This is a genomic window from Enterobacter sp. KB-221C9 (assembly GCF_041320715.1).
Classification (GTDB): domain Bacteria; phylum Pseudomonadota; class Gammaproteobacteria; order Enterobacterales; family Enterobacteriaceae; genus Enterobacter; species Enterobacter asburiae_D.
On record NZ_JBGIWG010000011.1, the window covers coordinates 1 to 57,671 of the forward strand.

The following is a 57,671-nucleotide window of genomic DNA, read 5'->3' on the forward strand; positions in this document are numbered from 1 at the left end:
CTGGTGTTCGGGTTGTCATGCCAATGGCATTGCCCGGTAGCTAAATGCGGAAAAGATAAGTGCTGAAAGCATCTAAGCACGAAACTTGCCCCGAGATGAGTTCTCCCTGACTCCTTGAGAGTCCTGAAGGAACGTTGAAGACTACGACGTTGATAGGTCGGGTGTGTAAGCGCAGCGATGCGTTGAGCTAACCGATACTAATGAACCGTGAGGCTTAACCTTACAACGCCGAAGCTGTTTCGGCGAAGAGACAGACAATCAATTTCAGCTTTGATACAGATTTAACAGAATTTGCCTGGCGGCTTTAGCGCGGTGGTCCCACCTGACCCCATGCCGAACTCAGAAGTGAAACGCCGTAGCGCCGATGGTAGTGTGGGGTCTCCCCATGTGAGAGTAGGGAACTGCCAGGCATCAAATAAGTAGAGAGGCCATCCGGAAGGATGGCCTTTTTGCGTTTATACGGCGCACAAACTAATCCCCCAATACCCTGCTTATACGGTAAACTACCTGCGTTTTTGCATCAGGATAGCGTCTATGAACCACTCCCTTAAGCCCTGGAATACCTTTGGCATTCAACGCAATGCTAATCAAATTGTACGTGCCGATACTGCACAGCAGCTGCTGGATGCATGGCAAAACGCGACAGAAAATAACGAACCCGTACTGATTCTGGGCGAAGGAAGTAATGTCCTGTTTCTCGATGATTTTGCGGGAACGGTGATCGTTAACCGCATCATGGGAATTGATGTGGAAGAGCGTGCCGATAGCTGGCTTGTGCACGTGGGTGCCGGAGAAAACTGGCATCATCTGGTGCAATTTACCCTCGAAAAAGGGATGCCGGGTCTGGAAAACCTTGCGCTTATTCCAGGCTGCGCCGGATCGTCACCTATTCAAAACATCGGCGCCTACGGCATCGAACTGAAACATGTCTGTGAATATGTCGACTGCATCGAACTGGCAACCGGAACGGCTAAGCGTTTAACGGCAGAACAGTGCCGATTTGGCTATCGTGACAGTATCTTCAAACATGAATATCAGGACCGCTACGTGATCGTTGCCGTGGGTCTGCGACTGTCGAAGAGCTGGCAGCCGGTGTTGACCTACGGAGATTTAACGCGTCTCGATCCGGCTACCGTAACCGCCCGTGACGTTTTTGACTCGGTTTGCCATATGCGGATGACCAAACTTCCCGATCCAAAAGTAAACGGAAACGCTGGAAGCTTCTTCAAAAACCCGGTTATCAGCAGCGAAAATGCAAAAGCCTTCCTTGAAGGATGGCCAGCAGCGCCACATTACCCTCAGGCGGATGGCAGCGTGAAGCTGGCCGCGGGGTGGCTCATCGATCAATGCCAGCTAAAAGGCACTTCAGTAGGCGGTGCCGCCGTTCACCAACAGCAGGCCCTGGTACTGATTAATCAACGCGATGCGACCAGCGATGATGTTGTACAGCTGGCTCATTATGTTCGTCAGCGTGTGGGCGAAAAGTTTAACGTCTGGCTGGAGCCAGAAGTTCGCTTCATTGGCCGCACAGGTGAAGTCAATGCCGTGGAGGCCATCGCGTGAAAGACAATACCATCCCCTTAACCCTGATTAGCATCCTTGCTGACGGTGAGTTTCATTCTGGCGAGCAGCTGGGTGAGCAGCTTGGCATGAGCCGTGCCGGCATTAACAAGCATATTCAGACGCTGCGCGACTGGGGTGTTGATGTGTTCACGGTCCCCGGAAAAGGCTACAGCCTGCCGGAGCCTATTCAATTGCTGAATGAAGAAACGATCCGCAGCCAGATTGGACACGGCAATGTTGCGGTGCTGCCGGTGATTGATTCGACGAACCAGTATCTTCTGGATCGTCTGCCTGAACTGAAATCCGGCGATGCCTGCGTTGCTGAATATCAACAGGCCGGTCGTGGCCGTCGCGGCCGCAAATGGTTTTCGCCATTTGGCGCCAACCTCTATCTTTCCATGTACTGGCGACTCGATCAGGGTCCGGCCGCTGCCATTGGCCTGAGTCTGGTCATCGGCATCGTTATGGCGGAAGTGCTGCACGATCTGGGAGCGGATAAGGTACGCGTTAAATGGCCTAATGACCTCTACCTCAACGATCGTAAACTTGCGGGTATTCTTGTCGAACTGACGGGAAAAACGGGCGATGCGGCACAGATCGTCATTGGCGCAGGCCTCAATATGGTGATGCGCAATGTACAAAATGATGTGGTGAATCAGGCCTGGACTAACCTCCAGGAGGCGGGGATCGTTATCGATCGTAACACCCTTTCCGTACGTATGATTAAAGAGTTGCGTAGCTCACTCACGCTTTTTGAACAGGAAGGGCTGGCACCGTTCCTGTCGCGTTGGGAAAAGCTGGATAACTTCATCAACCGCCCGGTGAAATTGCTGATTGGTGATAAAGAGATCTACGGAACTTCCCGCGGTATTGACGCACAGGGCGCGCTGCTCCTGGAGCAGGATGGCGCGATCAAACCCTGGATGGGCGGTGAGATTTCACTGCGAAGTGCCGAATAACCGGATTGAGTTAATTATGCGAAAACCCGTCTGCGCGACGCTGGCCGTCATGATGAGTCTGCTGTTCTCGCCTCTCTCTCATGCGGATCGGGCCTGGGAGAGTTACAAGGCCCGCTTTTTCAAACCGGAAGGCCGCATTGTCGATACCGGCAATGGCGGCGTGTCGCATACGGAAGGTCAGGGTTTTGCCATGCTGATGGCGGTGGCCAACGACGATAAAGCCACGTTCGATAAGCTCTGGCAATGGACAGACAGTCAGCTGAAGAACAAAGAGAATGGTCTCTTCTACTGGCGCTATAACCCCTCAGAATCCAACCCGGTCGCCGACAAAAACAACGCTGCAGACGGTGATGTGCTGATTGCCTGGGCGTTGCTCAAAGCCGACGCCCGCTGGCACGACAAGCGCTACGGCGCCGCATCGGATGCAATTACAAAAGCACTGATTGACCACAGCGTGATCCGCTATGCGGGCTACCGCGTGATGCTGCCCGGCGTCCAGGGATTTAAGCTTGAGGGTGAAGTGGTCCTGAATCCTTCCTATTTCGTGTTTCCGGCCTGGCTGGCCTTCGCCGGGCGCAGTCATTTGCCGGTCTGGCGCGATTTGATTAAGGACGGGAAACGTCTGCTGGGGAAAATGGGCTCTGGCAAAGCGAATCTGCCCACTGACTGGGTTTCACTGGCATCTGGCGGCAAGCTGGCTCCTGCTAAAGGCTGGCCGCCGCGAATGAGCTATGACGCGATTCGTATTCCGCTGTACCTTGCCTGGTCTGATAAGCAAAGCCCGCTGCTGACGCCGTGGAAGGCCTGGTTCGGTCAGTTCCCCCGGGAACAAACTCCCGCCTGGGTTAACGTCACGACCAACGAATATGCGCCCTACATGATGGAAGGCGGCCTGTTGGCCGTGCGTGATTTAACGGTGGGACAGCCTTCCGGAGAACCCGAAATCACCTCTAAAGACGACTACTATTCGGCAAGTCTGAAAATGCTGGTGTGGATTTCAGCGCAATAATAACGCACTGACTATCCCCTCTCCCCGATGGGGAGAGGGTGAGGGGTAAATCAGTTACTGCGGATACGGTACCCAATCCCCGCCGTTCAGGCGAACGTATGGTTTGTTTTGATATTGAATGACGACCGCGTTGGCGTTCTCTGAGACTTCCGCCGTTTGCGGCAGTTTGCTGGTGAGCTGATCCCAGTTCACGCTATCTTCCACGAACAGCTTCCCGTCAACGGCGCGGGCAACCAGTTCTGAGATCGCCAGATAGCTGGTTGGCTGCGTAATCTCAATCGGTGCGCCCTGATGCGGCGCCTTCATACCAAAGAATTTAATGCCTGCAGGCACGTTGGTGATGGACGGGCTTGGGATATCACGCAGGCCTGACACCTGCATTCTGTCACCTTTCAGCGCACCACCGTGCTCAGGCACCACAACCACCATCACTTTACGGCCTGATTTTTCCAGCTCCGTGAAGAACGCATCCAGCTCGTCGAAGAATTTCTGCGCTCGCACTTTATAATCTGCCGTTTTGCTCACGCCCGGGAAATGGTTACCGTCGTGGAGCGGCAGGGTATTAAAGAACGTCGCGCTGCGTGGATTACTGTCTTTTTCGATGGTCTGCAGCCAGCGTTGCAGGACGGCAGTATCGTCATAAACGGGTGAACCGTCGAAGCCCAGCAGAGAGACAGGAAGACCGGTTTGGTCCATCAGCGGTGCCTGCATGCCACCCTCTTCGCGCACCTCTTTCAGGAAGTTACCGAACTGGCCGTTATGCCCCAGCATCAGATGCTGCGTAAAGCCCAGTTTTGAAAGGTTATCGAACAGATAACACTGGTTGCCGGCGGGTTGATACAGGTTTTTATGCGATGTCTGACCGCAGCTTGCACGCAGCAGGCGGATCGCAGCCGGGCCGCTGTACGAGGTGGCAGAGTTGAAATCTTTAAACTGAATGTCGAAATGTGACCACAGCGGATGAGACATTAAACCGGCGGCGTCCACATCGGCCCAGGAGAGAGAGCAGATGTTGATCACCAGCAGTTCAAACGGTTGAGCATCCGCCGGCAGCGCATCCGGGAATTTAGTCTGTCGCTTGTCTTCTGCGGTATAGAAACTGGAGAGCCAGGCGTTCAGGTTGGTCGAGGTCGGCGGTGCGGTCTGGGTTGGGATATCACCCACCACAGGCGTATCGCCTGCTGTGGTGACGGTTGCCGCTGCGCTTCCCCCTGTGGTGGTCACCGTGGTGGTCGGTTGACCGGCAGGCCACAGCGAAAAGTTTGGCCCAGCCAGCGTCAGCACGTTAAGCCAGATCATAATCGCGACGACAAACACCGTGACGCGGATCCACTGTGACAGGAACAGCCAGGCAACCAGCAGTACAAATACCGCGCCAATCATCTGCCAGTTAATAAAGCGCTCGGTCAGATCGAGGACATAGCTGGCGCTAAAGCCCGCCACCTGCGACCCCTGGCTCATAATGCTGTCCGGCCCCGGTAGCCAGGTATCATGCCAGAACAGCGCAAACCCGACAGGGATGGCCACCCAGTGACGTAAGCGGTGCAGCCTGATATTCGGCAGCGGCATCAGCAGGAAGGCCATAAACACGAGGTTGAGAAGGGGATGGAAATTCAGATAGCCTGCCCACAGCAGACCAAACTTCACCAGAAAGTAGAAGTTCCAGCCGGAAAGGCCGCGCCAGTATTGCCAGAGCGGCGAGGGTGACGAAGCGGTATAGGTAGAGTTAGTCATGTTTTCGGTCTGCCTTGACGTGTGATGCCCGTGTCAGTGTTCCGGCTGGTTTTACGTAGCGAGGTTTTATAAACAGCACTCTGGCCGTATCGCGGATACGGCGTATGGAATGGCGCGCATAGTAGCCAAGCGGGAAAAAGATCAGCGCACAGAATATAACCAGTTGAATGATATCGCTGATATTCATGATGATGCGTTCTCCGCGTTGTCTGTTAATAAGCGAAGGGGTTCCGGAACCCGACGCCAGACGTGTCCATCGTGTCTGGCATTGAGGATCGGTTTGGCATCGCTCTTAATAGCGAGCGGCTTAACCCATTGTTCAGGCTGGAGCGCACGCATCTGCACCAGCTCCGCGCCGATAGTATTATCTTCGAACCAAATCATACGGTTAGAGAAAATATCCCCGGTAGGCAGGGGGAAGATGTGGTTAAGCGCCGTATCGAGATCGTTTACCCGGCAGAAGGACAAAAACAGCACCAGGCGATTGTCGCCAATGGTCATAATGTCCCCCGTACGGTTCGGGCGACATAAGGTGAGAGCCTGTTCGACGCGAATACCCGGTACGGGACGCAGGGCGACCATGACCCCTTTTCCGTCAGCAGGAAGAAGCGTGTTGCTCATCATGTTGCCGACGGCGTCGCAGAAGGTATCCCATTTTTGGTATCCACGCAGCTTCATCGGCTGCGTCATGGAAAGCAGCGTGGAAATATCTTCCGGTACATGGCGGCTAAACTGCTGGCCCTGAACGCTTTCGATAAGCGTCAGACAGCGTGACAACGGCGCATTCCATGGAATAATCATATTGGCGCCGCAGCCCAGAAGCAGGCGCTCATCGGTGGCGCGCAGGCTGGTATTATTTTCGCGCACGATGATTTTTAACGCACTGCCGCGCTGGCGGCGTAAGGTGTGGATTTGCCTTGCCAGCGTCTCAATCTGGTTATTCTGCATCAGCGAGAAAATTAGGGTTGCCGCCTGGGTTGTGCGGGCTTCATGGAAAAGGGCTTCGTTTGATTCAAACAGTGACCAGTTTTCCGACAGGGCAGGTGCTCCCTCTAAAACCGCGATATGGCTCAGGATGCGTTTTTCATCACTGCGCGGCTGCACCACGGTTTCTTCCTGCTGCGCCAGGTGCCACTCGCCCTCGATATGTTTCAGCGTAAGCTGCTGCCTGGCGCTCACGCCTTTTTCATTACACCAGAAGGCAATATCGTAGAGATAGCTGCCCGCCTGGTCACGAATGCTTGCCAGACCGAACAGGGAGCGATATTCGCCCATTAAAAGTGAAAACAGCTTGTCATTATTACTGCCGGGATTGACTATCAATAGCGTGCAATTTTGAAATTTTGCCCATTTATTGATTTTTTCCAGCCATGCCAGCAGTTTTTCAGCAGGCATATTTTGCAGGACGTTATTTGCACATTTAAGAATCACTAAATAGTGATCCGGATCAATAGAGCACTGAACGTCGCGGGACAAAAAGTATAGACTATCGGCTTCCGATGTCATGGAAAATAATCGCACCGTCTGGGGGCCGCGACCACTTTCAAGCGAGATAATTTTCCGGGGTTCTTCGCCCATGCTAATGACGGCCACGCGGGAATCCTTATCCTGAGCGGCAATTGTCTGGTTTACCAGACTGATAGCATCTTCATTACGGTCCGTATTAATCCACCAGACTCCTCCGACTGGCATGTGGCTCAATTCGTCCCATAATGACTGGATGCCAATAGAAAATATGGAGTCCACGGTGTCCCTCTTTTCGTCTAATTTATCTGTATCTCAGTTTACTAGCGAAAGCGTAGAAATAAACCTAACATTGAAATTAAAGAACATCAGATTTAGCATGTAAATGAAATTTCATAGGGCAGGATGCCTCGCTACTTCTGATCTGGCGATTCTACGCAAAGGGATGGAAAAAGAATGGATAATAATGAACCCGGAACCCCAGTCGATTCGACCCTGGGTTACACATTCCAAAACGATTTTCTGGCGCTGACGCAGGCCTTTTCTTTACCTGAAATAGATTACACCGATATTTCCCAGCGGGAACAGTTGGCTGCGGCTATTAAACGCTGGCCGTTATTAGCTGAATTCGCCCATCAACAATAAGGGAGCCATTGATGGCCATACTCGGATTACAGGGTGTCCGTGGCGGTGTGGGTACCACATCAGTTACCGCGGCGCTGGCGTGGTCATTACAGCTTTTAGGTGAATCGGTGCTGGTTATTGACGCCTGCGCCGATAATTTGTTGCGTATGTCGTTTAATGTCGACTTTTCACGCGAAGAGGGCTGGGCCCGCGCGCTGCTTGATGATAAAGACTGGCAGGATGCAGGGATGCGCTATACCTCCCAGCTCGATCTGCTGCCATTTGGTCAACTGACCACCACGGAACGCGAGAATGAAGCCGCGTATCAGCGCCTGTTTTCGCAATTCACGCTGGCGCTGCAAACCCTGAAAGAAAAGGGACACTATAAATGGATCCTGCTGGATCTGCCGCACGGTGCCGGCACGCTGACCCGACAGCTCATCGCGCAGTGCGATCATGTGCTCTCGATCGTCAACGTCGATGCGAACTGCCATATCCGCCTGCATCAGCAGGGGCTACCTCAAAATGGCCATATCCTGATTAACGATTTGCGCATTGGCAGCCAGATCCAGGACGATCTGTATCAGGTGTGGCTGCAAAGCCAGCGCCGTCTGCTTCCCATTGTCATCCATCGCGATGAGGGAATGGCGGAATGCCTTGCGTCTAAGCAACCGCTCGGCGAATACCGCAGCGATTCACTGGCGGCAGAAGAGATCCTGACGCTGGCTAACTGGTGTCTGCTGAACTTCGCCAACGGTGCGGAGCAGGCAGGGAGTTCTGTATGAGTCGTCTCGCCAGCTGGTTACTCATCCCGCCGGTCAGTTCGCGTTTGAGCGAACGCTACCGGCATTTCCGCCGGCACGGTGCTTCGGCATTTAGCGCCGCGCTCGGCTGTTTCTGGATGATTCTGGCCTGGATGTTTATTCCACTCGAACACCCGCGCTGGCAGCGCATACGCGCACGGCACAGTGAGCTCTATCCGCACATTAATCCCGACCGGCCGCGTCCTTTGGATCCGGCGCGTTATCTCATTCAGGCCATCTGGCTGGCGGTCACGTCATCCCGCTCAGAGACAATAACGCCGCACTGGCGCAGTTTCTCCCGCGTGCAACAGTTACGCGAACGCTACCACCAGTGGCTGGATAAACTGCCCAACAGCGTAAGCGATAAGACCAGCCACCTGGATAACCACAAAGAGCTCGGGCATCTCCACCCGGGCCTGCGGCGTTTTATCCTCGGCGTGATCGTGGTGTTCTCGCTCATTCTGGCGCTGGTCTGTATTACGCAACCTTTCAACCCTCTGGCGCAGTTCACCTTCCTGATCCTGCTGTGGGGCGTGGCGCTGCTGGTCCGCCGTATTCCGGGCCGCTTCTCGGCGCTGATGCTGATTGTGTTGTCGTTAACCGTCTCCTGTCGATACATCTGGTGGCGTTATACCTCAACCCTGAACTGGGACGACCCGGTCAGCCTGGTGTGCGGCCTGGTACTGCTGTTTGCAGAAACCTACGCCTGGATCGTGCTGGTGCTGGGCTATTTCCAGGTCATTTGGCCGCTCAACCGTCAGCCGGTTCCGCTGCCTAAAGACACCGCGCAGTGGCCGTCTGTCGATCTCTTTGTACCGACCTACAACGAAGATCTGAGCGTGGTGAAAAACACCATTTATGCGGCGTTGGGCATCGACTGGCCGAAAGACAAGCTCAAGGTCTGGATCCTGGATGACGGCAACCGTCCGGCGTTCCGCCAGTTCGCAGAGGAGGTTGGCGTCGAGTACATCGCCCGTCCGACTCACGAACATGCGAAAGCCGGGAACATCAACAACGCGTTGAAGTATGCCACAGGGGAGTTTGTCTCAATCTTTGACTGTGACCACGTGCCGACGCGCTCGTTCCTGCAGATGACCATGGGCTGGTTCCTGAAGGAGAAAGAGCTGGCGATGATGCAGACGCCGCACCACTTCTTCTCGCCGGATCCGTTTGAACGTAACCTTGGCCGTTTCCGTAAAACCCCGAACGAAGGCACGCTATTCTATGGCCTGGTGCAGGACGGAAACGACATGTGGGATGCCACCTTCTTCTGCGGCTCTTGTGCGGTTATCCGCCGTAAACCGCTGGATGAAATTGGCGGTATCGCCGTCGAAACGGTGACTGAAGATGCGCACACCTCTCTGCGCCTGCACCGTCGCGGCTATACCTCAGCCTATATGCGTATTCCGCAGGCTGCCGGTCTGGCAACGGAGTCACTGTCGGCGCACATTGGCCAGCGTATTCGCTGGGCGCGCGGGATGGTGCAGATTTTCCGTCTCGATAACCCACTGATAGGGAAAGGACTCAAGCTGGCGCAGCGTCTTTGCTACGTCAACGCCATGTTCCACTTCTTATCCGGTATTCCGCGGCTGATCTTCCTGACCGCGCCGCTGGCGTTCCTGCTCCTTCATGCTTATATCATTTACGCCCCGGCGCTGATGATTGCGCTGTTTGTTCTGCCGCACATGATCCATGCGAGCCTCACGAACTCGAAGATACAGGGTAAATACCGCCATTCTTTCTGGAGTGAAATCTACGAAACGGTGCTGGCCTGGTACATCGCGCCGCCGACGATGGTGGCGCTGATTAACCCGCACAAAGGTAAATTCAACGTCACCGCGAAGGGCGGCCTGGTGGAAGAGGAGTACGTCGACTGGGTGATCTCCCGTCCGTATATCTTCCTGGTACTGCTGAATATCGTGGGCGTCATCGCCGGTATCTGGCGCTACTACTACGGCCCGGAAAACGAAATCCTGACCGTCTTCGTGAGTATGGCCTGGGTCTTCTACAACCTGATTATCCTCGGCGGCGCGGTAGCGGTGTCGGTGGAGAGCAAACAGGTTCGTCGTGCGCATCGCGTGGAAATCTGCATGCCTGCGGCGATCGCCCGTGAAGATGGTCACCTCTTCTCCTGTACCGTGCACGACTTCTCTGACGGTGGTCTGGGGATCAAAATCAACGGTCAGGCGAAGGTGCTGGAAGGGCAGAAAGTTAACCTGCTGCTTAAGCGCGGTCAGCAGGAGTATGTCTTCCCGACGCAGGTGGTTCGCGTGGCGGGCAATGAAGTCGGTTTGCAGCTGATGCCGTTGACCAAAAAGCAACATATCGATTTTGTGCAGTGTACGTTTGCCCGCGCGGATACGTGGGCTCTCTGGCAGGACAGCTTCCCGGAAGATAAACCACTGGAAAGCCTGCTGGATATTCTGAAGCTGGGGTTCCGTGGCTATCGTCACCTTGCAGAATTTGCCCCGTCGTCGGTGAAATTAATTTTCCGGTCACTTACTTCGCTGGTTTCCTGGGTCGTGTCGTTCATTCCTCGTCGTCCTGAGCGGGATGAGGCGAAGCAGGCGGACCCGGTTATGGCTCAACAATGATGATAACGCGATGAAAACAAAACTTTCCTGGTTATGTGCAGTGGCAATGGGGATGAATGTTATCCCCGCAACAATGGCTAACGCAGCTCCTGGTAACGCAGCGGCAACGCCTGCGCCAACGGTACCTGTCGTCGCGCAAGCAACCGATCCGGTTGTCACCGCGGCACCTGGTCAAACAGAAAATATCGTGCCGAACCAGCCAACGGAGGGGAACACCCTGCCGGCAGACGGCCAGGTCATCGGGCAGGTGATGCCGGGCGTCCGGGGGGCGAATGCGCCCGTCGTCGCGGACAATGCGCCGTCACGGGACGTGAAGCTGACCTTTGCGCAAATCGCACCGCCTCCGGGCAGTATGGTGCTGCGCGGCATCAACCCTAACGGCGGCATTGAGTTTGGCATGCGCAGCGATGAGGTCGTCTCTAATGCGGTGCTGAACCTTGAATACACCCCGTCACCGTCTCTGCTGCCGACACAGTCTCAGCTGAAGGTCTACCTGAATGACGAGCTGATGGACGTTCTGCCGGTCACGAAAGAGCAGCTGGGCAAGAAAACCCAAGCTCAGGTGCCGATCAACCCGCTGTTCATCACCGACTTTAACCGCATCCGCCTGGAGTTTGTCGGTCACTACCGCGATGTCTGCGAAAACCCGTCCAGCAACACGCTGTGGATGGACGTCGGCCGTAACTCCTCGCTGCAGATGACCTACCAGTCGCTGGCGCTGAAAAACGATCTCTCGGCATTCCCGGTTCCGTTCTTTGATCCGCGTGATAACCGTCCGCTCACGCTGCCGATGGTGTTTGCATCTTCCCCGGACGTGACCGAGCAGCTGGCGGCCACCATTGTGGCGTCCTGGTTTGGTTCACGTGCCGGCTGGCGTGGACAGAGCTTCCCGGCGATGTATGACAAGCTGCCGGACAGAAATGCCATTGTGTTTGCGACCAACGCAAAACGTCCGGCCTTCCTGCGCGATCATCCGGACGTCAAAGCGCCGACCGTTGAGATGATAAGCCACCCGGAAAACCCGTACGTGAAGCTGCTGGTGGTCTTTGGCCGCGACGATAAAGATCTGGTGCAGGCAGCAAAAGCGATTGCCCAGGGCAACGTCCTTTTCCGCGGTAACAGCGTGGTGGTGGATGAGGTCAAACCGCTGCTGGCGCGTAAACCTTATGATGCGCCAAACTGGGTGCGTACCGACCGGGCGGTGACATTTGGCGAGCTGAAAACCTATGAAGAACAGCTGCAGGCGACGGGGCTTGAGCCTGCGCCGATTAGCCTGTCAATGAATCTGCCGCCGGATTTGTACCTGCTGCGTACCAACGGCATTGATATCAATCTGAACTACCGTTATACCGCGCCAGCGACCAAAGACAGCTCGCGCATGGATATCAGCCTGAACAACCAGTTCCTGCAATCGTTCAGCCTGCAAAGCACGCAGGATACTAACCGCCTGATGCTTCGCCTGCCGGTATTGCAGGGTCTGCTGGACGGTAAAACGGATGTCTCTATCCCGGCACTGAAGCTGGGTGCGATAAACCAGCTGCGCTTTGACTTCCAGTACATGAACCCAATGCCTGGCGGCTCGGCGGAAAACTGCATCACCTTCCAGCCCGTACAGAACCACGTTGTGATTGGCGATGAGTCGACCATCGACTTCTCGAAGTACTATCACTTCCTGGCGATGCCGGATCTGCGCGCCTTTGCTAACGCGGGCTTCCCGTTCAGCCGCATGGCCGATCTCTCTGACTCCATTGTGGTGATGCCAAAAGCGCCAAGTGAAGGGCAGGTCACGACTCTTCTGGACACCATGGCGACCGTTGGGGGACAGACGGGATTACCGGCGATTAACGTCACGTTGACGGACGATGGCAGCCAGATTCAGAACAAAGACGCTGACATTCTGGTGATCGGTACTATTCCGGACAAGCTGAAGGATGACAAACGTATCGATCTGCTGGTGAAAGCGGCCCAGTCCTGGGTTAACACGCCGCTGCGCCAGACCGAGTTCCCGAGCATTATGCCGGATGAGAACGATCGTCAGGCCAGCGCGCAGACGACGGTAACGTCTCAGGGGGCAATGGCTGCGGTGGTGGGCTTCCAGTCACCTTACAACGACCAGCGTAGCGTGGTGGCTCTCCTGGCGGACAGCCCGCGCGGGTATGAGCTGCTCAATACCGCCATGAACGACAGCGGTAAACGTGCCGCGATGTTTGGTTCCGTGTCGGTGATCCGTGAGTCCGGCGTCAATAGCCTGCGCGTGGGTGATGTGTATTACGTAGGCCATCTGCCGTGGTTCGAACGCCTGTGGTATGCGCTGGCTAACCATCCGGTTCTGCTCGCCATCCTGGCTGCGGTCAGCGTGGTCTTGCTGGCATGGGTGCTGTGGCGTCTGCTGCGTATCATCAGCCGTCGTCGTCTGAACCCGGATGAGTAAGATGTGATGAAAGCCTTTCGCTGGTGTGTATTAGCAGCGTTGATGCTGGCGGTGCTTCCTCTTCGCGCCGCCTGTACATGGCCTGCCTGGGAGCAGTTTAAAAAGGATTACATCAGCGAGGGCGGGCGTGTCGTTGATCCCAGCGACACGCGCAAAATTACGACGTCGGAAGGGCAAAGCTACGCCTTGTTCTTTGCCCTGTCGGCGAACGATCGCAACGCGTTTGACCTGGTGCTGACCTGGACGCGAGATAATCTTGCCAGCGGCAATCTCAACGACCATCTGCCAGCCTGGCTATGGGGTCAGAAAGATAAAGAGACGTGGGCGGTGATTGATACCAACTCCGCCTCTGACGCCGATGTCTGGATCGCATGGTCACTGCTCGAAGCGGGTCGGTTGTGGAAACATCCGGACTATACCCGCACGGGCAAGGCACTGCTGAAACGCATTGCCAGCGAGGAAGTGGTGAAAGTGCCCGGGCTCGGCGCAATGCTGCTTCCCGGTAAAGTCGGTTTTGCCGATGAACACGTCTGGCGCTTTAACCCCAGCTATCTTCCTCCGCAGTTAGCGAGTTATTTCACGCGTTTTGGTACCCCGTGGACCCAGCTTCGTGAAACCAATCTGCACCTGCTGCTGGAGAGTGCGCCGAAAGGTTTTTCGCCGGACTGGGTGCAGTATCAGAAAAACAGAGGCTGGCGGTTACAGCAGGATAAGTCGCTGGTGGGCGGCTACGACGCCATCCGCGTTTATCTCTGGGTGGGAATGATGAGTGATAAAGATCCTCAGAAAGCCCGGCTGCTGACGCGCTTCCAGCCGATGGCGGCAAAGACAATGAAACGGGGTGTGCCGCCGGAGAAAGTGGATGTGGCGACGGGTAAACGCACCGGGAATGGCCCGGTCGGATTTTCTGCCGCCATGCTGCCGTTTTTACAACAACGTGATGCCCAGGCGGTTCAGCGCCAGCGCGTTGCGGACCATTTTCCCGATAACAATGCCTATTACAGCTACGTGCTGACTCTCTTTGGGCAAGGATGGGATCAGCATCGTTTTCGCTTCACCGCTCAAGGTGAATTAATACCGGATTGGGGCCAGGAATGCGCAAGTTCACAGTAAATTTACTCACTTTATCGCTTGGCCTGGCGCTTATGCCGTGGGCCCAGGCCGTCAACTCTCCGCAGCAGAAACAGCTTCTGGAGCAGGTGCGGCTGGGCGAATCGACACAGCGTGAGGATTTGGTTCGTCAGTCGCTCTACCGTCTTGAGCTGATTGACCCGAACAACCCTGACGTCATTGCCGCACGCTTTCGCTACCTGCTGCGCCAGGGCGATAACGCCGGCGCGCAAAAAGAGCTGGATCGTCTGAAAGGGATCGCGCCGGGCTCAAGTGCATACCAGTCATCTCGCAACACGATGCTGCTTTCCACGCCGGATGGCCGCCAGCAGCTCCAGCAGGCGCGATTGCTCGCCACCACGGGACACACGCAGGAGGCGATTGCCGCCTATGACAAGCTGTTTGACGGCAACCCGCCGGGCGGCGACGTGGCGACGGAATACTGGAATGTGGTCGCGAAAGACCCTGCTCGCCGGAATGCGGCCATTAACCAGCTCAAGAAAATAAATACCAGCAGCCCCGGAAATACCCAGCTGCAGGCGACGCTGTCCCAGCTTTTGTTTCAGAGCGGACGCCGTGATGAAGGCTTTGCGGTGTTGCAGGAGATGGCCAAATCTACCAATGGCCGTAACCAGGCGTCTGATATGTGGTATGACCAAATCAAAGGCCAGCCTGCCAGCAGCGCCAGCGTCAGCGCGCTGCAAAAATACCTGAGCGTATTCAGCGACGGAGATAGCGTCGCGGCGGCGCGTGCCCAGCTTGAAGCGCAGCAAAAACAGCTCGCCGATCCGGCGTTCCGCGCGAAAGCGGAAGGGCTGGCGGCGGTGGATGCCGGGCAGGGGAGTAAGGCGGTGGCTGAGCTACAAAAAGCCGTCAGCGCCAACCATGCCGACAGTGAAGCGGTGGGCGCCCTTGGTCAGGCTTATTCCCAGAAAGGCGACCGCGCCCGCGCGGTGGCGCAGTTTGAAAAGGCGATTGCCCTCGATCCCCAGAGCGATAACCGGGGTAAATGGGACAGTTTGCTCAAGGTTAACCGTTACTGGCTGCTGATCCAGCAGGGCGATGCGGCGCTGAAGGCGAATAATCCGGCGCAGGCGGAGCGTTACTATCAACAGGCACGCAGTATCGACAATACCGACAGTTATGCCGTGCTGGGGCTGGGCGATGCCGCCGCGGCGCGTAAAGATAACGACGCGGCGGAACGTTATTATCGCCAGGCGCTGCGTATGGACAGCGGCAACAGCAATGCGGTCCGCGGCCTCGCCAATATTTACCGCGCGCAGTCCCCGGAGAAGGCCTCGCAGTTTATCCAGTCTCTCTCCGCCAGCCAGCGCCGGAGCATTGATGATATTGAACGCAGTCTGACCAACGAGCAGCTTTCTGCTCAGGCAGAACAGCTGGAAAATCAGGGGAAATACGCTCAGGCGGCAGAAATTCAGCGTCGTCGTCTGGCGCTCTCTCCCGGCGACGTGTGGATAACCTATCGTCTCTCGCGCGATCTCTACAGCGCGGGTCAGCGTAGCCAGGCGGATACCCTGATGCGTCAGCTTGCCAGCCAGAAACCGTCCGACCCGGATCAGGTGTACGCCAACGGGCTCTATCTTTCCGGAAACGATCAGGACCGCGCCGCGCTGGCGCATCTGGACACGCTGCCGCGCGGCCAGTGGAACGGCAATATTCAGGAGCTTGCCGACCGCCTGCAAAGCAACCAGGTGCTGGAAACCGCCAACCGCCTGCGCGACAGCGGCAAAGAGCAGGAGGCGGAAAACCTTCTGCGTCAGCAGCCGACCTCCACCCGCATCGACCTGACGCTGGCGGACTGGGCGCAGCAGCGTGGCGATCTGGCGTCGGCGAAAACGACGTACAGCGCCGTTCTGCAGCGTGAACCGCAGAACGAAGACGCGATCCTCGGCCTGACCGAGATTTATAGCGCGCAGGGTAACAAAGATGCCGCGCGCGCAGAGCTGGCAAAACTGCCCGCCGCGCAAAACGGCCAGCCGCAGTCGCTCAACATGCAGCGCCGGATCGCGATGGCGCAGGCAGGCCTGGGCGATTCCGCTGCCGCAGAACAGACCTTCAACAAAATCATTCCGCAGGCTAAATCGCAGCCCGGCTCCATGGAAAACGCGCTGGTATTACGTGATGCCGCGCGTTTCCAGGCGCAAAACGGGCAGCCTCAGCAGGCGCTGGAAACCTATAAAGATGCGATGGTGTCGTCCGGCGTCACGACGACCCGTCCGGCCGACAACGACAGTTTCACCCGTCTGACGCGTAACGATGAAAAGGACGACTGGCTGAAGCGCGGCGTGCGCAGTGATGCCGGTGACTTGTACCGTCAGCAGGATGTTAACGTCACGCTGCAGCACGACTACTGGGGCTCCAGCGGCACGGGCGGCTATTCCGACCTGAAAGCGCATACCACCATGCTGCAGGTGGATGCCCCGCTCTCTGACGGACGCATGTTCTTCAGAAGCGATCTGGTCAATATGGATGCCGGCTCGTTTGCGACGAAGGACGGGAAGTACGATCCGAGCTGGGGTACCTGTTCTGCGACGCCGTGTAGCGGCAACACCCATCAGTCCGACAATGGCGCAAGCGTTGCCGTCGGCTGGCAGAATAAAACCTGGGCGATGGATATTGGCACCACGCCAATGGGCTTTGACGTCGTCGACGTGGTGGGCGGCATCAGCTACAGCAGCGACCTGGGGCCTGTTGGCTATACCGTTAACGCCCATCGACGTCCAATCTCCAGCTCTCTGCTGGCCTTTGCCGGACAAAAAGATACCAACACCGGCACCACCTGGGGCGGCGTACGTGCCACCGGTGGCGGCGTAAGCGTGAGCTATGACAAAGGGGAAGCGAACGGCGTCTGGTCCAGCCTGAACGCGGAAACGCTGACGGGTAAAAATGTGGAAGATAACTGGCGCGTCCGCTGGATGACGGGTTACTACTACAAGCTCATTAATAAAAACAATGAGCGCCTGACGGTCGGCGTCTCCAATATGCTCTGGCACTACGACAAAGACCTGAGCGGTTATACCCTGGGTCAGGGCGGCTACTACAGCCCGCAAGAGTATGTCTCCTTCGCACTGCCGGTGACCTGGCGTAAACGCACGGAGAACTGGTCCTGGGAGCTGGGTGGCTCGGTGTCCTGGTCTCACTCCAAAACCAAAGACGAGCTGCGCTACCCGATCCAGAGTCTGATCCCGACCGATGAGCCAGGCCGCTATACTGACCGGGGCGCGATGGAAACCGGCAGCAGCTCCTCAGGCACGGGTTATACCGCGCGGGCCATTATCGAGCGCCGCGTCACGTCCAACTGGTTTGTGGGCATGGGCGTGGATATTCAGGAAGCGAAAGACTATACCCCAAGCCATGCGCTGATCTATGTGCGTTACTCTGCTGCAGGCTGGCAGGGCGATATGGACTTACCGCCGCAGCCGCTCATCCCGTACGCAGACTGGTAATCGGATTTTCCTTAATCCATTTGTAAGTCTCTCTTAATAGCGCGGCAATCGGGTATACTCAGGCGCGCCAGGTTTATACCCTGGCGCGCCCTGCGCTTCGAGTTTTGTGGAGAGTCATTTTGCGTGTCAGCCGTTCCTTAACAATCAAACAGATGGCGATGGTCTCTGGCGTCACCATGCTGTTTGTACTGCTCTTCTGCGTAATTTTGCTGTTTCATGCCGTACAGCAGAATCGCTATAACACGGCTTCGCAGTTAGAAAGTATCGCCCGCTCGGTGCGCGGCCCGCTTTCTGCCTCTATCCTGAAAGGGGATATTCCCGAAGCGGAAACCATTTTAAAACGCATTCAGCCTGCCGGCGTCGTTAGCCGCGCCGACGTCGTCTTGCCCAACCAGTTTCAGGCGCTGCGGATGAGCTTTATCCCGGAACGTCCCGTCCCGATGATGGTGATGCGCCTGTTTGAACTGCCGGTGCAAATTTCGCTGCCCGTTTATTCACTCGAGCGCCCTGCGAATCCGCAGCCGTTGGCCTACCTGGTATTACAGGCGGACCCCTACCGCATGTATAAATTCGTCATGAGCTGGGTGGTTACGTTAGTGACCACTTGCTTACTTATGACGCTGATCCTCAGCGTAGCGCTCACCTGGTGCATTAACAGGTTGATTGTTCATCCGCTGCGCCGTATCGCCCGCGAGCTGAATACGCTTGCGCCGCAGGATCAGCTGGGACATCAGCTTGAGCTGCCGCGTCTGCATCATGACGATGAGATAGGTATGCTGGTGCGTAGCTACAACCTCAACCAGCAGCGCATCCAGCGTCAGCAGGATGAGTTAAACAGCAGCGCCACGCGCTTCCCGGTGTCGGAGCTTCCCAATAAAGCCTTCCTGATGGCGATGCTGGAGCAGACCGTTGCCCGTCAGCAAACCACGGCGCTGATGGCAATCGCCTGTGAAACCCTGCAGGACACGGCTGGCGTGCTCAAGGAGAGCCAGCGCGAAATGCTGCTGCTGACCCTGGTGGAAAAAGTGAAGTCTGTCCTTGCCCCGCGCATGGTGCTGACCCAGGTTAGCGGCTACGACCTGGTGGTGATTGCCAATGGCGTAAAAGAGCCCTGGCATGCGATCACATTAGGTCAGCAAGTACTCACTGTCATTAATGAGCGGTTGCCCATTCAGGGTATTCAGCTTCGCCCGAGCGCCAGTATCGGTATCGCGATGTACTATGGCGATTTAACGGCGGAACAGCTTTATCATCGCGCGTTCTCGGCGGCGTTTACCGCCCGGCGCAAAGGGAAAAATCAGATCCAGTTCTTCGACCCGGAGCAGATGGAAAAGGCCCAGCAGCGCCTGACGGAAGAAAGCGACATCCTGACCGCGCTGGATAACCGCCAGTTTGCCCTTTGGCTACAGCCGCAGGTGAATTTGCTGACGGGAGAAGTGAAAAGCGCCGAGGCGCTGCTGCGCCTGCAGCAGCCGGATGGTTCGTGGGAGCTGCCGGAAGGGCTGATTGAGCGCATTGAGTCCTGCGGCCTGATGGTTACCGTCGGCTACTGGGTGCTCGAGGAGTCCTGCCGTCAGCTTGCGGCCTGGCAGGAGCGCGGCGTGACGCTGCCGCTGTCGGTCAATTTGTCTGCCCTGCAGCTTATGCACCCGACCATGGTTTCAGAGATGCTGGAGCTGATCCATCGTTACCGAATAAAGCCTGATACGTTAACCCTGGAAGTAACGGAGAGCCGACGCATTGACGACCCTAATGAGGCAGTCACCATTCTTAAGCCGCTGCGTAACGCCGGCATTCGCATTGCGCTGGACGATTTTGGTATGGGGTACGCCGGGCTGCGCCAGCTTCAGCACATGAAAACCCTTCCGGTGGATGTGCTCAAAATTGACAAAGCGTTCGTCGACGGTCTGCCGGGCGACAGCAGCATGGTGCAGGCGATTATCCAGATGGCGCGCAGTCTCAACCTGCATCTTATTGCCGAAGGGATTGAAACCGAAGCACAGCGCGTCTGGCTGGCAGAGGCGGGCGTGGAGAGCGGACAAGGCTTCCTTTTTGCGCCTGCTGTTCCTTCGGATGTCTTTGAACAACGATACCTTTCCGGCGCTGACAACCACGCAAAAGTGTAATTTTGTTGCTGGCTTGTGCGAGCCAGCTCAAAGTTCTTAACATTTGTGTTTCAAATTTGAACTGAGTTTATTTCTGTCCTGTTATGTGGGTGTTATTTTAAAGCCGCAGGTTAACCATAACCTTACAAAGCCTGTGGTTTTTCTTCCCAAGGACACCTTATGAAAACCTCACTCTTCAAAAGTCTTTATTTCCAGGTCCTGACAGCCATCGCCATCGGTATTCTGCTGGGTCACTATTACCCTGAACTGGGCGCGCAAATGAAACCGCTTGGCGACGCGTTCGTTAAGCTCATCAAAATGGTCATCGCTCCGGTGATCTTCTGTACCGTCGTCACGGGCATCGCTGGCATGGAAAGCATGAAGGCGGTAGGTCGTACCGGTGCAGTGGCGCTTCTCTATTTTGAAGTGGTCAGTACCCTTGCGCTGATTATCGGTCTGATCATCGTCAACGTGGTGCAGCCAGGCGCGGGGATGAACGTAGACCCGTCAACGCTGGATGCCAAAGCGGTCGCGGTCTATGCCGAGCAGGCGAAGGACCAGGGCGTGGTGGCCTTCCTGCTGGACGTAATACCGGGCAGCGTCATTGGCGCGTTCGCCAGCGGAAACATCCTGCAGGTTCTGCTGTTCGCCGTGATGTTTGGCTTTGCCCTGCACCGTCTGGGCAACAAAGGCCAGCTTATCTTTAATGTGATTGAAAGCTTCTCGCAGGTCATCTTCGGCATCATCAATATGATCATGCGCCTGGCGCCAATTGGTGCCTTCGGTGCTATGGCCTTCACCATCGGTAAGTATGGCGTCGGTACGCTGGTGCAGCTGGGCCAGCTGATTATCTGCTTCTATATCACCTGTATCCTTTTCGTGGTCGTGGTGCTGGGGTCCATCGCCCGCGCGACCGGCTTCAACATTTTCAAATTCATCCGTTACATCCGCGAAGAGCTGCTGATTGTTCTGGGGACCTCCTCTTCAGAATCGGCGCTGCCGCGTATGCTCGACAAGATGGAAAAGCTGGGGTGCCGTAAATCGGTGGTCGGGCTGGTGATCCCGACGGGCTACTCCTTCAACCTGGATGGCACCTCAATATATCTGACGATGGCGGCCGTGTTTATCGCTCAGGCGACCAACAGCCATATGGATATTTTCCATCAGATTACCCTGCTGGTGGTGCTCCTGCTCTCCTCTAAAGGCGCGGCAGGCGTGACGGGCAGTGGCTTTATCGTGCTGGCTGCCACCATTTCCGCTGTGGGTCACCTGCCGGTGGCGGGTCTGGCGTTGATTCTGGGTATTGACCGCTTCATGTCAGAGGCGCGTGCGTTAACTAACCTGGTGGGTAACGGCGTGGCAACGGTGGTGGTGGCGAAATGGGTGAAAGAGCTGGATCACAAAAAGCTCGACGATACTCTGAATAATCGTTCAACTGACAGCAAAAATCCTGGTTTATCTTCTTAATCTTGTCACAAATGCCCGTATTCCCTTGTCGGGATGCGGGCTCCTGCGCATAATAACTGTTCGTACCTGTCATAATTCGACAAGATTTTTTTGGGTATATTTCACTTCTGACCGTGACGTTTTGCCGAACGCGCGGTCTAATCGACGTGTTTTCATCGTCATCTTTAAGAGTGAAGCGCGTCGCGAAACACTCTTTTTTAACCAGGAATGTTGATCAGGGGTTCACATGCAGGGCACAAAAATTCGACTCTTAACCGGCGGTTTGCTGATGATGGCAGCAGCCAGTTATGTGCAGGCAGATGCGCTCCAGCCAGACCCGGCCTGGCAACAAGGGACATTAGCGAACGGTTTTCAGTGGCAGGTGTTAGCCACTCCGCAACGTCCCAGTGACCGTATTGAAATCCGTCTGTCCATTAATACCGGTTCCCTCTCGGAAAGCACTCAGCAAACCGGTTTTAGCCATTTTATTCCCCGGCTGGCGCTCACGCAGAGCGGCAGCCTGCAAGCGGTTCAGGTGCGTTCGCTTTGGCAGCAGGCCATCGATCCGAAACGCCCGCTCCCACCGGCGGTTCTCTCGTATGACTACACCATGTTTAACCTGAGCCTGCCAAACAACCGTAACGACCTGCTTAAAGAAGCGCTTACGTATCTCTCCGATGCCTCTGGCAATCTGGCGATTACGCCGGACACCGTCAACTATGCGCTGAGCAACAGCGACATGGTGGCGACCTGGCCTGGGGATACCAAAGAGGGCTGGTGGCGTTACCGCCTGAAGGGCTCAACGTTACTGGGACACGATCCGGCCGAACCGCTGAAACAGCCGGTGGACGCTGAACAGGTAAAATCGTTCTACCAGAAGTGGTACACCCCGGACGCGATGACGCTGATCGTGGTGGGTAACGTGGACAGCCGCGCGGTGGTGGAGCAGATCAACAAAGCGTTTGGTGATTTGAAAGGCAAGCGTGAAACGCCAGCCCCTGTCCCAACGCTCTCTCCGCTGCGTGCAGAGCCTGTCAGTATTATGACGGATGCCGTGCGTCAGGATCGCCTTTCCATCATGTGGGACAACGCCTGGCAGCCAATCCGTGAGTCCGCGGCGATGTTGCGCTACTGGCGTGCCGATCTGGCGCGTGAAGCGCTGTTCTGGCACGTTCAGCAGACGCTGAGTAAGAACAATGTGAAGAATATCGGCCTTGGCTTTGACTGCCGCGTGCTGTTCCAGCGCGCGCAGTGCGCCATTAACGTTGAATCGCCGGGCGATAAGCTGAATGCCAATCTGGGTGTGGTTGCGAAAGAGCTGGCAAAAGTACGTAAAGAGGGGCTATCCGAAGAGGAATTCAACGCTCTCGTGGCGCAGAAAAAACTCGAGCTGCAGAAGCTGTTTGCGACCTATGCTCGCGCCGATACCGACATTCTGATCAGCCAGCGTATTCGTTCCCTGCAGAATCAGGTGGTGGACATTGCGCCGGAACAGTACCAGAAGCTTCGTCAGGACTTCCTGAACGGTCTGACCGTCGATATGCTCAATCAGGATCTCCGTCAGCAGCTGTCGCAGGAGATGGCGTTGATCCTCCTGCAACCGAAGGGCGAGCCGGAATATGACATGAAGGAACTGCAGAATACCTGGGATTCCATTATGGCTACCGCGCCGCAGCCTTCGCAGGCCGCCACGGCCGATGATTTACATCCGGACGCGACGGATATTCCGCAGGGGCAGTAATGCTTAACCATTCCCTCTCCCTGTGGGAGAGGGTTAGGGTGAGGGCATCAGCCCGCACCCTACTTAAACAGGCATCGCCTCGCGCGGAATAATCGCCCCGCGATACTGAATCACCGTGCTGGCCGTCAGGTGCCCACGCTGTGCCGCCGCTTCCGGCGTTCCACCCGTCAGGCGTACCGCCAGATAGCCCGCGCTGAATGAATCGCCTGCCGCCGTGGTATCAATCACCTTCTCTTTGGCAAGCTTCACCGCCGGCACGTCAACCAGCGCTTCACCCGCCACCGCGACCAGGCACGAATCTGCACCGCGCTTAATCACCACTTCGCTCACGCCTGCCGCCTGCGTACGTGCAATCACGTCCGCTACCGGTTTCTCACCCCACAGAGCGTCTTCATCGTCGAGCGTCAGGAAGGCGATGTCGGTGCACTGCAGCATCTGTTGGTAGACCTGCTGCGTCTCTTCGCGGCTGGCCCACAGGCGCGGGCGGTAGTTGTTATCGAAAATAACCTTCCCGCCGTTTGCACGGCATTCGCGCAGCAGCGAGAGCAGCTTTTCTCGGCTGGCGGGGCTTAAAATCGCCAGGCTAATGCCGCTCAGATAGAGATAGTCAAATGTCGCCAGCTCTTCGCAGATGGCCGCGGCCGCGTCGCTCTCCAGCCAGAATTTGGCCGCAGCCTCGTTACGCCAGTAATAAAACGTGCGTTCGCCGGTGCTGTCGGTTTCGATGTAATAAAGCCCCGGCAGACGGTTTTCCATACGCTGAATCAGCGACGTTTCAACATGTTCACTCTGCCAGGCCTCCAGCATTTGCTGGCTGAAGCTGTCCGTTCCCAGAGCGGTAACGTAGTTCACGGTGAGCGCGTCAGGCGCAACCTGACGGGCAATGTAAACCGAGGTGTTTAACGTATCGCCACCAAATCCGCGGCTGACTTCCGCGCCTTTTTGTGACAGCTCAATCATACATTCGCCAATCACGGCAATTTTTTTGGACATAGTCGTGAACCTGAACAGAAGAATTATCAGCAGTGTGCGCTGAGTGAATTAACCGGTCAACTATATTAAAACAACGTTCCATTATTTTATTTGAGCCAGCGCGTGTTCCCGCCTATTTCTGTCATCTTAATTTCATTTTCCCGGTGAATTGAACATAAAGTTCTCAATTATCGCGCCGATAATCCTGTGACGAGTCCAGAAAGGCTATCCCAACAACAGGACATCTGAAATGAAGTCAGAGCAGGTTATCCAGCGGCTGAGCACTACGCCTGAGGCAAGTATTGAGAACTTGCAGGAGCATCGCTACTGGCTGCAATGTGAGCGTGCGTACACCTATCAGCCGATCTACCGAACAGATGGTCGACTGATGGCAATTGAAATTTTGACCGTCGTTACGCACCCCTCAAACCCTACTCAGCGCATCGCGCCGGATCGCTATTTTGCCGAAGTTGCCGTTCGCCAGCGTCTGGACGTGCTGGAAGAGCAGCTTCGTATGCTGGCGACGAAGCAGTCCTTTTTCGAACAGCATAATATCCTCGCCTCGGTGAACGTCGATGGCCCAACCCTGCTGGCGCTGCGCCAGAACGCGAAATTGCAGGAGCTGATCGCCACTCTGCCGTGGATGCGTTTTGAGCTGGTGGAGCATGTCCGCCTGCCGCAGGATTCCTCGTTTGCGTCGATATGCGAATACGGCCCGCTGTGGCTGGATGACTTTGGCACCGGCATGGCGAATTTTTCCGCCCTGAGTGAAGTACGCTACGACTACATTAAAGTGGCTCGCGATCTGTTCATTATGCTGCGTCAGACCCCGGAAGGGCGGAATCTGTTTACGCTGTTATTACAGCTGATGAACCGCTATTGCCAGGGCGTGATTGTTGAAGGTGTGGAAACACTGGAAGAGTGGCGCGATGTGCAAAACTCTCCCGCAGCGGCGGCGCAAGGCTATTATCTCTCTCGCCCAGTACCCATGGATCGCCTCGATAACGTTATAACGACCCTCTGATAAGCCCGCTTCCCTTTGTCTGGACTATAGTTTTACAGAACAGGTCATCAGGAAAGGGGATAAAAATGACAAGAACAACCAGGGTAATCTCCTGGACAGCAGGGATTTTCTTGTTGTTGATCGTGGTCGTCGCCATCATTATTGCGACGTTTGACTGGAACCGTCTCAAGCCGACCATCAACCAGAAAGTCTCAACCGAACTGAACCGCCCCTTCGCCATACGCGGGGATTTAGGGGTGGTATGGGAGCGCCAGAAAGAGGAGCCCGGCTGGCGAAGCTGGATCCCCTGGCCACACGTCCATGCCGACGACATCATCCTCGGCAACCCGCCGGATATCCCGGACGTCACAATGATTCACCTGCCGCGCGTTGAAGCCACGCTGGCTCCGCTGGCGCTCCTCACCAAAACGGTCTATCTGCCGTGGATCAAACTTCAGCAGCCCGATGCGCGCCTGATCCGACTCTCAGAAAAAAACAACAACTGGACGTTTAACCTTGCCAGCGACGGCGAAAAGGATCCGAATGCCCAGCCTTCTTCCTGGTCATTCCGTCTCGACAATATTCTCTTCGATCGCGGACGGATCGCCATCGACGATAAGGTCAGCAAGGCGGATGTGGAGATCCTGGTCGATCCGCTGGGCAAACCGCTGCCGTTTAGCGAGGTTACGGGCACGAAAGCAAAAGGCGACGCGGCAAGCGTAGGTGACTATGTCTTCGGCCTGACGGCAAAAGGACGCTACAACGATCAGCCTCTCAGCGGTAAAGGGAAAATAGGCGGCATGCTGGCGCTGCGGAGCGAAGGCACGCCGTTCCCGGTGCAGGCGGACTTCCGTTCCGGTAACACCCGCGTGGCGTTCGTGGGCACGGTCAACGACCCGATGAACATGGGCGGCGTCGACCTTCAGCTCAAATTTGCCGGTGATTCGCTGGGCGAGCTGTATGACCTGACCGGCGTACTGCTGCCGGATACCCCGCCGTTCGAAACGGACGGGCATCTGGTCGCCAAAATCGACACCGAAAAATCGTCCGTTTTTGACTACCGGGATTTCAACGGCCGCATCGGCGACAGCGACATCCACGGCTCGCTGACCTACACCACCGGAAAACCGCGCCCGAAACTGGAAGGGGATGTTGAGTCCCGTCAGCTGCGTCTGGCCGACCTGGGCCCGCTGATCGGCGTCGATTCCGGTAAAGGTACGAAGTCAAAAGAGGTGAAGAAAGATCTCCAGCCAGCCGGGAAAGTGCTGCCCTATGACCGCTTTGAGACGGATAAGTGGGACGTGATGGACGCGGACGTGCGCTTCAAAGGTAGAAAAATTGAACATGGCAGTACGTTGCCCATCAGCAATCTTTCGACCCATATTCTCCTCAAAAACGCCGACCTGCGCCTGCAGCCGCTGAAGTTCGGCATGGCGGGCGGGACGATATCCTCGAACATTCACCTGGAAGGCGATAAGAAGCCGATGCAGGGACGGGCGGAGATCCAGGCGCGTCGATTGAAGCTGAAAGAGCTGATGCCGAACGTAGAGTTGATGCAGAAAACCCTCGGTGAAATGAACGGTGATGCCGACATTCGCGGCGTGGGGAACTCGGTGGCGGCGCTGCTGGGCAGCGGCAATGGTAACCTGAAATTGCTGATGAACGACGGGCTGGTGAGCCGCAACCTGATGGAGATCCTGGGGCTGAACGTGGGTAATTTCGTTATCGGGCAGATCTTCGGTGATGACGAGGTGCGGGTGAACTGCGCGGCGGCCAATCTGGATCTGGTTAACGGCGTGGCGCGCCCGCAGATTTTTGCCTTCGATACGGAAAACGCGGTGATTAACGTGACCGGTACCGCCAGCATGGCCTCGGAGCAGCTTGATTTGACGATTGACCCGGAAAGTAAGGGGATCCGTATCATCACCCTGCGCTCGCCGCTTTACGTGCGCGGGACCTTCAAAAATCCGCAGGCGGGTGTGAAGCCCGGACCGCTGATTGCGCGTGGCGCAGTGGCAGCGGCGCTTGCGACGCTGGTTACCCCAGCCGCCGCGCTGCTGGCCTTGATTTCGCCGTCAGAAGGCGAAGCGAATCAGTGCCGGAATATTTTGTCGCAGATGAAGAAGTAAGGTGCGGCCTGTTTCGCCCGGGTAGCGCTGCGCTTACCCGGCCTACATTTGAATCGTAGGCCGGGTAAGGCGTAGCCGCCGCCCGGCATTAGCTTACAGAGCCTGGTGCTTAGTTTCGTGCGTCAGCAGCAGCGCAATCAGCGTCAGCGCCGCCATGGCCGCCAGATAGACGCCTACATAGAACAGACCGTAGTTCGCCTGCAGCCAGGTGGCGATATACGGCGCAACGGACGCGCCCAGAATAGACGAGACGTTATAAGAGAAAGAAGCACCGGTATAACGCACTTCCGTCGGGAACAGCTCAGGCAGCAGCGCGCCCATCGGGCCGAAGGTCAGACCCATCAGGCTCAGGCCAATCAGCAGATAGGCCATCACCAGCGCCGGGCTACCGGAACCCAGCAGCGGCGGGAAGACGAACAGGGCAAACAGAATGATCAGCGTGGTGATCGTAATCATGCTCGCACGACGACCGAATTTATCCGCCAGCAGGCCCGCAATCGGTACCATCACGCCAAACCCAATCACCGCCATCATCAGCATCCACAGCACTTCGTTACGCGGCAGCCCCAGCCCAACCGGCGCGGCGGTGGTACTGAACGTCATCGAGTAGACGGTCATGATGTAGAACAGCGTATAGGTTGCCAGCATGATAAACGTCCCCAGCACGGTCACGCGGACGTGTTTGGTCAGGAGCGTACCCAGCGGCACTTTCACCTGCTTGTTCGCCGCGGCCACTTTCGCGAAAACTGGGGTCTCATGCAGAGAAACGCGCACATACAGGCCAATCAGCACCAGCACGGCTGAGAAGATAAACGGAATACGCCATCCCCAGTTCATGAACTGTTCATCCGTCAGCAGCCAGGAGAGCAGCAGGAACGTCCCGTTGGCAAAGAAGAAGCCAATCGGTGCGCCAAGCTGCGGGAATGAGCCATACAGCGCGCGCTTGCGCGCCGGGGCGTTCTCGGTGGCCAGCAGCGCCGCGCCGCCCCATTCACCGCCCAGGCCCAGACCCTGACCAAAACGCGCCAGCGCCAGCAGGACCGGCGCCAGAATGCCGATGGTTTCATAGGTCGGCAGCAGACCGATGGCCACGGTGGAGATACCCATCGTCAGCAGCGAGGCCACGAGGGTGACTTTGCGGCCAATGCGATCGCCAAAGTGTCCAAACAGCGCAGAGCCAATCGGACGCGCAACAAACGCGATGGCAAAGGTCGCCAGAGACTGCAGCGTGGCCGCCGTCGGATCGCCCTGCGGGAAGAAAATATGCGGGAAGACGATGACCGCGGCGGTGGCATAAATATAAAAGTCGAAGAACTCGATGGCGGTGCCAATCAGCGATGCGACGACGACTTTATTGCGCGAGTTTACCGGAACGTTTTCCGTTCCCGAGTCGAGTGTGGTGGCTGTTGCTTGCATAATATTTTCTTATTTTTGTCGAACGAAAGGCCATATTACGCACAGCAAAAGCGACATTTCAATCTGTAACAAAGCCGCGCGCTGGTGATAAAAGCAACAAAAAGCGGATAATTTTCAGACCAGCCAAAACACGTCTATGAAATGCTTCTCAGATTTTAAACATCAGTCAATTAAACTGGTTTTCGGTTAAATAAAAGTTACGGACTGGATTTATATGCTGAAATGATGAATCGGGCTGAAATTTCAGCCCGAGAGCGGGATTACCGGTGCGTTTTGCCCGGCATTCGCGGGTCGTCTTTATACTCGGCGGTGGCAATCCACGCCGCGCAGAACAGGGTTAAACGCGCGAAGAAGTAGAAGAACGCCATCAGCCCCAGCACCGAGCCAAACGCCGCGCCGGAAGGGGATTTAACCAGTGACGGTAAGGTGTAAGTCATCACGATTTTGATGACCTCAAAGCCGATCGCCGCAATCAATGTGCCGCGGATCAGCGCCTTCTTGCGCGGACGATGGCGGGGCAAGCGCCAGAAGATCCAGAAGAAGAGCAGGTAGTTGGCGAAGATGGAAATGGCCAGCCCAATGCCGCGCCAGGCGGGCTTCAGCCAGTCGATGTAATCAAGGTAAAGCGCGGAAATGATCATCTGCTGCGCCGAGCCCGCCACGGAGGTAATGGAAAGCGTCACGATGAGCGCGACGAGCAGGCCAATCAGCGAAACAAAATCGCGGAGATACTTAACCCAAATTTTCTCCTGGTCCTGCGGCTTACGCTCCCAAACGTCGCGAGACTGGGCGCGAATGGCCTCGCGCAGGTTGCCCATCCAGTTAACGCCGGAGTAAAGGGCAATCAGCAAACCGACGATGCCGACGGTGGTACGCTGCTGGACGGCGGTATTAATGGTGCTTTTGAGCGTGCTGGCCAGGGTCGGGTCACTGACGTTATTCAGGATCTTATTGAAGATATCCTGCAGCAGCGTCGGGTGCGACGCGAGCACAAAACCGGCCGCCGCAAACGACACCATCAGGATCGGGATCATCGACAGGAAGGAAAAATAGGTGATGGCGGCACCAAACTGATTTCCCATGCGGTCATTAAAACGCTCGGTCGCGCGTATCAGATGCGCAACCATGGGAAACTGCTGAATTCTCGCGGCGATGCCGGTGACGGTCCCCAGCGCTTTACTGGCGGTGCCTGGCGTTGTGGCCTCTTCAGGCCCGGTTTCCATCTTTTTGACGGGCTCATACTCTAAATGTTGGGTGGGTCGTTGCGGGTTGTTTTCCGGCGTCACGCGCATTTTCCTTTTCGTTGAGCTGGATGTGTTTTTGAATTATAGCTTGCGACTAGTCCACGTAAGCTTTTGTGAGTTCGGTTAGCCACTCCATGAACAGATGGACCCGTCGGGAGAGGTTGCGGCGGTGGGGATAAATCAGGGAGACAGGCATCGGTTCGGCCCGGTATTGCGGGAGGATCTCAATCAGCTTCTTTGTGCGCAGTAAATCACGCACCCCAACCCGCGGAACCTGAATAATGCCCAGCCCGGCGAGGCAGGCAGCCTGGTAAGTTTCCGTGCTGTTGACGGTTAACACCCCTCCCGTTTTTATCCACTGGGTCGCACTGCCGTTATAAAACTCAAAGCCCTGCGGGCGGGTTCCCAGCATCGCGGCGTAGTGGATCACGGCGTGTGACCCTAAATCGTCCAGGGTTTCCGGGTAGCCAAAACGCGCCAGATAATCCGGGCTGGCGCAGTTAATCACCGACAGCTTGCCCAGCGGGCGGGCAATCAGCCCTGAATCCTTCAGCGTGCCGACGCGGACGACGCAATCAAACCCTTCACGGATCACATCCACCAGGCGATCGCTGCTGCTGAGTTCCAGTTCAATGCCCGGATAGTGCTGCAGAAAAGCAGGCAGTTTAGGGATGACTAAATTTCGAGCAACGCCGACGGGCATATCCACGCGGAGACGGCCGCTGATGCTGGAGGGATCGTGCTGAAACATGCCGTCGAGTTCATCAAGGTTTGCCAGCAGATCTTTTGCCCGCTCGTAATAGACCATGCCGTCCTGCGTCAGGCTGACGCGGCGCGTGGTGCGGTGCAATAGTTGGGTGCCAAGCCGGTTTTCCAGGGCCTGAATCTGTCGTGAAACGCTGCCTTTCGGCAGGGTTAATGTTTCGGCCGCGCGGGAAAAACTCTCCAGTTCCGCGACGCGGACGAATAGCTGCATTGCGTGAATTTTATCCATAGAGGAAGCTCATTGTTGTTGCTGCTGAAACAGTGAAGCGCTTTAACCGATCTTTATTGATTTTCTATCACCTAATAAGCTCTTTCTCAATCTCCTTAACAGCCAAAACGAGGTATATGATGAGTGAACGTATCGCATTAGTGACGGGTGGTAGCCGCGGTCTGGGTAAAAACGCTGCGTTAAAGCTGGCGGCAGACGGCACGGGAATCGTCCTGACATACAACCGTAGCCAGCAGGAAGCGCTGGACGTTGTGCGTGAAATTCAGCAAAAAGGCGTCAACGCCGCTGCATTGCAGCTGAACGTCGGTGATATCGCGAGTTTTGATAATTTTGCCCGACAGCTCCAGGACACCCTTAAAACCGTCTGGCAGCGTGAAACTTTTGACTATTTATTGAACAATGCTGGGACGGGTTTATATGCGCCCTATACCGACACGACGGAAGCCCAGTTTGATGAGGCGCTGAACATTCATTTCAAAGGACCTTTCTTCCTGACCCAGCGCCTGCTGCCGCTGCTTAACGACGGTGGACGGATCCTCAACGTCTCCAGCGGGCTGGCTCGCTTTACCCAGCCGGGCTCAGGGACCTACGCGGCCATGAAGGGGGCGATGGAAGTGCTGACGCGTTATCAGGCGAAAGAGCTGGGGGCGCGCGGGATCGCCGTCAATATCATCGCGCCGGGCGCGATTGAAACTGACTTTGGTGGCGGACGCGTGCGCGACAACGCGGAGCTGAATCAGCTTCTGGCCTCGCAGACGGCGCTGGGACGGGTAGGGCTGCCGGACGATATTGGCGATGCCGTTGCGGCACTGCTCAGCGATAAACTGGGCTGGATGAATGCGCAACGTATTGAAGTGTCAGGCGGTATGTTCCTGTGATGCACGCGCGTAAGGGGAAGGAACCCCTTAAGGAAATCCTCAACATGAATGTGTCTAAATACGGGCAGATATAAAGAACTCGGGGGGATTTGTAACGTCTCCATTCGTTGAGTTTTTTCTTAAACCACCCCTCTGTAGAATCCCCCTTCGCTATTCTCAGAGGGAGAAAAACGATGCGAGTAATCATGTTTGACAGGCATTCACTTTTTATTCACGGAGCGATACACAGTCTTCAGGCGCTAATTCCGGAAATAGATATGACAGGGACCTGTCAGGCAGACGATTTATGGACGCAGGTTTCCGCTTCACCGTCAGCTATCGTCATGATTGACGGGAACGTAATCCAGGACGACGGGATCGCTTTGCTGGAAGAGATGCTGCAACGCTTTCCGGCGATACGCGTGATTCTGGTTTTGGCGAAAAAAGAGGCCAGATGGGTTGAGCAATTGCGGCAGCGAAACGTTATGGCCATCATTCCCCGAAATGCCCACCCCGAGCGGTTTTCCGCCGTGCTGGATTCGGTGTCCAGAGGGATGGTCTGTTTTCCCGGAGAGTGGGTCAGCCTGCCGTCGTCGCCTCAGGCATTATTATCCCTTAGCGAGCGTCAGCGCGACGTGTTGAAATTGCTGGCGGCGGGGGAGTCAAACAAAGAGATTGGACGCAATCTCAACATCAGTGCGGCCACGGTAAAAGCGCACCTCGAGGCGCTTTTCCGGCGGCTGGAGGTAAAAAACAGAACGCAGGCTGCCATGTACTATACCCGTGCAACGGCCTGAAAAATCGCGTTTGGGAGCGAAGGCATCTCGCCGAAGCTGAATATCATCATAACCAGCGCATCATGCTGCTGTTGGGTTAAAGGATGCGTCACACTTTCCCGCAGCAGCGCCTCACACAGCTGAATATCGTCATGCAGCAAATCTTCTGCATCGGCAGGCGTGATGGGACCGCGAAAATGCGCCCGATCGCGGATCTCGTGACCATAGCCGATAACCCATAATCCGTTTTCGTCACGATATTTCTCAAGAGAAAGACCCTGATGTTTTTTTATTAACGCAATGGCGGCAGAAGATATTTTCAGCGCATGACCTTTCATATTCGTTTCCTCTTAATAGCGACACTGTAGAGGAAACGACGTTCGAGATATATCCGCCAAATGGCTGTTGATCAGGAATTATTATTCAGGTATTCCTGCTGTAATAAACCAAATAACCAGTCATTTTGCCAGCGCCCCGCAAGGTAATAGCTCTCGCGTAATTCGCCTTCCAGGCGAAAGCGGGCTTTTTCCAGCAGGCGTCTTGAAGCGGTATTCCCCGCGGTAACGGTAGCGGTGAGTCGACGTATACCGCCCTGATGAAAAGCGTAATCGCAAAGCGCGTTCAGGGACTCAAAGCCGTAACCATTCCCCTGCGCCTCGGGTGCGAAAAGGAAGCCTACTTCGGCACAGTCCTCCTCCCGATGAATATACCCGGTAACGCCCAGCGGGGCCTGGGAGTCGGTGTCTCGCACGACGAGACAAAGCCAGTGCGCGCTGCCCGGTGACCAGGGCGTCAGGCGCGAATCAAACGCCTCGCGGATCGCCGCGACGGGGCGGTCTTCCGCCACAAAGCGCATGACGTCGGGATGCTGCTGTAGCGCCAGAAAAAAGGGCCAGTCTTGTTCCTGCAGGGGCGAACAGGTAAGGCGAGGGGTAATTAAAACTGGCATTCAGATTCTCCTGAAACATTTTAAATGATTTTAGGGTTGTCACTTTATTTCAACAGAAAGTCAGGTATGGTTAACCGCGTATAAATAAAAAGAAAAAAGGCCGTCTCGTGCCCATTTCGGATGTCTTCGTTGTCGCTTAAGGAAAACAATGACTCTCAGCACATCACATCATATTCGCGAACAGTTCGAACACTGTCTGGCGGTCATTCGCCATGCGTCGGTGGAAATTTTACTTCTTCTGAATGTACATGCTTCTGAGGGCAAAGATCCACGCTGGTTCCTGGAACAGCTCGACAGCGCGCGATTAGCTCTGGGCGGCTGGGGAGCCGTTGCGAAAAAACTCAACCTGAATGATGCCGAGATGTCGGAATTTACGCTCCAGCTGCGCCTGCTGCAGCAGCGCGTTCCGCAGTATGAAAGCGGACAGGATGTGAGTGAAAACCAGCTTATTGCGGCGATGCGGTTTGTGACCGCGCTTGAACACCTTCGCCTGCAGCAGCCGCTATTGACCTACAGCACGGACCTGGCGCCGGGAAGCGAACTTCAGCAGCAGCAGGCGCAAAAGCAGGTACGCGCGATTGAGCTGATGATTAAAGGGCTCATCCAGCAGGCCTGGCCCGATCAGGTGCGGTTGAACAACCATCTTAAGACTCTGTTTAATGCTGACCGCGTACGGCGCTGGCTGAAGCTTGGTGAGATCAACGATGTTCTGAGCGGCATGATGTTCAGTGAACTGGCGCAGATGCTGGTGGATAAAAAAGAGTTCAGCCGCTATTACGCTTCGTTGTTCAGCGACCCGTCCATGCTGACGCTGCTGGTTGAACCGCGTAAAACGCTGCAAACTTTCCTCGACGACATTCGGCAAATCCGCAACAGCATCACCGTTCAGAAAACGTTAAGCTCAGCGCAAATTCAGCTGCTGGATAACTATTACGCGCAGATCGCGCGGCCCGTTCAGCGCGCGTTTGAAGAGGGGAGAACGCGCGTCAATCCGGCCGGATTTATGGCGGTAGATGCCAGCGAACTGCATACCTTCTGGGAAAAGGCGCAGAAAATGGATCGGGTCACCGGTGGGGATCTGTTTGAAGTCCGTGACACCATTGAAAAGCCGACCCAGCGCGCGCCGCGTAGCCCTGAACAGCGCGAGCAGCTTATTTCCGGTGCGCTATGGGGGGCGGTTGGCGTCATGGTGATTGCCATCGCGGCGGGGGGATTCTGGCTGGTGACCAGCGGTAAACCGCAGCCTGCGACCGCCAGCACGGCTGAAGCGGCCGCTCCGCAGGAAATGCGCGAGACGCCTTCCTCGCGCGAAACGCTCACGCGCATGGGGGTGACCTGGGACGAGAACAATTTCCGCTCGGCCATTAACCGCAACGATACCCGCGTGACCCTGCTATTTTTGCAGGGCGGTATGGACTGGAAGCTCTCCTGGACCGAAGAGGCGATGTCGGCAGGCTATGACGATGTGCTTGAGCTGATGTTACGCTACCGGCAGAACATGGTGGAAGAGAAGCCGTGCCGTCGTTTCATCAACACGCTCAGCCACGCCATGTCGAACGGCGAGTCTCTGACCTCGGTACGTAAAGAGTATCTCAAAGCGTTCTGCACCGTGCCTGCCGTGGTGAAACGCCAGCAGCACGATCTCGACATGGCCACACGCCGCGCGCAGTCGCAGCCGGATGCCACCACGAAAAAATGGCAGTCCATTCAGACTGCCATTTATGAGGTGATTCGCTGATTTCTTCTCCCTCTCCTTCCGGGAGAGGGTTTGCATCTTTCTCCCTGTGGGAGAGGGCACCAGACCGCACTCCCCTTAAGGCTCCCCATACAACCCAATCAGCCGCCGCACCACGCCGTTCGTCCAGCCGAAGCCATCCTGCAGCGGATACTCACCCCCGCCACCTTCTCGCGGCGTACTGCTGGCGATGTGGTACTTCTCAATCAGCTTATGATGCGTCTGATAAAAATGGTTCACCGTATGCAGCCAGCTCCAGGCGATCTCATCGCCCAGCGAATCGTTGCCGTACTGCTTGAACCCCTGAATCGCCATCCACTGCAGCGGCGCCCAGCCGTTGGGTTTATCCCACTGCTCGCCGGTTTCGTACTCGGTCGCCAGAATTCCGCCCGGCGTCAGCAGCCGCGCTTTGACCGCGTCAGACAGGCGCTCGGCCTGCTCGTGCGTCGCCATGCCAACGTACAGCGGCACAATGCTGGCTGCCGAGAACAGCGCCTGTTCCTCGCGCCGCCAGTCGTAATCGCGGTAACAGCCGCTCTCCTCGTCCCACAGATAGCGGTTCACCGCCGCGCGGCGGTCGTTAGCTTTCTGGCGGAACGCCTCTGCCGTCTCTTTATCCCCTTTCGACGCCGAGATGTTGGCGATAGCGCTTTCCAGCTTGAACAGGAAGGCGTTCAGATCGATGGGGATAAACTGCGTCGTGCGGATGCTGGCGAGCCGCGATGGATCGCGCAGCCAGCGGGACGAATAATCCCAGCCGGACGCCGCCCCCGCGCGCAGATCGCGATACACCTCGTTGGGCGGACGACCCGAGTGGCGGGCCGTTTCCACGTCCTCAATCCACGATTCGTCGCGTGGGGTATCACGGTCGTCCCAGTAGCGGTTGAGCAGCGAGCCATCCGGCATGCGCACGGCGCTGCGGTAGGCCTGGTTAAGCAGCAGCGACTCCGCGCCGTCCATCCAGAAGGCGTACTCCATTTTGAGGTGGTCCAGATAGCGTTTCGCACCGCGCACGCCGTCCTCCTCGAACAGCTCCACCATCAGCGCAAAGACCGGCGGCTGCGAGCGGCTGAGATAATAGGTGCGGTTGCCGTTGGGGATATGACCGTAGCGCTCAATCAGCCAGGCGAAGTTGTCCGCCATACATTTGAGCAGATCGTTACGGCCACTCTCCGCCAGCCCCAGCATGGAGAAATAGGAATCCCAGTAGTAGGTCTCGCTGAATCGCCCGCCGGGGACGATATAGGCCTGCGGCAGCGCCAGCAGGGAAGACCAGGGAATATGATCCTGCGGCTCGCGCGTCAGCACCGGCCACAGGTTATCAATGTGCTCTTTCAGGGAAAGGCCCGGGTCGGAGACATATTCTGTGCCGTACGTTTCCGGCATCCAGAAGTGGTTCTCCACAAACTGGCGCAGGTCGAAATCCCGGTGGCGTCTGACCTTGCGGTAGCGGATCAGGATATCCAGCGGATCCATCTTCGGCGCGCAGTCGGGGAAGGTTTTACTGTCCGCAAACAGCCGCGACGACTGCACATGCTCGAACAGTTCAAGGTAGCGGTCTGCGGGCGTCAACGCATCGGAGGCGGGTAGCCCCTCGATCATTTCGGGTTCCGGCTCCGCCTCAATCATTTCATCCAGTTTCAACTCGCAGGGATCGGTCTCGTAGCGCAGCTCTTCTGCAATCTCGAACTCGATGTTCTCGGTAGCCTGTAGTTTCTGGTTGAACATGGTGATAGGGACCTCCGGTTGTGTGTTCAAAAGACAGGTTTATCCGGGCGTCTTATAAGCGTAGACATTCGCTTCGGTAGTTGGGGAGGGATATGTGCGGTAGATCACTATTTTCGGAGCATTCGTTTTGCAACGATTTATGAATGTTAAAAAAAAATGCCCCTCGGGGGAGGGGCATCAGGATTAACGCATGGTCACAAACTCTTCTGCGGCCGTCGGGTGGATTGCCACCGTGTTGTCGAAGTCTTTCTTCGTTGCGCCCATCTTCAGCGCCACGGCGAAGCCCTGCAGGATCTCGTCCATGCCGAAGCCGATGCCGTGGATGCCGACAATCTTCTCTTCCGGGCCCACGCAGACCAGCTTCATGCGGCACGGCTGACGGTGCGAGGTGACGGCGGTATACATCGCGGTGAAGGCCGATTTATACACTTTCACCTGGTCGTCGCCATACTGTTCGCGCGCCTGCGGCTCGGTTAAGCCGACGGTGCCGATTGGCGGGTGGCTGAAGACCACGGTTGGGATAAGGTTGTAATCCAGATGCTCGTCCGGCTTGTTGTTAAACAGGCGCTCGGAGAGACGACGGCCCGCCGCAACGGCTACCGGGGTCAGCTCGACCGCTCCGGTATTATCGCCGACCGCATAAATGCCCGGTACGCTGGTGTTCTGGAATTTATCGACGACGATATAGCCTTTTTCGTCGGTTTTCACGCCGGTCACGCCCAGGTTGAAGTTATCGTTCGCCGGTTCACGGCCAATCGCCCAGATCAGGCAGTCGACGGTCTGGCTGCGGCCATCTTCCAGCTCAAGCGTCAGGCTGCCGTCCGCGTTTTTCACGACCGCTTTTGGCACGGCGTTGGTGTGCAGGGTCGGGCCTTCGGCGTTCATCACTTCAACCAGCGTGTCGACAATCAGCGGGTCAAAGCTGCGCAGCGGCGCGTGTTTACGTACGAACAGGTGCGCCTCAGCGCCCAGGCCGTTAATCACCCCAGCCAGTTCCACCGCGATGTAACCCGCACCCACAACGGCAACGCGCTCAGGCAGGGCAGGCAGCTCGAAGAAACCGTCGGAGTCGATGCCGTATTCCACGCCCGGAATGTTCGGGTGGCTCGGACGGCCGCCGGTGGCGATCAGGATGCGATCGGCGGTGATCGTCTCACCGTTCACTTCGATCGTTTTCGCGTCAACAAAGCGGGCGAAACCGTGGATCACGTCGACGTTATTCTTGCCCAGCACGTTGTCGTACGAGGTGTGAATACGGTCGATGTAGGCGGTACGGCTGGCAATCAGTTTGTCCCAGTCGAAGTGGTTGATGGTGGTGTCAAAGCCGTAGTCCGGGCCATACATATGGATAGCTTCACGGATCTGCGCCGCATGCCACATCACTTTCTTCGGTACACAACCCACGTTCACGCAGGTGCCGCCCAGCGCTTTGGCTTCAATCAGCGCGCACTTCTGGCCGTACATGGCCGCACGGTTGATGGAGGCGATGCCGCCGCTGCCGCCGCCGATTGCGATGTAGTCATAATGCTTAGTCATAGCTTTTGTCCTTAATCGTGAATTGCCGCGATTGTATACCTGAAATCAATAGTTTCCACCGATGGCTGCGATTACTCCGGCACGATCCAACTGACGGTGGCGTGGCCTGTACCGGCTGGCACCAGCGTTTTATGCAGCCACGGCAGCACGTTGTTCATCTGCGCTTCGAGCTTCCACGGCGGGTTGATCACAATCATCCCGGAGGCGGTCATGCCGCGCTGATCGCTGTCCGGACGTACCGCCAGCTCAATCTGCAGGATTTTGCGGATGCCGGTCGCTTCCAGGTCTTTGATCATGCGTTTGATTTGCGCGCGCAGCACCACCGGATACCACAGGGCGTATGTCCCGGTGGCGAAGCGTTTGTAGCCTTCATGGATACCGGTCACCACCGCCTGATAGTCGGTTTTGATTTCGTACGGCGGGTCGATCAGCACCAGGCCGCGACGGGAAACCGGCGGCAGCTTGGCTTTCAGCTGCTGGTAACCGTCGGATTTTTCCACGCGGGCGCGGCTGTCTTTCTGGAATTCAGAACGCAGCAGCGGGAAGTCGCTCGGATGCAGCTCGGTCAGCTGGAGGCTGTCCTGCTCGCGCAGCAGCTGGCGTGCAATCAGCGGCGAGCCCGGGTAGTAGCGCAGCTGGCCGTTGCGGTTGAAGTGATTTACCACGCCGATGTACGGCTCCAGCTCGGCAGGCAGATCGTCCTGCTGCCAGATGCGGGCAATCCCTTCCAGATATTCACCGGTACGCTCGGCATGCTCGCCGCTCAGCTGATAACGGCCCGCGCCCGCGTGCGTGTCCAGATAGAGAAACGGCTTCTCTTTCTCTTTGAGCGATTCGATGATCAGGCTCTGAACGGTGTGTTTAAGGACGTCGGCGTGGTTGCCTGCGTGGAAGCTGTGGCGATAACTGAGCATGGGTAATGATATTCCGCTGAAGTGACGATTTGCCACAGTTTACAGCAGAACGGCGCAGATTACCCGTAGGCCCGGTAAGCGCAGTGCCACCGGGCGTTTTTCGACAACCTTCGGCATTGAAATCCTCTACACTTAACCCCATTCTAGATCCCATATGCACAGCGCCGGATGCGCGCTTCATTCACCTATTTCAACAGGACAGCGTTTATGACCAATCCATTACTGACGCCTTTTTCGTTGCCGCCGTTTTCTAAAATCCTCCCTGAGCATGTGGTTCCAGCCGTTACGCAATCGCTGGACAACTGCCGCGCGGCGGTAGAAAGCGTGGTAGCGCAGGGCGCGCCGTACACCTGGGAAAATCTGTGTCAGCCGCTGGCCGAAGTGGACGACGTGCTGGGGCGTATCTTCTCCCCGGTGAGCCACCTGAACTCGGTAAAAAACAGCCCGGAACTGCGCGAAGCCTACGAACAGACCCTGCCGCTGCTCTCTGAGTACAGCACCTGGGTCGGCCAGCACGAAGGTCTGTACAAAGCCTACCGCGACCTGCGCGACGGCGACCATTATGCCGAACTGAACACGGCGCAGAAAAAATCGGTCGATAACGCCCTGCGTGATTTTGAGCTGTCCGGGATTGGCCTACCAAAAGAGAAGCAGACCCGCTACGGTGAAATTGCCGCGCGCCTGTCCGAGCTGGGCAACCAGTACAGCAACAACGTGCTCGACGCCACCATGGGCTGGACGAAGCTGATTACCGACGAAGCGGAGCTGGCGGGTATGCCGGAAAGCGCGCTGGCGGCGGCAAAAGCCCAGGCCGAGGCGAAAGAGCAGGACGGTTTCCTGTTAACGCTGGATATCCCGAGCTATCTGCCGGTGATGACCTACTGCGACAACCAGGCGCTGCGCGAAGAGATGTACCGCGCGTACAGCACCCGCGCCTCCGATCAGGGGCCGAATGCCGGTAAGTGGGACAACAGCCCGGTCATGGCGGAAATCCTCGCCCTGCGTCACGAGCTGGCCCAGCTGCTGGGCTTCGAAAACTACGCCGATAAATCCCTCGCCACCAAAATGGCGGAGAACCCGCAGCAGGTACTCGACTTCCTGACCGATCTGGCGAAACGCGCCCGTCCTCAGGGTGAGAAAGAGCTGGCCCAGCTGCGCGCCTTCGCGAAAGCGGAGTTCGGCGTGGACGAGCTGCAGCCGTGGGATATTGCCTACTACAGCGAAAAACAGAAGCAACACCTCTACAGCATTAGCGACGAGCAGCTGCGCCCGTACTTCCCGGAAAACAAAGCCGTTAACGGCCTGTTCGAAGTGGTGAAACGCATCTATGGCATCACCGCCAAAGAGCGTACCGACATCGACGTCTGGCACCCGGACGTGCGCTTCTTCGAACTGTATGACGAGAAAAACGAACTGCGCGGCAGCTTCTACCTCGATCTCTACGCGCGTGAGAACAAGCGCGGCGGGGCGTGGATGGACGACTGCGTGGGCCAGATGCGTAAAGCCGACGGCTCTCTGCAGAAGCCGGTCGCCTACCTGACCTGTAACTTCAACCGCCCGGTGAACGGCAAACCGGCGCTGTTCACCCACGACGAGGTGATCACCCTGTTCCACGAGTTCGGTCACGGTCTGCACCACATGCTGACCCGCATCGAAACCGCAGGCGTAGCCGGCATCAGCGGCGTGCCGTGGGATGCGGTCGAGCTGCCAAGCCAGTTTATGGAAAACTGGTGCTGGGAGCCGGACGCGCTGGCGTTTATCTCCGGCCACTATGAGACCGGCGAACCGCTGCCGAAAGAGCTGCTGGATAAAATGCTGGCTGCGAAAAACTACCAGGCGGCGATGTTCATCCTGCGTCAGCTGGAGTTCGGCCTGTTCGACTTCCGCCTGCACGCCGAGTTTAGCCCGGAGCAGGGGGCGAAAATCCTTGAAACCCTGGGCGAGATTAAAAAGCAGGTTGCCGTTATTCCAGGGCCAACCTGGGGCCGCTTCCCGCACGCCTTCAGCCATATCTTCGCTGGCGGCTACGCGGCGGGTTACTACAGCTACCTGTGGGCCGACGTGCTGGCGGCAGATGCCTTCTCTCGCTTCGAAGAAGAGGGGATCTTCAACCGCGAAACGGGTCAGTCGTTCCTTGATAACATCCTGACCCGCGGCGGGTCTGAAGAGCCAATGGTGCTGTTCAAACGCTTCCGCGGGCGCGAGCCGCAGCTGGATGCGATGCTTGAGCATTACGGGATCAAAGGCTGATTGTTACGTGAAGATCTGCTTAGTGGATGAAACAGGCGCCGGAGACGGCGCCTTATCTGTTCTGGCGACCCGCTGGGGGCTGGAGCACGATGAAGAAAACCTGATGGCGCTGGTGATGACGCCAGCGCATCTCGAATTACGTAAGCGCGACGAACCGAAGCTCGGCGGGATTTTTGTCGATTTTGTCGGCGGCGCGATGGCACACCGGCGCAAGTTCGGCGGCGGTCGCGGCGAAGCGGTGGCTAAAGCGGTCGGCATCAAAGGGAGCTATCTCCCGGACGTGGTCGATGCCACGGCGGGGTTAGGGCGTGATGCCTTTGTGCTGGCGTCTGTCGGCTGTCGCGTGCGGATGCTGGAGCGTAATCCGGTGGTCGCTGCGCTGCTCGACGATGGGCTAGCGCGGGGCTATGCGGACCCGGAAATCGGCCCGTGGCTGCAGAAACGACTACAGCTGATCCACGCCTCCAGCCTGACGGCGCTGACCGACATCACCCCGCGCCCGCAGGTGGTCTATCTCGACCCCATGTTCCCGCATAAGCAGAAAAGCGCGCTGGTGAAGAAAGAGATGCGGGTGTTTCAGTCGCTGGTGGGGCCGGATTTGGATGCCGATGGCCTGCTGGAGCCGGCTCGTCAGCTCGCGACGAAGCGGGTGGTGGTAAAGCGCCCGGACTATGCGCCGCCGCTGGCGGACGTTGCGACCACTAACGCGGTGACCACCAAAGGACACCGGTTTGATATTTATCCGGGTACGCCGGAATAAAAAAAGCCGGGTGGCGGCTTCGCCTTACCCGGCCTACGTCCTCGATCTATTCCCTCTCCCTGTGGGAGAGGGTTAGGGTGAGGGGAATTTAACGCGCTTACTCGTCTTCTTCGTCACGCAGTGGAACAATCAGCATATCCACGTGAACGGTGTTAATCAGCTGGCGCGCTGAAGACATCAGCTTGCTCCAGAAGTCCTGATGGTGACCGCAAACCACCAGGTCCATGTCGTATTTCTTGATCGCATCAACCAGCACCTGGCCCAGGTCGCCGCTGCCGCTCAGGGTTTCGGTAATCGGATAACCCGCGTTGGTGGACAGTTCGCTCAGGGCGTGGTGAGTCTCTTCGGAGATGCGTTTCTGCATATCGCCAAGATTCACGTCGATCAGACCGGTGTAGAGGTCGGAGTAATTCACGTCAACGTGAATCAGCGAAACTTTCGCGTTGTAGGGGCGTGCCATGGATACCGCTTTATCAACCAGCACTTTGCTCTCCGGGGAGAGGTCTACCGCGATGAGAATGTGTTTGTAAGCCATAGTGTTACTCCTTCCTTAAGTTATCGATGACTAAATGGGAAAGCCGTCGTCTGATGCTTTCATTACGGCCCAGTTAAACATATTTTTCAAGCTTTGGTGTTGATAACGATTAACCTTGTGGCAAAAAAATTAACGGATCTCCTACACTATTAAATGAGCCGTTCGGATATTAAAACGCGAACCGGATCGACTTTTGGTCATTCTTTCACTGAACTGTCTGTCAGGGCATTGGGGTGCGGTAGCTCAGGAGCCTTGCTTCGTGGGCGGACGCCGGGGAGGATGTATGATTAGCACCGTCGCATTGTTTTGGGCGTTATGCGTGGTTTGCATAGTGAATATGGCGCGCTACTTCTCATCGTTACGTGCGCTGTTAGTGGTACTTCGTGGTTGCGATCCGTTGCTTTATCAGTATGTGGACGGTGGAGGGTTCTTCACCTCGCATGGACAGCCCAGCAAGCAGATGCGTCTGGTGGGATACATCTACTACCAGCGCTACCGCGATCATCACGATGAAGAGTTTATTCGTCGCTGCGAGCGCCTGCGTCGTCAGTTCATTTTGACCAGCGCCCTGTGCGGGCTGGTCGTGGTCAGTATGATTGCATTGATGATTTGGCACTGAGCATAAAAAAAAGCGGGTCAGTTTCCTGACCCGCTTTTTGTCGCCTTCAACCGATTAAATCAGCTTCAGCGAAATCCAGTACAAACCGCCAGACAGCAGGATAGAGGCCGGAAGGGTGAACACCCAGGCCATCAGAATGTTGGTTACGGTTTTGCGCTGCAGGCCGCCACCGTCAACAATCATGGTACCTGCCACGGACGAAGAGAGTACGTGGGTGGTGGATACCGGCATACCGGTGTAGCTCGCCAGACCGATAGACACTGCCGCCGTCATCTGCGCGGACATACCCTGCGCATAGGTCATGCCTTTCTTACCGATCTTCTCGCCGATGGTGGTCGCCACGCGACGCCAGCCAATCATCGTACCGATACCGAGCGCCAGCGCGACGGCCATGATGATCCAGATTGGCGCGTACTCGATGGTGTTGAGCATATCGCCTTTCAGTTTCTTCAGGAGACGCTGGTCGTCAGCATTCACGTCAGGCAGCTTCGCCACTTTATCCGTCACATCAGAGATGCACAGCATAATGCGACGCAGCTGACCACGCTGCTCAACGGTCAGTTTGTCATAACTTTCGATATTGCCCAGCATGCCTTTCGCACGTTCCAGCGCGTTAATCGCGTTTGCCGGATGGCAGTGGAACTCACCAGGTGCAGTCGCGGCACCCGCTTCCGGAGAAGGGATTAACTGGTCAACGCCGGTCGCCTTCTTCAGCAAATCGGGATGCTGCTGGAAGTAGGTTTCGACGTTGTTGACCGCATCGCGGGTACGGGTGATTTCGTAGCCGGAAGCATTCATGTTGACCACGAATCCCGCCGGTGCGACGCCAATCAGTACCAGCATCACCAGACCAATGCCTTTCTGACCATCGTTCGCGCCGTGTGAGAAAGCCACGCCGATAGCGGAAATGATCAGGGCAATACGCGTCCAGAATGGCGGCTTTTTCTTGCCGTCTTTCTTTTCACGCTCTGCTGGCGTCAGGTGAATACGGGAGCGTTTTTTAGTATTGCTCCAGTAACGACGCAGGATGAAGATCAGCCCGCCAGCCACCACCAGACCCACAATAGGGGAGACGATGAGTGAGGCGAAGATCCCCAGTACTTTCGGGATATTTAACGCATCAACAACCGATGTACCGGTCATGAGGGCGTTCGTTAACCCGATACCGATAATCGCGCCGATGAGGGTGTGAGAACTGGATGCAGGCAAGCCGAAATACCAGGTACCGAGGTTCCAGATAATTGCAGCAAGCAGCATTGAGAACACCATAGCGAGGCCATGGCCAGAACTTACGTTAAGCAGCAGATCCGTTGGCAGCATATGCACAATGGCATACGCAACGCTCAGTCCGCCCAGGAGGACACCAAAAAAGTTAAATACCGCCGCCATAACAACCGCAAGCTGCGATCGCATTGCGCGAGTGTAGATAACCGTCGCTACTGCGTTTGCAGTGTCGTGGAAGCCGTTGATCGCTTCGTAAAACAGTACAAAAACCAGAGCAAGCAATAATAAAAGCCCGGTATGTAAATCCAGGCCGGCAAACAAATGTAGCATAGGACGTTACGCCATTTTGAGGACATGAACGCGGCGCATTATCCAGGACAAATGCACGGCGGGCAAAGTGAAATATAGACTTTTTTTGACATACCACCTGAATTGAGAAAAGTGCCTGAAAGGATATTCTTTAAATTTCAAGGGAATGGCTTTGTAATATCTTTTTACGCTGGTGTGACCACAGAGGAAACTTTACAATCCGCGGCAGTTAACAAAGAGGGTTTTGACGTGGAAAGGTTTGATGCCGTGGTAATTGGCGCCGGTGCGGCGGGTATGTTTTGTGCGGCGATGGCCGGACAGGCGGGTCGTCGCGTGCTGCTGCTGGATAACGGTAAAAAGCCAGGCCGTAAGATCCTGATGTCCGGCGGTGGGCGCTGTAACTTCACTAATCTGTATGTTGAGCCCGCGGCCTATTTGAGCCAAAACCGTCATTTTTGTAAATCTGCGCTGGCGCGTTACACCCAGTGGGATTTTATCGACCTGGTGGGTAAGCACGGCATTGCGTGGCATGAAAAGACGCTGGGACAGCTGTTCTGCGACGACTCCGCGCAGCAGATTGTCGATATGCTGGTGGCCGAGTGCGAGAAGGGCGGCGTCGTCATGCGCCTGCGCACGGAAGTGCTGGAGGTCGCCCGCGACGACCAGGGCTACACGCTGCAGCTCAACGGTGAAACCGTCAGCGCAGACAGCCTGGTGATCGCCAGCGGCGGCCTGTCCATGCCGGGGCTGGGTGCCTCCCCGTTTGGCTATAAGATTGCCGAACAGTTTGGCCTGAAAGTCTTGCCCACGCGCGCCGGGCTGGTGCCGTTTACGTTGCATAAACCGCTTCTTGAACAGCTTCAGACGCTGTCTGGCGTGTCTGTTCCCTCGGTCATTACAGCCGAAGATGGGACGGTGTTCCGCGAAAATCTGCTCTTTACCCATCGCGGCCTCTCCGGCCCGGCGGTACTGCAAATCTCCAGCTACTGGCAGCCGGGGGAATTCGTCACGGTTAACCTGCTCCCGGACTGCGATCTCGACGCGTTCCTTAACGAGCAGCGTACCGCGCACCCGAATCAAAGCCTGAAAAACACGCTGGCAATGCAGTTGCCAAAACGCCTGGTGGAATGTTTGCAGGTGCTGGGGCAGATCCCGGATGTGTCGCTCAGGCAGCTTAACAGCCGCGAGCAGGAAACGCTGGTTGAGACGCTGACAGCCTGGCGCGTGCAGCCAAACGGCACCGAAGGCTACCGCACGGCGGAAGTGACGCTGGGCGGGGTCGACACGAATGAGCTCTCGTCCCGCACCATGGAAGCGCGCAACGTGCCGGGGCTCTATTTTATTGGCGAAGTGATGGACGTTACCGGCTGGCTCGGCGGGTACAACTTCCAGTGGGCATGGGCAAGCGCCTGGGCCTGCGCACAGGCGCTGGCAGAGAAATAATCACGCAACGCAATTATTGCACCAACTTCTTGAGGCCGGACTGTTTGCTGCGTTTTATTTCGTCATCGACGCGTTTAATGACTGGAACACCAGCTTCTACTTTTCACTGGTGAGCTACGCGACGGTAGGATACGGCGACGTCACGTTACCCCAGCACTGGCGGCTCATCGGCGGTGTGGAAGGGCTGGTGGGCGCGTTGATGGTGGGCTGGTCTGTGGCGGTTCTGGTGGCAGTTCTGCAGCGTTTGCGCGGCATGAGCGCCTAAACGGCAGATGCACGATCCCCTTCGGGTAAGGTAAAGTACACCCCTCTTTACGCAGCCGACAGGGCTGCGGCTTTGAGGGCGAAGAGGCTGATTAATGGCCCGCCCTTTTTTGTTCCTGGTTTACGCCAGTTTGCATGGTGTTGTGTTTTGTCTGCCAAAAGGGTTTTGTATGTCTGCTGCTCATCTCGGTTTCCCGACGGAAACCGTTGTTGTCTTTGTGGTGATGGCCGTTGGGGCGATGTTTATCGACCTCTTTATGCACCGTCACGATAAACCTGTCTCGCTGAAAAGCGCGGCGATGTGGTCCATTTTCTGGGTCATGATGGCGATGGCCTTCGCCGGATTCCTGTATGTTCACCACGGTGCCGAGATGGCGAGCCTGTTCCTCACCGGCTACGCTCTGGAAGAGGTGCTCTCCGTCGATAACCTGTTTGTGATGATGGCGATTTTCGCCTGGTTCGGCGTGCCGGATAAGTACCGTCACCGCGTGCTTTACTGGGGCGTGCTGGGGGCGATTGTCTTCCGCGGCATCTTTGTGGCTATCGGCACCAGCCTGTTAAGCCTGGGGCCGTACGTTGAGGTGATTTTCGCGCTGGTCGTCGGCTGGACGGCGGTGATGATGCTCAGGCGCAATGAAGAGAGTGACGAAGTGGAAGATTATTCGGGTCACCTCGCCTATCGCCTGGTGAAGCGCTTCTATCCGGTCTGGCCGAAAATCAGCAGCAACGCCTTTATTCTGACGCAGAAAGAGGTGGATGCGGAGCTGGAGAAGCCGGAAAACCAGGACGTGATGGTTGGCCGCGTGAAGAAGGCGAAGCGCTATGCGACGCCGCTGCTGCTTTGCGTGGCCGTCGTCGAGCTCTCTGACGTGATGTTCGCGTTTGACTCCGTGCCGGCCATTATTGCCGTGAGCCGCGAACCGCTGATTATCTACAGCGCCATGATGTTCGCCATTCTCGGCCTGCGTACGCTTTACTTCGTGCTGGAGGCGCTGAAGCAGTATCTGGTGCACCTCGAGAAAGCCGTGGTGCTGCTGCTGTTCTTCGTGGCGTTCAAGCTGGGATTAAACGCCACCGACCACTTCTGGCATCACGGTTACAGCATTGGCGCGACCGCCAGCCTGTTTGTGGTACTAGGCGTGCTGGCGCTGGGGATTATTGCGAGCGTGATGTTCCCGGGGAAACGTACTGCCTGATGCATCGCCCGGTGGCGCTTCGCTTACCGGGCCTACGGTTTGGTTTTCTCCCTCTCCCTGTGGGAGAGGGCCGGGGTGAGGGCACCAGACCGCACCTAACCCTTAATCGGTGAATTCCGGCGCTTGCGCGGGTGATGGAAGTGTCGCCAGTGCGGATCCTGCGCCGCCGCCAGCAGCTCGTGGTCGCCGCGGGTGTCGCCCCAGGCGCGCAGGTGATAGGCGTTCAGATCGCCATACACCTTTTCCAATCTTGCCACCTTCTGGGCGCAGCGGCAGTTATTGCCCGTGATGCGCCCCGTCAGCTTGCCGTCTTTCACTTCCAGCTGCGTGCCAATCAGCTTAATGCCCAGCTTGTCGGCCCACGGCTGGAGCACCAGCGCAGGAGACGCGGAACAGATGGTCACCTCCGCACCGGAATTCACCTCTGCAGCGACGGCCATTACGCCCTCTGGACGCATCAGCTTGTTCCAGTATTTTTCGCAAAAGGCTTCCGCCTGCTGGCGCAGCCAGTGTTCATCCACGCCCGTCAGGAACGTTTTAATCAGCACTTCCTTCAGCTCATCGCGCGTCAGCTTGCGACGCACGCAGTGGAGCGTGGGCAGCGCCATACGCACCAGGCGGCCCGCGAAGTAACGTTTACCGAAGGCAAAACGCAGGAAAGGAATAAAGCTGTCGTGGTGTGTTAACGTCCCGTCAAAGTCAAAGACGGAGAGCACGCTGGATTTTGCCACCGTCTCGTCGGCAATCATATTGGTCATAAATACGTCTTAGCTGAAATACACATTCTGCGGATCAGTTTACCTGCTTTAGCTGGACAGTCCTTATATCACCACCATTTTTTTCTCGATCTTGCGATCTCAAAGTGAGTCCAATTTTGGCCTCGATAAGGATTGGTGAAAAAATGAACTGTCTATATTATCGCCACATCGCAAGATATTTCGGGGAACCCTTGGGCCCCACAGGTAAGGAAAAACTCACTCACTACTTCTTTATTGATATGACTCTTAGATCGCTTATTTCAATCCTCACGTTAAGTTTTGCTTCGTTTTCTGCAATGAGTTTTCAACTTCCAGCGTCGATGTTATCGATGAACAGTGAGCTGGCAGTATCACCGGCGAAATCTGCGCTGGTGCATCAGGAAACAGGCCCGCTGCGCTCGCGTATTCTCGATCAATACCAGAAATGGAAAGGCACCCAGTACCAGTGGGGCGGAACCACGCATCGCGGGGTGGATTGCTCCGCGCTGATGCAGCACCTGTTCAGCGACGCGGCGCATCTTAATTTACCGCGCACGACGCGCGAGCAGATCCATCGCGGCGTGCAGGTGGCACAATACCGCCTGAAGGCCGGCGATCTGGTCTTCTTCCAGACGGGTCCGAACCGCAAGCACGTCGGCGTTTATATTGGCAATAGCCAGTTTATTCATGCCTCAAGCAGCCAGGGGGTAACGGTCTCAACCCTGACCGATGATTACTGGCAAGCACACTTCATTACCGCCCGTCGGGTTGCAGGCAGTGCGGCCTGACAGCGTCAGATGATGTCATCCACGACGCCGCCGTCGACGCGCAATGCCGCGCCCGAGGTGGCGGAGGCCTGTGGCGAACAGACATAAATAACCATATTGGCCACCTCTTCAACCGTGGCCGCACGCTGAATAACCGAGCTGGGGCGGTTGGCCATCACAAACTCTTTCGCCAGCTGCTCCAGCGATTTGCCGGTTTTTTCGATTTCATCTTTCATCATCTCTGCGAAACCGTCTGACATCGTCGGGCCTGGCAGTACGCTGTTGACCGTCACGCCGCTTCCCGCCGCAAATTTCGCCAGCCCGCGCGCCAGCGAGAGCTGCGCCGTTTTGGTCACGCCGTAGTGGATCATATCCGCCGGGATATTGCAGGCCGACTCGGAGGAGATAAACACCACGCGTCCCCAGCCTTTCTGCACCATGCCAGGCAGCAGGGCGCGGGACAGACGCACGCCGGACATCACGTTGGTCTGCCAGTAACGCTCCCAGGTCTCATCGTCGGTGGAATAGAAATCCTGCGGGCCGTAAATCCCGGCGTTGTTAACCAGGATATCGACGCTATTCGCCACCTTCAGAAGCGACTCGACCCCTTCCGCCGTGCTGAGATCGGCAATCGCGGCACGTACCTGTACGCCCGGCACCACCTGCTGTAGCTGCTGAATGCCTTTATTCACCGATTCCGTACTACGGCCATTGACGATCACTTCCGCACCGCTTTCTGCCAGACCTCTGGCAATGGCGAATCCGATCCCGCCGGTTGAGGCGGTCACCAGCGCCACTTTCCCCGCAAAGTCGATTTTCATCATCTGCTCCTTATCCTTTAAACGTTCGGACCTTAAAGCGTAGCAGGTGAGGATGACGGCTCCTGGCTAAAAAGGCGCAACAGCGTCTCAACCTGCTCATCAAGCGGGGCGAGGGAGCGCTTTACAATCAGGTGAAGCGGCGTTGCCCTGCGCGCACCGTGGCTCAGCGGCAGGCGTTTCAGCACGCCTTGATCCAGCTGGGTTTGGATGCGTTCCTCTGGCAGCCAGCCGTACCCGACCTGAGAGACGACGGCTTCAATGGCGGCATCAATGGTGGAAAACGTCCACGACTCGCCGACCGCGCGCGCGGCGGACTGGCTGTCCGCAATCTGGATAAGCGGCCACGGGCGCAGCATCTCATCATTTAGCGGCGCGTCGAGGTGAAAGAGGGGATGCTGGTGATGGGCCACGGCTACAAAGTCGATATTCATCAGCCATTCGCCGAGCCCGGTAATGTCCTGGCGGCGGGTTAAGATCATCACGTCGGCTTCGTCGTTAATGGCGTCGGCGCGGGTATTTTCCAGAACCTCGGTAAGTCGTACCTGGGTCTGCGGATACTGCTGCTGGAACTGACGCAGGATGGCGAACAGGCGGCGGCGCGGGAAAATAGAGTCCACCACCAGATCCAACCGCGTGCGCATCCCGTTGCGAAGGGTCGATGCGCGCGTCTCGACGTACGAAAACGCTTTCAGCAGCGGTTTAACCTGGTTGAGAAGAAGTTCTCCGGCCGGGGTTAACACCGCCCGTCGCCCCTCCGGCACCAGCAGCGCCACGCCCAGCCGCTCCTGCAGCAGCGACAGGTTATAGCTCACCGAGGACTGGCTGCGGTGGGTTTCTTCCGCGGCTTTGGCAAAGCTGCCCGCCTCAACCACCTTCGCCAGTAAGGACCATTGTTCCAGCGTCGTCTTGTGCATAATTTATCTAAAATTTGGATGAATTTGATTAAAACATAGCGTTATTCATTCATTTTTTGAAGGGGTACGATCGTCTCATCAAAACAAAGGAGACATCTTATGAACACCTTCGACAAACATGACTTAAGCGGCTTCGTTGGCAAACACCTTGTTTATACTTACGATAACGGCTGGAACTACGAGATTTATGTAAAAAATGAGACCACGCTTGATTACCGTATCCACAGCGGTCTGGTGGCCAACCGTTGGGTGAAAGATCAGCAGGCTTACATCGTGCGGGTAGGGGAAAGCATCTATAAAATTTCCTGGACCGAGCCAACCGGTACCGACGTCAGCCTGATCGTGAACCTGGGCGACAAGCTGTTCCACGGCACCATCTTCTTCCCACGCTGGGTCATGAACAATCCGGAAAAAACCGTCTGCTTCCAGAACGACCACATTCCGCTGATGAACAGCTATCGCGATGCAGGCCCGGCGTATCCAACGGAAGTGATTGATGAATTTGCCACAATCACCTTTGTGCGCGACTGCGGTGCAAATAATGAAAGCGTTATCGCCTGCGCGGCCAGTGAATTGCCGAATGATTTTCCTGCTAATCTTAACTAAGCGCGACAGTTGAATTCGCGACAATTGATATAAATAGAAAGTTCCCGGAGGATGACGGAATTCCCACCCAAACCTCCGGGATTTTTATTTTGGTTGAGTATTCATTTACTTTTCTTATAATTTTAATGTAAACGAAATGAAATAGTAGAGTAATCGCTGTGAGTCCACCCACAAAAAACAAAAAAAATAGTTAGAATGACTATCTTGCTGTTGTAAAACGACTTTCTATTCTCTTCTATGTGCTGTTTCCCTTCTGCTTCTCACCTGTCTTAATTTTTTCCTAAGAAAACGACGCTACTTTTGCTTCAGTTGATGGTTTGTTGACATAACTGTTATAGCGACTTAATTTTATTTGGTCTTTATTTAATAACCATCTTGCATGATCCCATTGAGCTGCCCATTACGACAGCGCAGTAAAAGATGACGCCTTTAATACAGCAAGGAAATTAATAATGAGTGATTTTCTGCCTTTTTCGCGACCGTCGATGGGCGCTGAGGAAATTGCGGCGCTTCAGGACGTTCTGATGTCGGGCTGGATCACCACGGGGCCTAAGAATCAGGAACTTGAAGAGGCATTCTGTCAACTTACCGGGAATCAGCATGCGATTGCCGTCTGTTCAGCCACCGCGGGGATGCACGTCACGCTGATGGCGCTGGATATTGGCCCGGGCGATGAAGTCATTACCCCTTCCCAGACCTGGGTGTCCACGCTGAATATGATCGTGTTGCTGGGTGCCACGCCGGTCATGATTGATGTGGACAAAGATACATTAATGGTAACGCCTGAAGCCGTTGAAGCCGCCATTACCCCGCGTACCAAAGCCATTATTCCCGTTCATTATGCCGGTGCGCCGTGTGAAATTGACGCTATTCATGCCATTGGTGAACGTCACGGTATTCCGGTGATTGAAGATGCGGCCCATGCCGCTGGAACGTACTACAAGAACCGTCATGTGGGCTGGAAAGGGACGGCGATTTTTTCCTTCCACGCCATTAAAAATATGACCTGCGCGGAAGGCGGCTTAGTCGTCACGGATAATGCCCAGCTGGCACAGCGGATCCGCAGTCTGAAATTCCATGGCCTGGGCGTAGATGCCTATGACCGCCAGACGCACGGTCGTGCGCCGCAGGCGGAAGTGATTGCGCCGGGCTATAAATACAACCTCGCAGACATCAACGCCGCGCTGGCGCTGGTGCAGTTAGGCAAGCTGAAAGAGGCCAACAGGCGCCGCCAGGAAATCGCCGAACGCTACCTGCGGGAGCTTGCCGATACGCCGTTCCAGCCGCTCACCATTCCGTCATGGCCGCACGTGCACGCCTGGCACCTGTTTATTATTCGCGTTGATGAAGCGCGCTGTGGGATCTCACGCGACAACCTGATGGCGGCGCTGAAAGAGAAAGGCATCGGTACCGGCCTCCACTTCCGCGCGGCGCACACCCAAAAATACTACCGCGAGCGTTTTCCTGATGTATCGCTCCCGAATTCTGAATGGAATAGCGCGCGTATTTGTTCCCTCCCTCTTTTCCCGGATATGACTCATGACGACACAACCCGCGTCATTACCGCACTCCATCAGCTTGCAGGACATTGATATGTTCAGTGCACCGCCAGTACAAAAAGTTTCCGTGGTAATCCCGGTTTATAACGAGCAGGAGAGCCTGCCCGAACTGATCCGCCGTACAACGGCCGCCTGCGACACGATGGGCAAGGCTTACGAAATCCTGCTGGTGGATGACGGCAGTAGCGATAATTCCGCGCTGATGCTGACAGAGGCCGCGCAGGCTGAAGGCAGCCACATTGTTGCCGTGCTGCTCAACCGCAACTACGGCCAGCACTCGGCGATTATGGCAGGGTTTAGCCACGTCACGGGCGATCTGATCATCACCCTGGACGCTGACCTGCAGAACCCGCCGGAAGAGATCCCGCGCCTGGTCGCCAAAGCCGATGAAGGCTATGACGTGGTCGGCACCGTTCGCCAGAACCGTCAGGACAGCCTGTTCCGCAAGCTGGCCTCGCGTACCATCAACCGTCTTATCCAGCGTACGACCGGCAAAGCGATGGGCGATTATGGCTGCATGCTGCGCGCCTACCGCCGCCATATTGTCGACGCCATGCTGCATTGCCATGAGCGCAGCACCTTTATTCCGATCCTCGCCAACACCTTTGCCCGTAAGGCAACGGAAATTCCGGTTCTGCACGCCGAGCGCGAGCACGGGGAATCGAAGTACAGCTTTATGCGTCTCATCAACCTGATGTATGACCTCATCACCTGCCTGACCACCACACCGCTGCGTCTGCTGAGCGTTTTCGGCAGCATCATCGCCGTGGCCGGGTTTGCGCTGTCCGTCCTGCTGGTGGTACTGCGACTGGTCTTTGGCCCGCAGTGGGCGGCGGAAGGGGTCTTCATGCTCTTTGCCGTGCTGTTTATGTTCATCGGCGCCCAGTTTGTCGGGATGGGCCTTCTCGGTGAATACATTGGCCGTATCTATAACGATGTTCGCGCGCGTCCGCGCTACTTTATTCAACGTGTTGTCCGTCAGGAACACAAAGCATCTCAAGAGGAAATTCACCCATGAAAGCTGTTGTATTTGCCTATCACGATATGGGGTGCACGGGCACGCTGGCCCTGCTGGAAGCAGGCTATGACATTGCGGCAATCTTTACCCATCCGGACACGGCCGGAGAGAATAACTTTTTTGGCTCCGTGGCGCGTATCGCCGCCGAGCGTGGGATCCCGGTTTACGCGCCGGACGACGTAAACCATCCGCTGTGGGTGGATCGCATTCGCGCGCTCGCGCCTGACGTGATTTTCTCGTTCTACTATCGCAACCTGCTTTCCGACGAGATCTTAGGTCTGGCCGCAAAAGGCGCCTTTAATCTTCACGGCTCTCTGCTGCCTGCCTACCGTGGCCGCGCCCCGCTGAACTGGGCGCTGGTGAACGGTGAAACGGAAACGGGCGTGACGCTGCACCGCATGGTGCGCCGTGCGGATGCGGGCGCTATCGTGGCACAGCAGAAGGTCGCTATTGATGCGGACGAAACGGCGCTGCAGCTGCATCAAAAGCTGAATGCGACGGCGCAGACGCTGCTGCGTGATGCACTTCCCGCCATCCTCAACGGCACCTTCAGCGAGACCGCGCAGGATGAGAGCAAGGCAAGCATCTTTGGCCGCCGCGCGCCGGAAGACGGTCGTCTGGACTGGAACAAGCCCGCTCGCCAGCTGCACAACCTGGTGCGCGCCGTGACCGATCCGTGGCCGGGCGCGTACAGCTTTGCTGGCGTAAGCAAATTTATCGTCTGGAAATCCCGCATGCGTGACGATATCCCTGCCGCTAAGCCGGGCACCGTCGTCTCCGTCTCCCCGCTGATTGTGACCTGCGGCGAGCAGGCGCTGGAGATCGTCACCGGACAAACCGACAACGGCCTGTACGTTCAGGGCACGCAGCTGGCGCAGTCTCTGGGTCTAGTGGCCGGGGCGCTGATCACCAGCGCACCGGTTGTTGCCATTAAACGCCGTACCCGCGTGCTTATCCTCGGCGTGAACGGCTTTATCGGGAACCACCTGACTGAACGTCTGCTCAAAGACGATAACTATGAAATCTACGGTCTGGATATTGGCTCAGATGCGATCGGTCGTTTCCTCGGCAACCCGCGTTTCCACTTCGTGGAAGGGGACATCAGCATCCATTCCGAGTGGATCGAATACCACATTAAAAAATGCGACGTGGTGCTGCCGCTGGTCGCCATTGCCACCCCGATTGAGTACACCCGTAACCCGCTTCGCGTGTTCGAGCTGGACTTCGAAGAGAACCTGAAGATCATCCGCGACTGCGTGAAATACGACAAGCGCATCATCTTCCCGTCCACGTCTGAAGTGTACGGCATGTGTACCGATAAGAACTTCGATGAAGACACCTCCAACCTGGTGGTCGGGCCGATCAACAAACAGCGCTGGATTTACTCCGTCTCCAAACAGCTGCTGGACCGCGTGATTTGGGCCTACGGTGAGAAAGAGGGCCTGCGCTTTACCCTGTTCCGTCCGTTCAACTGGATGGGCCCGCGTCTGGATAACCTGAACGCGGCGCGTATCGGCAGCTCCCGTGCGATCACCCAGCTGATCCTGAACCTGGTGGAAGGCTCGCCAATCAAGCTTATCGAAGGCGGGAAACAGAAGCGCTGCTTTACCGATATCAGCGACGGTATCGAAGCGCTGTTCCGCATCATCGAAAACAAAGATAACCGCTGCAACGGTGAAATCATCAACATCGGTAACCCGGACAACGAAGCGAGCATTCGCGAGCTGGCAGAGATGCTGCTGGCCAGCTTTGAGCGCCATCCGCTGCGCGATAAGTTCCCGCCGTTTGCCGGTTTCCGCGAAGTGGAAAGCAGCAGCTACTACGGCAAAGGGTATCAGGACGTTGAGCACCGTAAGCCAAGCATCCGCAACGCGAAGCGCTGCCTGAACTGGACGCCGACGGTGAAGATGGAGCTGACCATCGATGAGACGCTCGATTTCTTCCTGCGCACCGTGGAGCTGTCGGAACAGGACTCATGAAAAAAGTCGGTTTACGCATTGATGTCGACACCTTCAGGGGAACGCGTGACGGCGTACCCAAACTGCTGGAACTGCTGAGCAAGCACGGTGTGCGTTCCAGCATTTTCTTCAGCGTGGGGCCTGACAACATGGGACGCCATTTATGGCGTCTGGTTAAACCGGCATTTCTGTTCAAAATGCTGCGCTCGCGCGCGGCATCCCTCTACGGCTGGGATATTTTGCTGGCCGGCACCGCCTGGCCCGGCAGACGCATCGGCGCGGGTAATGAAGCCGTTATCCGCGAGGCGGCCCGGCTACATGAGGTTGGCCTGCATGCCTGGGATCACCATGCCTGGCAAGCCTGGGCTGGCGTCTGGGATATCCCGCGCCTGTCCCGTGAGGTCGAGCGTGGGATGCTGGAGCTGGAGGCCATTACCGGCCAGCCCGTGCGCTGCTCCGCCGTGGCGGGATGGCGTGCGGATCAGCGCGTCGTGAAAGCCAAAGAAGCCTTCGCGTTTCGCTACAACAGCGATTGCCGCGGAACCGGGCCCTTTTTGCCGCTGTTAGGTGAAAATCGCTACGGTACCGTGCAAATTCCGGTCACGCTTCCCACCTGGGATGAAGTGGTCGGGCGCGAGGTGAAGGCTGATGAGTTCAATCGCTACATTCTGGATCGCATCCATCGTGACGCCGGTACGCCGGTGTATACCATCCATGCCGAAGTGGAAGGAATTGCGTATCAGCATGATTTCGATGAACTGCTGACGATGGCCGCTCAGGAGGGCATTGAATTTTGCCCGTTGAGCGAGCTGCTGCCGGACGACCTCAGCACCCTGCCCGTGGGCAAAGTCGTACGTAATGAACTGGCTGGCCGGGAAGGCTGGCTTGGCTATCAACAAACCGTGAGTCCGGTCCCATGAAAACAGCCCGTTATGGCTTAGCGCTTCTCGCACTGTTTATCGTTTACTACCTCATTCCGGTCGATGTCCGTCTGCTTTGGCAGCCTGATGAAACGCGCTATGCGGAAATCAGCCGCGAAATGCTGGCATCCGGAGACTGGGTTGTCCCGCATTTTATGGGGCTGCGTTACTTTGAAAAACCGATTGCCGGCTACTGGATCAACAGTATCGGGCAGTTGCTGTTCGGGCACACCAACCTCGCCGTGCGCGCCGGGTCCATATTCTCCACCGGGGTAGCGGCGCTGCTGGTCATCTGGATGGCCTGGCGTCTCTGGCGAGATAAGCGGACAGCCATTTTCTCCGGTCTTATCTTCCTGACCCTGTTCCTGGTGTATGGCATCGGCACGTATGCGGTGCTGGATCCTATCATCACCCTGTGGCTGGTGGCGGCGATGTGCAGCTTCTGGCTGGCGTCACAGGCCCAAACCG

At 56.5% G+C, this 57,671-nt stretch carries 47 protein-coding genes and 2 rRNA genes (1 of these 49 running past the window's edge); 32 read left to right on the forward strand and 17 right to left on the reverse strand.

Going from position 1 to position 57,671, the window contains the following annotated elements; genetic code table 11:
* The 5 genes from AB8846_RS16290 to AB8846_RS16310 form a co-directional block, all read left to right on the forward strand.
* Positions 1 to 222: ribosomal RNA gene (locus AB8846_RS16290) — 23S ribosomal RNA — on the forward strand; the annotation flags it as partial.
* Between the two features lie 72 nt (positions 223 to 294).
* A 5S ribosomal RNA gene (gene rrf, locus AB8846_RS16295) occupies positions 295 to 410 on the forward strand.
* A 124-nt stretch (positions 411 to 534) separates the two neighbouring features.
* Entirely contained in the window at positions 535 to 1,563 is a 1,029-nt protein-coding gene (murB, locus tag AB8846_RS16300; RefSeq protein WP_370733179.1) for a UDP-N-acetylmuramate dehydrogenase, read from the forward strand.
* Positions 1,560 to 2,522, forward strand: coding sequence for a bifunctional biotin--[acetyl-CoA-carboxylase] ligase/biotin operon repressor BirA (birA, locus tag AB8846_RS16305; RefSeq protein ID WP_063145662.1), 963 nt, complete (start codon positions 1,560 to 1,562; stop codon positions 2,520 to 2,522). The genes murB and birA overlap by 4 nt, the downstream gene beginning before the upstream one ends.
* A gap of 16 nt (positions 2,523 to 2,538) precedes the next feature.
* The gene (locus tag AB8846_RS16310) at positions 2,539 to 3,531 is read left to right on the forward strand and encodes a glycosyl hydrolase family 8 (protein WP_370733180.1); all 993 of its coding nucleotides are present in this window, start codon (positions 2,539 to 2,541) and stop codon (positions 3,529 to 3,531) included.
* Between the two features lie 54 nt (positions 3,532 to 3,585).
* Here AB8846_RS16310 and bcsG read toward each other — a convergent pair whose 3' ends face one another.
* The 3 genes from bcsG to bcsE are packed head-to-tail and all read right to left on the reverse strand — an operon-like array spanning position 3,586 to position 7,011.
* Positions 3,586 to 5,265 carry a cellulose biosynthesis protein BcsG gene (gene bcsG / locus AB8846_RS16315; RefSeq protein WP_370733181.1) on the reverse strand — a complete coding sequence of 560 codons (1,680 nt, stop codon included), beginning with the start codon at positions 5,263 to 5,265 and terminating at the stop codon, positions 3,586 to 3,588.
* Complete coding sequence (bcsF, locus tag AB8846_RS16320; protein ID WP_024908822.1) at positions 5,258 to 5,455, reverse strand: cellulose biosynthesis protein BcsF; 198 nt, start codon at positions 5,453 to 5,455, stop codon at positions 5,258 to 5,260. The genes bcsG and bcsF overlap by 8 nt, the downstream gene beginning before the upstream one ends.
* On the reverse strand, positions 5,449 to 7,011 hold the full coding sequence (gene bcsE, locus AB8846_RS16325) for a cellulose biosynthesis c-di-GMP-binding protein BcsE (protein ID WP_370733182.1): 1,563 nt from the start codon (positions 7,009 to 7,011) through the stop codon (positions 5,449 to 5,451). The genes bcsF and bcsE overlap by 7 nt, the downstream gene beginning before the upstream one ends.
* Positions 7,012 to 7,185: 174 nt before the next feature.
* On the opposite strand from bcsE, the gene bcsR reads away from it, so the two are divergent.
* The 9 genes from bcsR to AB8846_RS16370 all read left to right on the forward strand — a co-directional run bounded on the left by bcsR (position 7,186) and on the right by AB8846_RS16370 (position 23,050).
* Positions 7,186 to 7,374 carry a cellulose biosynthesis protein BcsR gene (gene bcsR / locus AB8846_RS16330; RefSeq protein ID WP_008503237.1) on the forward strand — a complete coding sequence of 63 codons (189 nt, stop codon included), beginning with the start codon at positions 7,186 to 7,188 and terminating at the stop codon, positions 7,372 to 7,374.
* Positions 7,375 to 7,385: 11 nt separating this feature from the next.
* Positions 7,386 to 8,138 carry a cellulose biosynthesis protein BcsQ gene (gene bcsQ / locus AB8846_RS16335; RefSeq protein ID WP_063145658.1) on the forward strand — a complete coding sequence of 251 codons (753 nt, stop codon included), beginning with the start codon at positions 7,386 to 7,388 and terminating at the stop codon, positions 8,136 to 8,138.
* On the forward strand, positions 8,135 to 10,750 hold the full coding sequence (bcsA, locus tag AB8846_RS16340; protein ID WP_331411048.1) for a UDP-forming cellulose synthase catalytic subunit: 2,616 nt from the start codon (positions 8,135 to 8,137) through the stop codon (positions 10,748 to 10,750). The genes bcsQ and bcsA overlap by 4 nt, the downstream gene beginning before the upstream one ends.
* A 10-nt stretch (positions 10,751 to 10,760) precedes the next feature.
* The gene (gene bcsB, locus AB8846_RS16345) at positions 10,761 to 13,181 is read left to right on the forward strand and encodes a cellulose biosynthesis cyclic di-GMP-binding regulatory protein BcsB (protein ID WP_063145657.1); all 2,421 of its coding nucleotides are present in this window, start codon (positions 10,761 to 10,763) and stop codon (positions 13,179 to 13,181) included.
* 6 nt (positions 13,182 to 13,187) lie between these two features.
* Positions 13,188 to 14,294, forward strand: coding sequence for a cellulose synthase complex periplasmic endoglucanase BcsZ (gene bcsZ / locus AB8846_RS16350; RefSeq protein WP_370733232.1), 1,107 nt, complete (start codon positions 13,188 to 13,190; stop codon positions 14,292 to 14,294).
* Positions 14,276 to 17,758 carry a cellulose synthase complex outer membrane protein BcsC gene (gene bcsC, locus AB8846_RS16355; protein ID WP_370733183.1) on the forward strand — a complete coding sequence of 1,161 codons (3,483 nt, stop codon included), beginning with the start codon at positions 14,276 to 14,278 and terminating at the stop codon, positions 17,756 to 17,758. The genes bcsZ and bcsC overlap by 19 nt, the downstream gene beginning before the upstream one ends.
* A gap of 119 nt (positions 17,759 to 17,877) precedes the next feature.
* Positions 17,878 to 19,884: a biofilm formation regulator HmsP gene (gene hmsP, locus AB8846_RS16360; protein WP_370733184.1), complete on the forward strand. Its 2,007-nt coding sequence runs from the start codon at positions 17,878 to 17,880 to the stop codon at positions 19,882 to 19,884.
* 159 nt (positions 19,885 to 20,043) lie between these two features.
* Positions 20,044 to 21,330 (forward strand): dicarboxylate/amino acid:cation symporter, encoded by a 1,287-nt coding sequence (locus AB8846_RS16365; protein ID WP_370733185.1) that lies wholly within the window; start codon positions 20,044 to 20,046, stop codon positions 21,328 to 21,330.
* A gap of 226 nt (positions 21,331 to 21,556) precedes the next feature.
* Positions 21,557 to 23,050, forward strand: coding sequence for a M16 family metallopeptidase (locus tag AB8846_RS16370; protein ID WP_370733186.1), 1,494 nt, complete (start codon positions 21,557 to 21,559; stop codon positions 23,048 to 23,050).
* 63 nt (positions 23,051 to 23,113) lie between these two features.
* On the opposite strand, the gene AB8846_RS16375 is transcribed toward AB8846_RS16370, so the two are convergent.
* The gene (locus AB8846_RS16375; RefSeq protein ID WP_331411052.1) at positions 23,114 to 24,043 is read right to left on the reverse strand and encodes a sugar kinase; all 930 of its coding nucleotides are present in this window, start codon (positions 24,041 to 24,043) and stop codon (positions 23,114 to 23,116) included.
* A 229-nt stretch (positions 24,044 to 24,272) separates the two neighbouring features.
* On the opposite strand from AB8846_RS16375, the gene pdeH reads away from it, so the two are divergent.
* Together pdeH and AB8846_RS16385 are read left to right on the forward strand one after the other, a co-directional pair.
* Complete coding sequence (pdeH, locus tag AB8846_RS16380; protein WP_063145651.1) at positions 24,273 to 25,046, forward strand: cyclic-guanylate-specific phosphodiesterase; 774 nt, start codon at positions 24,273 to 24,275, stop codon at positions 25,044 to 25,046.
* Positions 25,047 to 25,111: 65 nt separating this feature from the next.
* Positions 25,112 to 27,154 (forward strand): AsmA family protein, encoded by a 2,043-nt coding sequence (locus tag AB8846_RS16385; protein ID WP_370733187.1) that lies wholly within the window; start codon positions 25,112 to 25,114, stop codon positions 27,152 to 27,154.
* A 93-nt stretch (positions 27,155 to 27,247) separates the two neighbouring features.
* Here AB8846_RS16385 and AB8846_RS16390 read toward each other — a convergent pair whose 3' ends face one another.
* The 3 genes from AB8846_RS16390 to AB8846_RS16400 form a co-directional block, all read right to left on the reverse strand.
* On the reverse strand, positions 27,248 to 28,570 hold the full coding sequence (locus tag AB8846_RS16390; RefSeq protein ID WP_370733188.1) for an MFS transporter: 1,323 nt from the start codon (positions 28,568 to 28,570) through the stop codon (positions 27,248 to 27,250).
* 260 nt (positions 28,571 to 28,830) lie between these two features.
* Entirely contained in the window at positions 28,831 to 29,856 is a 1,026-nt protein-coding gene (gene yhjD, locus AB8846_RS16395) for an inner membrane protein YhjD (protein WP_063144302.1), read from the reverse strand.
* 52 nt (positions 29,857 to 29,908) lie between these two features.
* Positions 29,909 to 30,808, reverse strand: a complete 900-nt coding sequence (locus AB8846_RS16400) for a LysR family transcriptional regulator (RefSeq protein ID WP_063144296.1) — start codon at positions 30,806 to 30,808, stop codon at positions 29,909 to 29,911.
* 119 nt (positions 30,809 to 30,927) lie between these two features.
* On the opposite strand from AB8846_RS16400, the gene AB8846_RS16405 reads away from it, so the two are divergent.
* Entirely contained in the window at positions 30,928 to 31,686 is a 759-nt protein-coding gene (locus tag AB8846_RS16405; protein ID WP_370733233.1) for an SDR family NAD(P)-dependent oxidoreductase, read from the forward strand.
* Positions 31,687 to 31,859: 173 nt separating this feature from the next.
* Positions 31,860 to 32,462, forward strand: a complete 603-nt coding sequence (locus AB8846_RS16410; RefSeq protein WP_370733189.1) for a DNA-binding response regulator — start codon at positions 31,860 to 31,862, stop codon at positions 32,460 to 32,462.
* On the opposite strand, the gene AB8846_RS16415 is transcribed toward AB8846_RS16410, so the two are convergent.
* Complete coding sequence (locus AB8846_RS16415) at positions 32,441 to 32,779, reverse strand: lysozyme (RefSeq protein WP_370733190.1); 339 nt, start codon at positions 32,777 to 32,779, stop codon at positions 32,441 to 32,443. The genes AB8846_RS16410 and AB8846_RS16415 overlap by 22 nt on opposite strands.
* A 71-nt stretch (positions 32,780 to 32,850) precedes the next feature.
* Positions 32,851 to 33,390: a GNAT family protein gene (locus AB8846_RS16420; RefSeq protein WP_331411057.1), complete on the reverse strand. Its 540-nt coding sequence runs from the start codon at positions 33,388 to 33,390 to the stop codon at positions 32,851 to 32,853.
* Positions 33,391 to 33,538: 148 nt separating this feature from the next.
* On the opposite strand from AB8846_RS16420, the gene AB8846_RS16425 reads away from it, so the two are divergent.
* The gene (locus AB8846_RS16425) at positions 33,539 to 35,128 is read left to right on the forward strand and encodes an STY4199 family HEPN domain-containing protein (protein WP_370733191.1); all 1,590 of its coding nucleotides are present in this window, start codon (positions 33,539 to 33,541) and stop codon (positions 35,126 to 35,128) included.
* Positions 35,129 to 35,203: 75 nt separating this feature from the next.
* Here the strand turns inward: AB8846_RS16425 and AB8846_RS16430 are convergent, their stop codons facing one another.
* From AB8846_RS16430 to AB8846_RS16440, 3 genes are all read right to left on the reverse strand, one after another.
* Positions 35,204 to 36,853, reverse strand: a complete 1,650-nt coding sequence (locus AB8846_RS16430; RefSeq protein WP_159515086.1) for an alpha,alpha-trehalase — start codon at positions 36,851 to 36,853, stop codon at positions 35,204 to 35,206.
* Between the two features lie 183 nt (positions 36,854 to 37,036).
* Positions 37,037 to 38,389, reverse strand: coding sequence for a glutathione-disulfide reductase (gene gorA / locus AB8846_RS16435; protein WP_370733192.1), 1,353 nt, complete (start codon positions 38,387 to 38,389; stop codon positions 37,037 to 37,039).
* Between the two features lie 71 nt (positions 38,390 to 38,460).
* Positions 38,461 to 39,303: a 23S rRNA (adenine(2030)-N(6))-methyltransferase RlmJ gene (locus AB8846_RS16440; RefSeq protein ID WP_023333753.1), complete on the reverse strand. Its 843-nt coding sequence runs from the start codon at positions 39,301 to 39,303 to the stop codon at positions 38,461 to 38,463.
* Positions 39,304 to 39,510: 207 nt separating this feature from the next.
* Here AB8846_RS16440 and prlC point away from each other — a divergent pair, with 207 nt between their 5' ends.
* Together prlC and rsmJ are read left to right on the forward strand one after the other, a co-directional pair.
* A complete protein-coding gene (prlC, locus tag AB8846_RS16445; RefSeq protein WP_370733193.1) occupies positions 39,511 to 41,553 on the forward strand; it encodes an oligopeptidase A in 2,043 nt (680 codons plus the stop codon).
* A 7-nt stretch (positions 41,554 to 41,560) separates the two neighbouring features.
* On the forward strand, positions 41,561 to 42,313 hold the full coding sequence (gene rsmJ / locus AB8846_RS16450) for a 16S rRNA (guanine(1516)-N(2))-methyltransferase RsmJ (RefSeq protein ID WP_370733194.1): 753 nt from the start codon (positions 41,561 to 41,563) through the stop codon (positions 42,311 to 42,313).
* A 97-nt stretch (positions 42,314 to 42,410) separates the two neighbouring features.
* On the opposite strand, the gene uspA is transcribed toward rsmJ, so the two are convergent.
* A complete protein-coding gene (uspA, locus tag AB8846_RS16455) occupies positions 42,411 to 42,848 on the reverse strand; it encodes a universal stress protein UspA (protein ID WP_003861223.1) in 438 nt (145 codons plus the stop codon).
* Between the two features lie 283 nt (positions 42,849 to 43,131).
* Between uspA and uspB the strand changes: the two genes are divergently transcribed.
* On the forward strand, positions 43,132 to 43,467 hold the full coding sequence (uspB, locus tag AB8846_RS16460; RefSeq protein ID WP_003861224.1) for a universal stress protein UspB: 336 nt from the start codon (positions 43,132 to 43,134) through the stop codon (positions 43,465 to 43,467).
* 54 nt (positions 43,468 to 43,521) lie between these two features.
* Here uspB and pitA read toward each other — a convergent pair whose 3' ends face one another.
* The gene (pitA, locus tag AB8846_RS16465) at positions 43,522 to 45,021 is read right to left on the reverse strand and encodes an inorganic phosphate transporter PitA (RefSeq protein ID WP_045327197.1); all 1,500 of its coding nucleotides are present in this window, start codon (positions 45,019 to 45,021) and stop codon (positions 43,522 to 43,524) included.
* Positions 45,022 to 45,249: 228 nt separating this feature from the next.
* Here pitA and AB8846_RS16470 point away from each other — a divergent pair, with 228 nt between their 5' ends.
* The 3 genes from AB8846_RS16470 (at position 45,250) to AB8846_RS16480 (ending at position 47,903) form a co-directional block, all read left to right on the forward strand.
* The gene (locus AB8846_RS16470) at positions 45,250 to 46,443 is read left to right on the forward strand and encodes an NAD(P)/FAD-dependent oxidoreductase (RefSeq protein WP_370733195.1); all 1,194 of its coding nucleotides are present in this window, start codon (positions 45,250 to 45,252) and stop codon (positions 46,441 to 46,443) included.
* A gap of 16 nt (positions 46,444 to 46,459) precedes the next feature.
* Positions 46,460 to 46,708 (forward strand): potassium channel family protein, encoded by a 249-nt coding sequence (locus AB8846_RS16475; protein WP_331411064.1) that lies wholly within the window; start codon positions 46,460 to 46,462, stop codon positions 46,706 to 46,708.
* 169 nt (positions 46,709 to 46,877) lie between these two features.
* Complete coding sequence (locus AB8846_RS16480) at positions 46,878 to 47,903, forward strand: TerC/Alx family metal homeostasis membrane protein (RefSeq protein ID WP_023333744.1); 1,026 nt, start codon at positions 46,878 to 46,880, stop codon at positions 47,901 to 47,903.
* 95 nt (positions 47,904 to 47,998) lie between these two features.
* Here AB8846_RS16480 and AB8846_RS16485 read toward each other — a convergent pair whose 3' ends face one another.
* Positions 47,999 to 48,661, reverse strand: a complete 663-nt coding sequence (locus AB8846_RS16485; protein ID WP_074147273.1) for an HAD family hydrolase — start codon at positions 48,659 to 48,661, stop codon at positions 47,999 to 48,001.
* A gap of 320 nt (positions 48,662 to 48,981) precedes the next feature.
* Between AB8846_RS16485 and AB8846_RS16490 the strand changes: the two genes are divergently transcribed.
* On the forward strand, positions 48,982 to 49,428 hold the full coding sequence (locus AB8846_RS16490) for an NlpC/P60 family protein (protein ID WP_370733234.1): 447 nt from the start codon (positions 48,982 to 48,984) through the stop codon (positions 49,426 to 49,428).
* Positions 49,429 to 49,433: 5 nt separating this feature from the next.
* On the opposite strand, the gene AB8846_RS16495 is transcribed toward AB8846_RS16490, so the two are convergent.
* Positions 49,434 to 50,228: an SDR family NAD(P)-dependent oxidoreductase gene (locus tag AB8846_RS16495; protein WP_370733235.1), complete on the reverse strand. Its 795-nt coding sequence runs from the start codon at positions 50,226 to 50,228 to the stop codon at positions 49,434 to 49,436.
* Positions 50,229 to 50,260: 32 nt separating this feature from the next.
* A complete protein-coding gene (locus AB8846_RS16500; RefSeq protein WP_063144281.1) occupies positions 50,261 to 51,142 on the reverse strand; it encodes a LysR family transcriptional regulator in 882 nt (293 codons plus the stop codon).
* Between the two features lie 99 nt (positions 51,143 to 51,241).
* On the opposite strand from AB8846_RS16500, the gene AB8846_RS16505 reads away from it, so the two are divergent.
* The 6 genes from AB8846_RS16505 to arnT form a co-directional block, all read left to right on the forward strand.
* Positions 51,242 to 51,748: a phenolic acid decarboxylase gene (locus tag AB8846_RS16505; RefSeq protein WP_024908855.1), complete on the forward strand. Its 507-nt coding sequence runs from the start codon at positions 51,242 to 51,244 to the stop codon at positions 51,746 to 51,748.
* Between the two features lie 452 nt (positions 51,749 to 52,200).
* Positions 52,201 to 53,340: a UDP-4-amino-4-deoxy-L-arabinose aminotransferase gene (gene arnB, locus AB8846_RS16510; protein ID WP_023309541.1), complete on the forward strand. Its 1,140-nt coding sequence runs from the start codon at positions 52,201 to 52,203 to the stop codon at positions 53,338 to 53,340.
* A 1-nt stretch (position 53,341) separates the two neighbouring features.
* A complete protein-coding gene (gene arnC, locus AB8846_RS16515) occupies positions 53,342 to 54,325 on the forward strand; it encodes an undecaprenyl-phosphate 4-deoxy-4-formamido-L-arabinose transferase (RefSeq protein ID WP_023333737.1) in 984 nt (327 codons plus the stop codon).
* A complete protein-coding gene (arnA, locus tag AB8846_RS16520; protein WP_370733196.1) occupies positions 54,322 to 56,304 on the forward strand; it encodes a bifunctional UDP-4-amino-4-deoxy-L-arabinose formyltransferase/UDP-glucuronic acid oxidase ArnA in 1,983 nt (660 codons plus the stop codon). The genes arnC and arnA overlap by 4 nt, the downstream gene beginning before the upstream one ends.
* On the forward strand, positions 56,301 to 57,203 hold the full coding sequence (arnD, locus tag AB8846_RS16525; RefSeq protein ID WP_331411068.1) for a 4-deoxy-4-formamido-L-arabinose-phosphoundecaprenol deformylase: 903 nt from the start codon (positions 56,301 to 56,303) through the stop codon (positions 57,201 to 57,203). The genes arnA and arnD overlap by 4 nt, the downstream gene beginning before the upstream one ends.
* A protein-coding gene (arnT, locus tag AB8846_RS16530; protein ID WP_370733197.1) for a lipid IV(A) 4-amino-4-deoxy-L-arabinosyltransferase crosses the window boundary here: on the forward strand, positions 57,200 to 57,671 show its start. Its footprint extends 1,184 nt past the window's final position; 472 of the gene's 1,656 nt are visible here — the first part of the coding sequence; the start codon lies at positions 57,200 to 57,202; its stop codon lies off the right edge, out of view. The genes arnD and arnT overlap by 4 nt, the downstream gene beginning before the upstream one ends.

Bases quoted from the DNA above. Each gene is read 5' to 3' on its own strand.
- AB8846_RS16390 (WP_370733188.1), bottom strand. From the start codon at position 28,570: ATGCAAGCAACAGCCACCACACTCGACTCGGGAACGGAAAACGTTCCG.
- AB8846_RS16415 (WP_370733190.1), bottom strand. From the start codon at position 32,779: ATGAAAGGTCATGCGCTGAAAATATCTTCTGCCGCCATTGCGTTAATA.
- bcsA (WP_331411048.1), top strand. From the start codon at position 8,135: ATGAGTCGTCTCGCCAGCTGGTTACTCATCCCGCCGGTCAGTTCGCGT.
- uspA (WP_003861223.1), bottom strand. From the start codon at position 42,848: ATGGCTTACAAACACATTCTCATCGCGGTAGACCTCTCCCCGGAGAGC.
- bcsB (WP_063145657.1), top strand. From the start codon at position 10,761: ATGAAAACAAAACTTTCCTGGTTATGTGCAGTGGCAATGGGGATGAAT.
- bcsC (WP_370733183.1), top strand. From the start codon at position 14,276: ATGCGCAAGTTCACAGTAAATTTACTCACTTTATCGCTTGGCCTGGCG.
- AB8846_RS16370 (WP_370733186.1), top strand. From the start codon at position 21,557: ATGCAGGGCACAAAAATTCGACTCTTAACCGGCGGTTTGCTGATGATG.
- AB8846_RS16420 (WP_331411057.1), bottom strand. From the start codon at position 33,390: ATGCCAGTTTTAATTACCCCTCGCCTTACCTGTTCGCCCCTGCAGGAA.
- AB8846_RS16425 (WP_370733191.1), top strand. From the start codon at position 33,539: ATGACTCTCAGCACATCACATCATATTCGCGAACAGTTCGAACACTGT.
- bcsR (WP_008503237.1), top strand. From the start codon at position 7,186: ATGGATAATAATGAACCCGGAACCCCAGTCGATTCGACCCTGGGTTAC.
- AB8846_RS16485 (WP_074147273.1), bottom strand. From the start codon at position 48,661: ATGACCAATATGATTGCCGACGAGACGGTGGCAAAATCCAGCGTGCTC.
- AB8846_RS16385 (WP_370733187.1), top strand. From the start codon at position 25,112: ATGACAAGAACAACCAGGGTAATCTCCTGGACAGCAGGGATTTTCTTG.
- AB8846_RS16405 (WP_370733233.1), top strand. From the start codon at position 30,928: ATGAGTGAACGTATCGCATTAGTGACGGGTGGTAGCCGCGGTCTGGGT.
- bcsQ (WP_063145658.1), top strand. From the start codon at position 7,386: ATGGCCATACTCGGATTACAGGGTGTCCGTGGCGGTGTGGGTACCACA.
- bcsG (WP_370733181.1), bottom strand. From the start codon at position 5,265: ATGACTAACTCTACCTATACCGCTTCGTCACCCTCGCCGCTCTGGCAA.
- AB8846_RS16480 (WP_023333744.1), top strand. From the start codon at position 46,878: ATGTCTGCTGCTCATCTCGGTTTCCCGACGGAAACCGTTGTTGTCTTT.
- arnD (WP_331411068.1), top strand. From the start codon at position 56,301: ATGAAAAAAGTCGGTTTACGCATTGATGTCGACACCTTCAGGGGAACG.
- uspB (WP_003861224.1), top strand. From the start codon at position 43,132: ATGATTAGCACCGTCGCATTGTTTTGGGCGTTATGCGTGGTTTGCATA.
- arnC (WP_023333737.1), top strand. From the start codon at position 53,342: ATGTTCAGTGCACCGCCAGTACAAAAAGTTTCCGTGGTAATCCCGGTT.
- AB8846_RS16440 (WP_023333753.1), bottom strand. From the start codon at position 39,303: ATGCTCAGTTATCGCCACAGCTTCCACGCAGGCAACCACGCCGACGTC.
- gorA (WP_370733192.1), bottom strand. From the start codon at position 38,389: ATGACTAAGCATTATGACTACATCGCAATCGGCGGCGGCAGCGGCGGC.
- prlC (WP_370733193.1), top strand. From the start codon at position 39,511: ATGACCAATCCATTACTGACGCCTTTTTCGTTGCCGCCGTTTTCTAAA.
- AB8846_RS16490 (WP_370733234.1), top strand. From the start codon at position 48,982: ATGTTATCGATGAACAGTGAGCTGGCAGTATCACCGGCGAAATCTGCG.
- AB8846_RS16500 (WP_063144281.1), bottom strand. From the start codon at position 51,142: ATGCACAAGACGACGCTGGAACAATGGTCCTTACTGGCGAAGGTGGTT.
- murB (WP_370733179.1), top strand. From the start codon at position 535: ATGAACCACTCCCTTAAGCCCTGGAATACCTTTGGCATTCAACGCAAT.
- AB8846_RS16375 (WP_331411052.1), bottom strand. From the start codon at position 24,043: ATGTCCAAAAAAATTGCCGTGATTGGCGAATGTATGATTGAGCTGTCA.
- AB8846_RS16505 (WP_024908855.1), top strand. From the start codon at position 51,242: ATGAACACCTTCGACAAACATGACTTAAGCGGCTTCGTTGGCAAACAC.
- AB8846_RS16410 (WP_370733189.1), top strand. From the start codon at position 31,860: ATGCGAGTAATCATGTTTGACAGGCATTCACTTTTTATTCACGGAGCG.
- AB8846_RS16310 (WP_370733180.1), top strand. From the start codon at position 2,539: ATGCGAAAACCCGTCTGCGCGACGCTGGCCGTCATGATGAGTCTGCTG.
- AB8846_RS16400 (WP_063144296.1), bottom strand. From the start codon at position 30,808: ATGGATAAAATTCACGCAATGCAGCTATTCGTCCGCGTCGCGGAACTG.
- pdeH (WP_063145651.1), top strand. From the start codon at position 24,273: ATGAAGTCAGAGCAGGTTATCCAGCGGCTGAGCACTACGCCTGAGGCA.
- bcsZ (WP_370733232.1), top strand. From the start codon at position 13,188: ATGAAAGCCTTTCGCTGGTGTGTATTAGCAGCGTTGATGCTGGCGGTG.
- arnB (WP_023309541.1), top strand. From the start codon at position 52,201: ATGAGTGATTTTCTGCCTTTTTCGCGACCGTCGATGGGCGCTGAGGAA.
- AB8846_RS16365 (WP_370733185.1), top strand. From the start codon at position 20,044: ATGAAAACCTCACTCTTCAAAAGTCTTTATTTCCAGGTCCTGACAGCC.
- pitA (WP_045327197.1), bottom strand. From the start codon at position 45,021: ATGCTACATTTGTTTGCCGGCCTGGATTTACATACCGGGCTTTTATTA.
- AB8846_RS16495 (WP_370733235.1), bottom strand. From the start codon at position 50,228: ATGAAAATCGACTTTGCGGGGAAAGTGGCGCTGGTGACCGCCTCAACC.
- AB8846_RS16430 (WP_159515086.1), bottom strand. From the start codon at position 36,853: ATGTTCAACCAGAAACTACAGGCTACCGAGAACATCGAGTTCGAGATT.
- arnA (WP_370733196.1), top strand. From the start codon at position 54,322: ATGAAAGCTGTTGTATTTGCCTATCACGATATGGGGTGCACGGGCACG.